Below are 40,725 nucleotides of genomic sequence, written 5' to 3' on the forward strand. Positions count from 1 at the left end.
TGGGTCGGCGTCTACGGCCCGGCGCGGATGGAGGCGGCGACGGTACGCCAGCTCTCGGACGCCGTCGTGGACACGGTCCGCACCGAGCCGGGCCGCACGCGGATCGCCAATCTCGGCGGCACCCCCTCCCCCGCAGGCCCAGCCGAGTTCGACGCCATGTGGCGCGCCGACATGCGCCGCTGGGCCGAGGTGGTCCGTGCTGCAGGGATCGAAGTGGACGACTGAGGGCCACGCCTCATCACTTGCCTGAAGGTCGGCCTCATGGCCAACCACGCCGGCGACTGGCGCCGCCTCGCCGATGCGATTTTCCCTTCGGTCGGGCTGCGGCGCCTGCATCGGGATCAGCAGGTACCGCAGCGGCTTGGATCGTGACGGAAGGCAATCGCCGCCAGAGCTCATAGCGGCTGCGGGCTTCGCATCACATCTCGCTGGCGCGCCGGTCCTGGAACATCTAAAGAACTAACCCAGCGCCGCCATGACCGACCAGATCGTCATCACCGAAAAGACCAGCCAGGCGAAGGACGTCCGCGCCGCGGTCGGCGGCCGCTATGGGGCCATCCTGCCGGCCGAGGGCCATCTGTTCGACCTGATCGAGCCCGAGGAGGTCTCACCGGACTGGAAGCGCTGGACGCCGGTCCTGCTCCGGCCGGAAGGGCTCTACGGCACCAAGCCGGCCAAAGGCGGCAACAAGGCGCCCAAGCTCAAGGCGATCCGCGACGCGCTGCGCCACGCGAAGCGCGTCTGGCTCGCCACCGATTGCGACCGCGAGGGCCAACTGATCGGCCAAGAGATCCTGGAACACTACGGCTTCCGCGGCGCGGTGATGCGGGTGATCTTCACCGCACAGGACCCGCAGACCATCCGCAACGCCTTCGCCCAAGCCAGGCCGAATGCGGAGTATGCCCGGCTCTATGCCGCAGCGGTGGCGCGACGGCAGGCCGACCAGATCTACAACCTCTCACTGACCCGCACGGCGACCGTGACCCTGGCCCGCGGCGGACGGGGCGTCATCGGCGTCGGCCGGGTAAAGACCCCGACCCTGGCCATCGTCTGCAAGCGTGAGCTCGAGATCCGGGACTTCGTCCCGCAGGCCTATTTCGAGGTCGTGGCCACCGCCGAGGCCGAGGCAGGCCAGTTGCGGATGCGGCATGCACCCAAGGAGCGGATCCTGAAGCGCGAGGACGCCGAGGCCATCGCTGCGGCCGCCGAAGGCTTCGCCGGGCCGCTCGCGGTCAAGGTCGAGGACAAGCGGCAGGGCCCGCCCCGGCTGCATGACCTGCCTGCGTTGCAGAAGCTTTGCGGCTCACGCTTCGGCTGGTCGGCGGCGCGCACCTTGGAGGTGGCGCAGGAGCTCTATGACGGCCAGGGCAAGAAGATCATCACCTACCCCCGCGCCGAAACTCGCTATCTGCCCGAGAGCCTGATCCCGGACGTTCCCCGGATCGTCGCCGGGCTGCGCGTGGGGCGGGCCTTCAGCGGAATCCCGGTGCCGGAGCCGCCGGTGGTCCGCCGAGGTGCAAGCGGCCATTTCCACGACAAGGGCCTGGCCGGGGCCAGCCACCATGCAATCATCCCCAACGTCAACACGGTCGACACGCTGCGCGAGGTGTGGCCGCGCCTGTCGGGCGACGAGCGCCGATTGTTCGACGTCATCGCCCGCGCCTACCTCGCCGCCGTCATGCCGGACTTCCGTTACCGGCAGACCACGGTCACGCTGGACGTCCGCGGCTACCTGTTCCGGGCCACAGGGCGGCAGCCGATCGAACTCGGCTGGCGGCAGGCCTTCCCCGATTGGCAGCCGGCCGAGGAGAAGGGCGAGGACGCGCAACTGCTGCCCGCCCTCCGGCACGGCGAGACGGCCCTGCTACGCGATGCCGCGGTCGAGGCAAAGGAGACCAGGCCGCCGCCGCGCTACAACGAGGGAACGCTGATCGAGGCAATGCAGAATGCCTGGCGCTTCGTTGAGAACGAGGCACTGCAGGAGCGTCTGAAGGAGGCCAAGGGAATCGGCACGCCGGCGACCCGGGCCGAGATCATTCGTGGCCTCAAGGCGCAGGAGTTCCTCGTCGCCAACGGCAAGCACATCCTGCCCACCGAGCGCGGGCTCGCGCTGTTCGCGGTGCTCGAGCGGGCCGACCCAGCCTTGGTCGATCCCGGCGTGACCGCGCAGATGGAACGCCTGCTGGATGATGTACTGGTCGGGCAGCAGGACATGGTCGGTGCCATCGATGCGGTCTGCGCGCAGGCCAGCCGCATCATCGGGCGGCTGCAGGAGGGGGCGCCGGTCGGCGATGCCGACCTGCTCGGCGTCGGGGCGAAGAAGCGCGGCGTGGACCGCCCGCCGACGCCGGCCATGAAGCAGTTCGTCGACGGCCTGGCCCGGCGGAAAGGGCTTCCGCCGCCGCCCGGATACACGACATCGAGCGCTGCGTGCCGCGCCTTCCTCGACCAGCATGCGCCGAGGAAGGAGGCTCCCCAGGCGCGGGCGAAGCCTGTCGCTGAACACCCTGCACCGCCGCGGCAGGCGATGGCGAAGCGGCCCAGGGCCAGGCAAGGCAAGGCGGCCGTGTCGTCTCCAGGACCCAAGGCGTCGCGTGGCGGCCAGTACGGTGTTCCAGGCCGGAAGAACAATAGTGGGACAGCGCGTGCGACGCGTGTCGTGAAGGCAGCCGGCGATGGTTCGGTATCGCCGGCAGCGGAGGGTGAGACACGGCTGCGCATTCCATTTGGGAATAAGGATGCCGCGCGGCAACTCGGTGCCCGCTATCGTGCCGGCAGCTGGTATGCGCCACCTGGCACCGACCTCGACGGCTTCCGCGAACGCGGATGGCTATGACGTCGGTGTTTGGTCTCGTGTCGTATGGTTGGGGTATGCAGGCCAGGGAAAGGCGAAGCAGCAGCCGATCCTGCGGTTGGACCGCAGGCTCCAGCCCGCTGAAAAGGGTGCATCTTGAGATCACTAGGAGAAGGGTACACTCGCCTTCGACCTGCTTGTGTTCCGGTCGATGGTCTGTGCCCTGCAGGCCGGTCCGCCCGTCGTTCGAAAGCGTCTTGCTTTGTTGCGAACCTATGTGGAGCAGGATGAGGTCTCAAGCCCCGCCTTGGGGCAATGATGGATCATGAGCTGCTTCGCTTTAGCCGGCTCGCAGAGGTAGTATCGCGTCACGTAGCCCCCGCCCCGAGCCGCTTCGCCACCCCGGCCTACGCGCCCGCCGCCTTGTTTGCCCTGCTCCTGCTGCGGGAGAGGCTGCGGCTGACCTACCATGGCTTAAAGGACCTTCTCCGCCTGCCTGGCCAACTCCGCCGCGTGTTCGGCCTCCGAGCCGTCCCCGACCGCGCGACGATGTGGCGGTTCGCCCGCCGTCACGTCGGCCCCACCTGCTGGACCCGGCCTTGAAAGAAACCGTTCGCCGCGCCCGCGGGGACGCCGAGCGCGCCTGCCAGATCGCGCTCGGCTCCACCGGTCTCTTCCTCGCACACATCCCGCTACTTCGAGTGGCGCGCGAAGCGGCACCGGGGCCAGCGCGGCTGGCTGGAATGGGCCTTCGCCATGTGGGTCGCGCCGCAGATCCGGCGACTTCACCGATCTGCCACCCCCGACGAGCGCAACCGACGCCCGCATGCCCTTCGAGCAACTCCTGGTGGAAGCAGGCTATGATACCGAAGCCAACCACCGCCACTGCCGCGAAGCCCCCGGCGTCGACAGCCTGATCCCGGCCAAGAAGGGGCGCTCGGCCCGCGTGGTCGCAGCCACGCCGCTGCGGCAGGAGATGGTCCGGCGGCTCGGCAAATTGAACCAGCAGACGACCGGTCAGGGTCGCCCGTCCTGCCTCCGCCTCTCCCTGGCCAGCCAGTCCAGTCCGTTCTCCACGATCCTGCCGATCGCTTGGAGGTCGATCGCGGCGGCCGCATTCGGGCCTGGCTGATACGCCGCGTGGCCCTGGCCCCTGACCGCAGATGCGAGCCGGACCAGGAGAGGAGAAAGGTTGGCCTTGGCGAAGGCGTCGAACCCCTCGGGCGAAGCATCGCCCTGCGCAGCATCCCGGGACAGCAGGGTAGCGGCGACCCGTTCCAGGGCCTGCGCCCGCTCGGTCTTTGCCCCGGCTTCCGCCTCAAGCCGCGCGATGGCCTGCTGCACCAGACCGGAGGGAGCCTGGATGGCGGAGCGGAGTGCCTCTGCCTCCCGGCGCATGGCCTCGGCGTCGCCGTGAAGCCGTTCGGCTTCCGCGCTCAGCGATTGAGTTGCGATGATGGCGTCGTTCTGGCTCATCCTGATCAGGTGAGAACGGGCGCCGGGGCAAGCAAGAGGAAACCCGCATGGACCGGGCATAATCGACGCGGCCGCCCGGCTCGGGGCGGCAAGACCGCCGGCGGTGAGCTCGACGGAGGTTACCTCCGGCCGGATGCCGTCAGCGGCCGCCGCCATCCCGGGCCAGCCATTCCGGCCGGTCTCCGCCGAGCTTCGGCGTCGGCAACGCCCAGCGGCATGGCGTCTCTGACAGGCGCAACACCGGGCCCAGTGTCAGCAGGTCGCCATAGGAGGAATCCTCACGCACATGCAGCGGCGCAAGCTCCGCTTCGGTCAGCTGCTCGGGGCCGTCATCGAAGCGGTCGAGCAGTCCCTGGCGCTGATAGAACATGGCGGATTGGCATAGCGAAGCTTGCACGTGATAGCTCCCGCCCTCCCGAGCCCGACGGTGCAGGGCCAGCATCGTGCCGAAGGCTGCGAGGTAACCCGTCAGGTAGTCGCAGATCGGGGCCGGGGCGAGCGTCGGCTGCCCGGCATTCGTCATTTGGCCATGAGTGTGGGCAATGCCCGAGACCGCCTGCGCGATCTGCTCCCACCCGGCCCGCCCCGCGAAGGGTCCGCCCGAGCCGAAGCAGCTGACCGAGACGGCGATCAGGCCCGGGCGAAGCCGGACCAGATCCTCCAGGCCGAAGCCATGTTCGCCGAGCTGTCCAGGGCGGTAACCGTTGACGAAGACATCGGCCTCCCGCGTCAGTGCGGCCAGACAGCTCGCTTGGTCGGCCTGCCGAAGGTCGAGGAAGCAGCTCCGCTTGCCGTGGCTCAGGTCGCGAACGTACTCGGGGACCTGCGGCAGGTGGGGCGCGGTGACCATCAACACGTCGGCGCCGTGCTCCGCCAGCGTCCGCCCGGCGGTCGGCCCCGCCAGGATGCGGGTCAGGTCGAGCACGCGCACGCCGGATAGCGGCCGGCCGCCGGGCGGCAGCGGCTCGGGCGGGCCATCGGCGATCCTGGTGACCTCCACGACGGGCCGGGCGGCGAGATAGGCGCCTTGCGGATGCGCCAGCCACTCCTCCCGCGTCCGGACCTTGCCGCCGCAGGCGCGTGCCCTGGCGATCGCGGCCTCCAGCGCATCGGCGGTCCAGCGGCCGACGGCGGCGCTGACGGAGGCTGGCGTGCTTTCGCACTCCAGAACATCCAGCACGCGGCGCTCCAGATGAGGCAGGTTGAAATGCGGCAGGAACCAGCACCCGTCCGCGGTCGGCCAGGGCTGGGTCACCGTCGCCATGTGCTTCATGCTGTCGGACACGGGCGGGCGCCGGTACTGCCCGTCCGAATCCCGCTTCCTCGTGTAGTCGACCACGCGCAGCGTCGCCGCCGCTTCGGGCACCGTGATGCCGATGGACTGGCGGCGGCCGGTGCGCAGCTCCCAAAGGTCGTTGGCGGCGACGCCGGTGGCGCCGAGGACGGCGGCCGCCGTCTCTCCGACGCGGAAGGGCGTCCGGTAGAATGGATCGGCCCCTGTGATCGTGACCTCGCCCACCTCCGGCGGCGGCAGGGCGCGGACGGCCATCAATTCGGAGAAGGCGTCAGACCGGGCTGCCTGTGTCATTCCGTGTCCCTTCTCGCAGGGGGAAGCGTGCCGGCCAGCATGGCATGGTTCCGATAAGCCGGGCAGCGACGGCGGGCCTGCGGACCGTGGTGGAAGGATGAGCCGGAACGCATCATGCAACTGCTGGCTACATCTTCTTGCCCGTCGTCCAGCCGCCATCCACGGTCAGGATGCTGCCCGTCATGAAGCCGTTTTCCTCCGCCGCCAGGAACAGGATGGCGAGGGCGATCTCATACGGTTCGCCCCAACGGCCCAGCGCGTGGATGTCGCGGATGGCCTGGGCGTAGCTCTCATCCTGAAAGTAGCGCTCGGTGAGGGGCGTGCGCACGACCCCCGGCGCCACCGCGTTGACGCGGATGTTGTTCTCGCCCAGCTCCAACGCCATCTGCTTGGTCAGACCGACGACGCCGTGCTTGGACGCCGTGTAGGCGGCCCGTTTGGGCGCCGCCATCAGGCCAAGGGTGGAGGCCAGGTTGACGATGCGCCCCGGTCGGCCCAGCGCGACCAGTCGCCGCGCGAAGGCCTGGCTCGGCAGGAAGGTGCCCGACAGGTTCACGCTGATCACCCGCTGCCATTCCTCGAAGGACAGGTCGAGCAGCGGGACGATCTCCCGCACTCCGGCGGAGTTGACGAGAACATCCAACCGGCCGAGAGTGGTTTCCGCCGCGGCGACAAAATCCGCCGCCGAGGCCGGGTCGGCCACGTCGATGCGGAAGGCTTGCGCCTCACCCTTGCGCCGGCGGATCTCGGAGGCGGTTGCCTCCGCGCGTTCGTGATCGAGGTCGCCGACCGCGACACGCGCGCCTTCCTGTGCTGCCGCGTAGCACACCTGCTGGCCGATCCCACTGCCGCCGCCGGTCACCAACACGGCCTGATCCTGAAAGCGCATGGCGTTCCTCCGTGTTTTTCGAAAGCCTACGAGCAGGTCCGGGATCGTGCAATCTCCGCCGCTCCCGCTCGATGGTCGGCAAGATGCCCCTTGGCCGGCCGGTACGGTGGGCGGAATCCCCGCCACTGGCCTGCGAAGCGGTTCCACGCTCTACTCGCCGCCTCCTACGCAGCAGGAAGCAAGCCGTTATGAAGGCAGCCGTTGTCACCGAACTCGGCGTTGAGGTCCGCGACGTGCCGGAGCCAAAGCCGAAGCCGAACGAGGTGCTGGTCCGCGTCCGCGCCGCCGGGCTGAACCGCGCCGATCTGGCCGTGGCCGCCGGGCAGGCACATGGCAGCATCGGCGGCGCCGGGACCATCGTCGGGATGGAGTTCGCCGGCGAGGTCGCCGAGGTCGGAGCCGAGGTGCCCGACAGCATCCGCCCCGGCATGCGCGTGATGGCCAGCGGTGCGGCAGGCTATGCCGAGTATGCGGTAGCGGATTGGGGGCGCGTCTCCCCTCTCCCCGATGCGAACATGGGTTGGGTGCAGGCCGCGACGCTGCCCATCGCGTTGCAAACCATGCATGACGCGGTGGTGACGAACGGCGCCCTGAAGCCTGGCCAGAGCATCCTGATCCAGGGCGCGAGCTCGGGCGTCGGGCTCATGGGGATGCAGGTGGCGAAGGCGATGGGAGCATCGCTGGTGCTCGGAAGTTCCTCCGATGCAGGCCGGCGGGCGCGGCTGGCGGAGTTCGGCTGCGACGTCGCGATGGACACGGGCGATGCCAACTGGCCCGACCGCGTGCTGGACGCGACGGGAGGCCGGGGCGTCGACATCATCGTCGACCAGGTCTCCGCGAGCGTCGCCAACGGCAACCTCCGCGCCTGCGCGATCCTGGGGCGGATCGTGAATGTCGGGCGCCTCGGCGGCGCCAGGGGCGATTTCGACTTCGACCTGCATGCGATGCGCCGCATCAGCTATATCGGCGTCACCTTCCGCACCCGCACCCTCGAGGAGGTGAGGGAAATCAACCGCCGCATGCGGGCCGACCTCTGGCCGGCGGTGGAGGCGGGCAAGCTCCGGCTGCCGCTGGATCGCACCTTCCCGCTGGCGGATGCAGCGGCGGCGCTGGCGCATATGAAGGCCAATGCCCATTTCGGAAAGATCGTGCTGGAGTGCTGAGATCCGGCGCTGCCACTCGACGCTGGCTCCCGCCTTTCGGCGCGTCCCCGGGCTTGCAGCCTCCCTCAAGGGCGCATAGCTGACCTGTCACCAGCGACGGGAGCGGTGCGATGCCGGAACCTGACACGACGACCATTCCGAGGGTGAAGCCCGAGCTGAAGGTCGAGCGGCCGAAGCTGCACAAGGTGCTGCTGGTGAACGACGACTTCACCCCGCGCGCCTTCGTGGTCCAGGTGCTGCGGGCGGAGTTCCGGATGGGCGACGGGCAGGCGCAACGAGTCATGATGACCGCGCATCAACGCGGCGTCTGCGTGGTTGCGGTCTTCACCCGCGACGTGGCGGAGGAGAAGGCAACGGCGGCGACGGAGATGGGCCGCAAGCAGGGTTATCCATTGCTGTTCACCACCGAGCCCGAGGAGTAGCGCGGCCCGGTTCCGCATTCCCCCTCGACGGCGGCCCGAACCTGCCGATACCCTGTCCGCAACGGGGGCAACACCCGTGGGCGGAGACGTGCATGCGACCGATCATCGGGCGTCGCCAGACCATGGGCCTGGCTGCTGGAATGCTGGCCGGGGCGGCGCTGCCGGCGCGCGCCATCCCCGTGGCGGATGTCCCGGCGCCACGCCTCGCGCCGGAACCAGGCGCCCGGCTGCGGGTGCTCCGGCCGGCGAAGTACATCGACCCTGACGAGGCGATCTTCAACCAGAACACCCGCCGCTTCACCGAGCAGACCGGCATCGAGGTGCGGATCGACTACGTGAACTGGCCGGACATGCCGGTGCAGGTGGCTGTCGCCTTCAACACCGGTAAGGGCGCCGACGTGCTGATCGGCTTCGGCGCCGACGCCCATATCTACGCCGACAAGCTGCTGGAGGTGACCGACCTGGCCGAGTATCTCGGCGCCCGGTACGGCGGCTGGTACGACCTGGCCAAGGTCTACGGCCAGCGCTGGCGCAGCACCACCTGGCTCGGCCTGCCCATGGGCGGCACCACCGGCCCCGCCGTCTACCGCCGCTCCTGGGTGAAGGCGGCCGGGTTCGACGGCATCCCGAACGACCTCGGCGAGTTCCTCCGCCTCTGCCGGGAGCTGAAGCGCATCGGCCATCCCTGCGGCTTCCCGCTGAGCCACGCCCCCGGCGATGCGCCGGGCTATGCCAATTGGCTGCTCTGGTCGCATGGCGGCCGGCTGGTGGACGAGGCCGGGAAGATCGCGCTCGAGGCGCCGGAGACGCTGCGTGCGCTCGACTATGCCCGCGCCATGCAGGAGACGATGATCCCGGGGACCATGGGCTGGAGCGGCGTCAGCAACAACCGCGCCTTCATCGGCGGAGAGATCGGCCTCACCCAGAACGGCGTCTCCGTCTACTACTCGCTGAAGACCTCGACGGACCCGGCGCAGAACGCCCTCGCGGCCGACACCGAGCATGCCGAGATGCCGCACGGCGCGGCTGGCAAGGCGCCGGAGACGGCCCTGACCCTGGTCGGCATGGTGCCGCGCCACACCCCGGCGCCGAATGCGGCCAAGGCCTATCTGCGCTTCATGATGGAGGCCGAGCAGTACGACCCTTGGCTGACCGGCGGCCTCGGCTACTGGTCGCAGCCGCTGAAGGCCTATGGCGAGAGCGCGGTCTGGTCGTCCGACCCGAAGCTCGCCGTCTACCGCGACGCCATGGATACGCCTTTCTACGAGGGCTACGCCGGCCCGATCACCCCGGCCGCCGGGGCCGTCGCCGAGAATTGGGTGCTGGTCGACATGTTCGCCCGCGTCGCCACCGGCGAGGCCCGCCCAGCCGACAGCCTGCGCGAAGCGGTGCGCGCTGCGCGCCGCTGGTATCGTTGAGGGAGGAACCGATGCTCACGGATGCCCAGAAGCGCGAGTACGACGAGGTCGGCGCCATCGTCGTCCCCGACATCCTGTCCCCGGAGGAGGTCGCCGAGCTGCGCCGCGTGACGGACGGCTTCGTCGACCGCGCCCGCGGCATCAGCGCGCATGACGCCATATTCGACCTGGAGGACAGCCACTCGCCGGCCATGCCGCGGGTGCGTCGGATCAAGTCGCCCCACTTGCATCATCCGGCCTATGCGGCGCTGGTGCGGCACCCGCACATCCTCGCCGTTCTGCAGTCGCTCTGGGGGCCGGACATCCGGTTCGACACGGCGAAGCTGAACATGAAGTCGGCCGGCTTCGGCGCCGCAGTGGAGTGGCACCAGGACTGGGCCTTCTACCCGCACACCAATGACGACCTCGCCGCTGTCGGCGTGATGATGGACGACATGGAGCCGGAGAACGGCCCCCTCCTCGTCATCCCCGGCAGCCATAAGGGCCCGGTCTTCGACCATCATGCGGAGGGGCGTTTCTGCGGAGCCATGGATCCGGCCAACCGGGACGTGGACTATGCGAAGGCCGTCGCGCTGACCGGCAAGGCCGGGTCGATCACCGTGCACCATGTGCGCGCGGTGCATGGTTCGGCGCCGAACACCTCGAACAAGGAGCGCCGGCTGCTGCTCTTCCAGTTCCGCGCCGCCGATGCCTGGCCGCTGCTCGGCTTCCCCGAGGGGATCGAGGCCTATGACGCGCTGATGGCTTCAGGCCAATCGAGCCTTGCGCCGCGCCTCGCCGATGTCCCGGTCCGCCTTCCCCTACCGCCGGCCGACAAGCAGGGCTCCATCTACGAAAACCAGAAGGGGCTGAAACGGAAGTTCTTCGAGGCGGCCGCGGCGCAGTAGATGCAAGCGGATTACGTCATCGTCGGCGCCGGCTCGGCGGGCTGCGTGCTGGCCAACCGGCTGACGGAGGACCCCGCGACACGCGTGATCCTGATCGAGGCAGGAGGACGCGACTGGCATCCGCTGATCCATATCCCCGCCGGCTACATGAAGCTGCTGCAGCATCCGACGCTGACCTGGGGCTTCAAGGCCGACAAGGAGGCGGGGCTGAACGGGCGGGAGATCCCCTATCCGCGGGGCAAGGTGCTCGGTGGCTCCAGCTCGATCAACGGCATGATCTACATCCGCTCGCAGCCGGAGGATTACGACCACTGGTCGCAGCTCGGCAACCGCGGTTGGTCCTCGGAGGACGTCATGCCGCTGTTCCGCAAGTCGGAGCGCTGGGAGGGCCCGGCCGATGCGGTCCACTCGCAGGACGGGCCGCTCTTCACCTCCCGCACCCGCGACCAGCCGGAACTGTGCCGGGCCGCGATCCAGGCAGGCACCGAGCTGGGCTGGGAGCACCGCGACGACCTGAACGACCTGCCGCATGGCCTCGGCGAGCATATCGGCTGGGTGCAGCAGACCCGCGGCGGACGGCGGCGAGCCTCGAGCGCCCGGAGCTACCTGCGGCCGGCGCTCCGGCGGCCCAACCTCCAGGTGGTCACCCATGCGCTGGTGCACCGGGTCATCCTCGACGGCACCCGGGCGGTGGGCGTCGAGTTCTCCCGCGGCGGCGTCGTCGAACGGGCCATGGCCGGGGCGGAGGTGATCCTCTCCGCCGGCGCCATCGGCTCGCCGCACATCCTGCAGCTGTCGGGCATCGGCGAAGCCGAGCATCTCGGTCGCATCGGCATCCCGGTCAGGCACGCCCTGCCCGGGGTCGGCCGGAACTTCCAGGACCATTTCCTCGTCCGTGTGCAGGCCGAGGTGAAGGACATCGCCACGCTCAACGAGCGCTCCCGTGGCCTGCGCTTCGCCGGCGAGGTTCTCAAATACGTCGCCGCCGGCCGGGGAATGCTGACCTATGCCGCCTCCCTCGTCGCCGCCTCGATGAAGGTCCTGCCGGAATCGGCGACGCCCGACCTGCAGGCGCTCTTCGCCTCGGCCAGCTACGCCCCCGGGGTGTCACGGCAGCTCGACAGCAAGCCGGGCATGACCTCGGGCCTCTGGCAGATGCGCCCTGAGAGCCGCGGCCATGTGCTGGCGCGCACCGCCGACCCACATGACCAGCCTTCGATCAACCCGAACTATCTGGCGGAGGACCGCGACCGGCGCACCATCATCGCCGGTATGCGGCGGGTGCGCGATTGGTTCAACGCCCCTGCCCTGCGGCGCTATCTCGTGGCGGAAACCTTGCCTGGGCAGGAAGTGCGGACGGATGACGAGCTTCTTGCCTATGCACGGCAGACCGGAACGACGGTGTTCCACGCTTCCTGCTCCTGCCGGATGGGGCCCGATGCCATGGCGGTCGTGGACGACCAGTTACGGGTCCACGGGCTCCAGGGGCTGCGGGTGATCGACGCCTCGGTGATGCCGGCCGTCACCTCGACCAACACCAACGCCCCGACGATCATGATCGCGGAGAAGGGGGCGATGCTGGTCAAGGCGGCGGCGCGCCGCCGCCACGCCGCGGCGGCCTGAGGCTTGCGTCGCGGCATGCCTTTGCTCAGCCACCGGAACTGAGGAACGATGCAAAGCTACGACTACATCGTGGTCGGCGCGGGCTCCGCCGGCGCGGTGGTGGCCAACCGGCTCTCGGCCAATCCGGCCAACCGGGTCCTGCTACTGGAGGCCGGCCCTTCGGGCAGTCCCTGGACGCATATCCCGGTCGGCTATGCCCGGATGATCGCCAACCCGGCGGTGAACTGGCTCTATGCCTCGGAGCCCGAGGCGGCCACCGGCGGCCGCCGCCTGCCTGTGCCACGCGGCCGCATGCTGGGCGGTTCGAGCGCGCTCAACGGCCTCGCCTTCGTGCGCGGCCAGGCGCAGGACTTCGACACCTGGGCGCAGATGGGCAATCCCGGCTGGAGCTATGCCGATGTGCTGCCCTTCTTCAAGCGCATGGAGTGCTACGAGGGCGGTGGGGACGACCGCTTCCGCGGCCGCGACGGCCCGCTGCGCGTCACCAACCCGCGGGTCTGCGAGCCGCTCCATGCCGCCGTGATCGCCGCCGCCGGGGAGGTCGGGATCCCGCACAACCCGGACTACAACGGCGCAGCTCAGGACGGCATCGCCATGAGCCAGGCGACCATCGCCTCCGGCCGCCGGATGAGCACCGCCGCCTGCTACCTGGCGCCGGCCCGGCGGCGGCCGAACCTCCACATAGAGACTGGCGCGCTGGCCGAGACGCTGCTGCTCGATGGCACGCGCTGCGTCGGGATCCGCTACTCGGTCGGCGGCGCCGTGCGGGAGGCGCGGGCCGGGCGCGAGGTCGTCATCAGCGCCGGCTCGATCAACGCCCCTCAGCTTCTCGAGCTATCCGGCATCGGCCAGCCCGACCGGCTGCGCGACCTCGGCATCGAGGTGCGCCATGCCCTGCCCGGCGTCGGCGAGAACCTGCGCGACCACTACGCGCCGCGCACCCGCTGGGCAGTCGGCGCGCCCGGCTACACCTACAACGACACCGGCCGCGGCATCGGCCTGGCCCGCCAAGCGCTGCGCTTCGCCCTGAGGCGGGAGGGGATGCTGGCCATGGTCGGCGCGCCGCTGCGCGCCTTCATGCGCTCACGCGAGGGGTTGGAGGCGCCGGATCTGTTGCTGGGCTGGGTGCCCATGCTGATGGAGCCCGGCCCCAAGGGGCCGCGGCTGTCGCGCCAGTCGGGCATGACCTGCTACGCCCATCCGATGCGGCCCGAGAGCCGGGGGCACATCCACATCACCGCGGCCGACCCACACCGGCCGCCGGCGATCCGGTTCAATTTCCTCTCCTCGCCCGTCGATGCCGAGCTGACGGTATGCGCGGTCCGCCTCGCTCGCCGGATCATGACCGCGCCCGCCATGGCCCGGCTGCAGGTGACGGAGGTCGCCCCGGATGCTGACTGCACGAGCGACGACGAGATTCTCGACTGGGTAAGGCGGACGGCTGAGACGACCTACCACCCGGTCGGCACCTGCAAGATGGGCGCCGACCCGATGGCCGTGGTCGATGCGCGGCTGCGAGTGCACGGCATCGCCGGGCTGCGGGTGGCCGATGCCTCGATCATGCCGACCCTCACCTCGGGCAATACCAACGCGCCCTCGATGATGATCGGCGAAAAGGCAGCCGACATGATCCTGGCCGACGCCATCTAGAACTCCCTGCAAGACCGCTGCGCGGCGACGGGCGCCGGGCGCGTTGTGGATGGCACTGGAGGTCGCCGCGAAAGACGGGAAGGTCGGAGCCCTCGCCTACGCCACGCACGCCCGGCGGGTTCTTGGGGTTGAGGGAGCCGGCGTCACCGCCCCGATCGGATCACAAGCGATTCAGTCAGGCGGGAAAACGCCCTAGGATGGTACCAGACGGCCCGCTGGATCCGGCAATAGACAGCATAGGCCTGAAGCTGTGCCGGTCGCATCCGAGTGGGCCCAGCGCCACCCCGATCCCGCCTTCCGCACCATGGCTCACCAGCGGACCGCGTTCGAGGCGCTGACCGCGACCGCAGCAACCATCGCTCCCGAAGACCGACCGACAGCGCCTTGACCTACCTGTTCGTTTTCCCGTCACCAGGCACCTTGAATCACGTCCGGCCTGCGTCGTGCACTCTCCTGAGTGCCCGCTCGGGCCGTTCGGCTTCATGCTGAGGGCTTTGCGGCTAGCCGTTGAAGCATGATGCGGATCATCGCCATGCAGAGCGCGTGACGGATGCGCTCGATGATGCCTGTCCATTCCCAGCACGAGAAGCATGCTCACACCATGCGCCTCGGCGGCAGGTCCTTCGCCAGCGCCTGTCACTGGCAGCCAGTCGAGAGCACATCTGTCCCGGGCCGCGAAGGTCTGCGCCACAGGATGTCCTGCCGCGCGCGGGAACCTACCGTCATGGCGGGACCACATGCTCAATCGACCTTGAAGCCGCTTCTCTCCACCACAGGGCGCCAGCGCTCGATGTCCTCCGCCAGCACCTTTCCCAATTCCTCGGGCTTGGATACTTCCGGCTCCAACCCGATCGCCAGCAATTGCGACCTCACCTCCGGCTCCATCGTCGCCGCCGCCAACTCGGCATTGAGCGCGGCGATGATGGGCGCCGGCGTACCGGCCGGCGCGTAGAAGGCGTAGAAGCCGAAACTCGCCTGGTTCGGATGGCCGAGATCTGCGATCGTCGGGACCTCCGGCGTGATGATGCCACGGCGGGAGCCCGAGGTGACGACGATCCGAAGCTTCCCGTCCTTGTGGTGCGTCAGGAAGTCGGACACGCCGCCGCACCCGGCCGCGATATGCCCGGCCGTGAGATCGGAGATCAGCGGCGCAGCGCCCCGGTATCCTACCGGCTCCAGCTCGACATCGAAGGCGCTGCCGAGCTGCAGGCCGAAGAAATGCGTGGAGGAACCAAGCGCGGTGCTGCCGAAGCTGCCGCGGCGCCGATCCGCCTTCAGCCAGGCGATGTAGTCGGGAAAGGTTTTTACCGGCAGTCCCGGCGACAGGACGAAGCAGGTCTGCACCGTGCCCGTCATGGTAACCGGCGCGAAATCGGTGCGCGGATCCCAGGGTAGCTTGCGGAAGGTCAGGACGGGCTGCACGGTAGAGGCGCTGGGTGCGAAGAGCAACGTCGTGCCGTCCGGCGTCGCGTGCTTCAGCGCCTCGCAGGCCAATGTGCCGCTGGCGCCCACCCGGTTCTCGATGACGACATTCTTCAGATTGCCGCGCTTGCGCAGCATCTCCGCGATGACGCGTCCCATCACATCGGTCCCACCGCCAGGCGGGAAGCCCACCAGGATGCGAACCAAGCCTGGCGGCAGGGCCGCCCGTGCCTCCGGCAAGGGGATGAGGGCTGCGGCGCCCGCGGCACGCAACAGGGCCCGGCGTGGCAGATGCATGAGATCCTCCCGGTCATTCTGTTGGCGGGCCTGTCCCGTACCGGACGGCTCGCTTCCTGGACAGGGAAAGGCTGCGGTGCCGTGGGCGGCGCTGTCAACGCGGATCGTCAGGCCGGCGCCGCATGGGAGGCTCGTCGGCGAGGCTGCGCAGTTGCTCGCACGGGTCCTGCGCGTTGCCGCTGCCAACGCAGACATTCCGGCTCGGCCCGTCCTGCACGGTCAGGCACGCCTGCCCCATGGTGCTGTCGAGGGAAACCCTTCTCGCCGGGATGGCGCAGCAGGGGGGCCGACGCGCTGCCTGGCTTGCGAGACGGAGCGGCCGGGCCGGATCAGCCGCGAGAACACCATCACCACGGACTGACGGCCCGCGCCGTTTATCTGCTCGCTGGTGGATCGAAGGCGCGGATCGGCGGCAGGTTGCCGTTGAACCGCTCCACCTCCACCACCGTGAGCTGCCCGGTGCAGCCCTGCGCCAGCGCCGATGTCCCGACGTCCCGCGTCAGTACGTTCGGGTTGCCATGCACGCAGAGCGGCCTGTCCTCCTCAGGGTTCTCCGGGTCGTACCAGGCGCCCGTCGCCAGCTGCACCACGCCGGGGCGGATATCCGCGGTCAGCCGAACCGCGGCCAGGCAGGCGCCACGGCCGTTGAACAGGCGGATGATGTCGCCATCCGCGATGCCGCGCGCCGCCGCATCCGCCGGATGCATGGAGGCGACCTCCCGCCCGCGGCGCTTCGCCGCCACGCTGTGCCCGCCGAAATCGAGCTGGCTGTGCAGCCGCGTCGCCGGCTGGTTGGCGACGAGGTGGAGCGGCGTACCACCGCCGGACGCCTCCTCGGGCGGCAACCAGGCGGGGTGGCCGGGGCAGCTCGCCTCGCCATAGGCGGCGATCGTCTCGGAAGCGATCTCGATCTTCCCGCTCGGCGTCGGCAGCGGGTTGGCCTCCGGGTCCTCGCGGAAGGCGCGCCAGGGCCCGCCATCGTCCGCGGCCTGAGGGAGGCGCAGGCTACCCTCCGCCCAGAAGGCATCGAAGTCCGGCGCCGGCAAGCCCGCCTCGGCGAGCCCCTGCTGCGTGCGGGCATAGAGGTGGCGCAGCCAGTCGCGGCTGCTGCGGCCCTCCGTGAAGGCCTCCTCCACCCCGAGGCGCCGGCTGAGCTCGGCGAAGATGTCGTAGTCGTCCCGGGCCTCGCCGAAGGGCTCGACGATGCGGTGCATCGCCACCATCAGCGGGTCATGCGAGCTGTAGCCGATATCCTCCCGCTCCAGCGTCATGGTCGCGGGCAGGACGATATCGGCATGGCGCGCGGTCGCGGTCCAGGCGAGCTCGTGCACCACGAGCGTGTCAAGGCGCGCGAAGGCCTCGCGCAGCCGGTTGAGGTCCTGGTGGTGGTGGAAGGGGTTGCCGCCGGCCCAATAGACCAGCCGGATCTCGGGATAGCACCGGGTCTCGCCCTTGTAGCGATAGGCCCCGCCGGGGTTCAGCAGCATGTCGGCGATGCGCGCCACCGGGATGAAGTCCCCATGCCGGTTGCGCCCCTGGGGCAGCGTCGGGCCAGGCACCGCATTGGCGCGCCGGCCGTAATAGCCGATCGCGCCGAGGGCATAGGCGTAGCCGCCGCCCGGCAGGCCGATCTGCCCCAGCGCAGCCGCCAGGACGGCGCCCATCCAGACGGGCTGCTCGCCATGCTCGGCCCGCTGCAGCGCATGCGCCACGGTGACCAGCACGCGCCGGCCACGCAGCCGGCGCGCCAGGCCGCGGATCGCCTCCGCCGGGATGCCGGTGATGGGCGCCGCCCAGTCGGCGTTCTTCGGCTGGCCATCCGCCTCGCCGAGAAGGTAGCGCTCGAAGACCGGCCAGCCGACGGTATAGCGGTCGATGAAGGTCCGGTCGTGCAACCCCTCGGCGACCAGTGTGTGCACGAGCGCCAGCATCAGGGCGGTGTCGGTGCCTGGGATGTTGGCCAGCCATTCGGCGCCGGCCTCCGCCGGCAGGTCGCTGCGCAGCGGGCCAATGAGGACGAATTCGCAGCCGCGCTCGCGCGCCGCCTGCATGGCTCCGCGCTCGACATGCTCGCTGATGCCGCCGCCGGCAACCATGGCGTTCTTCAGCGCCATGCCGCCGAAAGCCAGCACTACCTCGGTGTGCTGCGCCACCTGCTCCCAGGTCACGTTATGCTTGGTGAGCTGCTCGTAATTGCCGAGGATGTAGGGGGTGATCACCGACGCGGCGCCGGAGCTGTAGCTGTTGACCGAGGCGACGTATCCCCCGAAGGCGCTGTTCAGGAAGCGATGGATCTGGCTCTGCGCATGGTGGAACCGACCCGCGCTCGACCAGCCATAGGACCCGCCGAAGACTCCGCCCGGACCGTATCTGTCCCCGATGCGACGAAGCTCCCCGCCCAGCAAGTCCAGCACGGCGTCCCAGGCCATCGGGACGAACTCATCCCGGCCGCGCCGACGATCCGGGCCCGGGCCACCTTCGAGCCAGCCGCGGCGCACCATCGGCTGCGCGATGCGCGCCGGGTGCCGGAGCGCGGCGGGGAAGTTCTGGATGATGTCGTTCGGGTCCGGGTCGCCCGGATGCGCACGGACCAGAAGCTCCCCGTCGCGCATCGCCGCCGTGAAGAGGCCCCAATGCGAGCTATGGGGCCGGAACTCCGTCGTCGCTGCACCCTCGGCGGTCATGCTGGCCTCCCTGGACGTTTCGGCACGAGAGCGCCTGCCGGTCGCCGCGGTGCGCCTCCGGTCCGATTATACGTCTTCCACCGGGCAAGGACACCGCCTTCGGCACGTTACCCCAGCCCGAGCATCCCATGGATCCGGCGGACATACTGGCCGAAAGCCTCGCCCGTCTTGATGTCGAGGCCACGCTCGGCGGGCAGCTCGATCGGGAAGTAGTCCGACATCCGCGCGGGCCCCGCCGTCAGCACCGCACAGCGCTCGCCAAGAAACACCGCCTCCTGGATGGAGTGGGTGACGAAGAGGATCGTCTTGCCGCCATCGAGCCAAATGGCTTGAAGCAGCTTCTTCCCTCGCCCGAGGCTTCGCCCTATGCGCGTGGCATGGCTTGGTCGCTCGACACCCGGATACCGCTGACCTTCTGCACCGTCGCGCCCCTGGGCGACGGCGTGGCAACGGCGCTGCTCGTCGAAGCTCCGCCCGCGCCCTTGCCGGCCGGTGCCGTGGCGCAGGTAAGCTTCTTCCCGGGCCCGTCCCACTCCCCCGCCTGCGGCTGCTGTGGCGGCCGCAGCGGCGCCGAGGCGGCGCTGGACCGGTTGTTCGAGGCCAGGGTCCGGGCATTGTGCGGCTGGTTCGACCGGGTGCTCGTCATCGTCGAAACTCCCGAGGCGGCGGCCGAGGTCGCGGCGGCCCTGCGAGAGGATGCGGCCACTGCGGCCCGGTTCCGCCTGGTGCCCGAACCGGCCTCCGCCCATCCCGAAGTGCCAGCTCCGGATTGACGCCAGCGCGGCACCGAACCAAATCATCGCCAGAACCTGCCTTGCGATGGCCGGGCGAGCCCGTGGCCCCTGCCGCTTTCAGCCGGCACACGGTAAGCCATGGGTCAGCACCGAGCCGCATCGCGCAGCCCGGCAAGAACAGTTGCGGAGGATCCCGATGTCCCGCCCGACCCGTCGTGGCCTGCTCGCCGGCGGCACCGCCCTTCTCGCCGCCCCCGGCCTGGCCCGGGCCCAGGCGGAGCCGCTGAAAATCGGCCTGATCCTGCCGATGACCGGCCCCTTCGCCTCGACGGGGCGCCAGATCGACGCCGCCACCCGCGCCTGGTTGCGGACGAACGGGGAGGTGCAGGCTGGCCGCAGGCTGGAGATCCTGCTGCGCGACGACGGCGGAGTGCAGCCCGACACCACACGGCGCCTGGCGCAGGAGCTGGTCGTGCGGGACAAGGTGAAGGTGCTGGCCGGCTTCGGCCTGACCCCGCTGGCGCTCGCCACCGCGCCCATCGCCACCGAGGCGAAGCTGCCCATGGTGGTGATGGCCGCCGCCACCGCCATCATCCCCCAGCGCTCGCCCTACATCCTGCGCACCAGCTTCACCCTGCCGCAGGTCACGGCGCCGATCGCCGAATGGGCGGCGCGCAACGGCATCCGCAGCGCCGCCACGCTGGTGACCGACTTCGCGCCGGGCCACGATGCAGAGGGCGTCTTCAAGGCCCGCTTCGCCGCCGCCGGCGGCCGCATGGCGCTCGAGCTGCGCAGCCCGCTTCGCAACCCGGACTATGCCCCCTTCCTGCAACGGGTGAAGGATGCGAAGCCGGATGCGCTCTTCATCTTCTGCCCCTCGGGCGAGGGCGCGGCCATCATGAAGCAGTTCCAGGAGCGCGGCCTGAAGGAGGCGGGGATCAAGCTGATCGGCACCGGGGACGTGATGGATGACGACATCCTCAACAGCTTCGGCCCGGATGCGCTCGGCACCATCACCAGCCACCACTACTCGGCGGCGCATGACAGCCCGGAGAACGCCGCTTTCACCGCCGCCTTCCGCGCCGTGGCACCGAACATGCGGCCCAATTTCATGGCAGTGGGCGGCTGGGACGGCATGACGCTCATCGCCGAGTCGCTGAAGGCAGCCAATGACACGGATGGCGACAAGCTGCTGGCGGCGATGAAGGGCCGCAGCTGGTTGAGCCCGCGCGGCCCGGTGACGATCGCCGCCGAGACCCGCGACATCACCCAGGATGTCTATATCCGCCGCGTCGAGAGCCGGGAGGGCCAGTTGTGGAACCTGGAATTCGACCGCATCGCCCAGGTTGCCGCCTGAGGTGTTGACCATCCTGCTGGATGGCATCGCTTCCGGCATGCTGCTCTTCGTGCTGGCCTGCGGGCTTTCGGTCACCATGGGGTTGATGAACTTCGTCAACCTGGCGCATGGCGCCTTCGGCATGGCCGGCGGCTATGTGCTGGTGGTGCTGCTGCAGCGCTGGGGCTGGCCCTTCCTCGCCTGCCTGCCGGCCGCCTTCCTCGCCACGGCGCTGCTGGGGCTCCTGCTGGAGCGTACGCTCTACGCCCGGCTGTACCGGCGAGAGCATCTGGACCAGGTGCTGTTCTCGATCGGCCTCGTCTTCATGGCCGGGGCGACGGCGGACTGGTTGATGGGGGCGCAGCAGCAGATCATCCAGTTGCCGGCCTGGCTGAGCGGGCGGGTGGATCTCGGCATAGGGGAGCTGGGGCGCTACCGGATCTTCCTCATCCTGGTCTGCGCCGGCATCGTCGCGGGGCTGCAGCTCGGATTGCTGCGCACTCGCTTCGGCGCCCAACTGCGCGCAGCGGTGGACGACGCGACGGTCGCGCGCGGCCTCGGTATCCCGGTGCCGCGATTGTTCGCCATTACCTTCGCCCTCGGCAGCGGGCTCGCGGGACTGGGCGGCGCGCTCGGCGTGGAGGTGCTGGGGCTCGACCCGACCTTTCCGCTGAAATACCTGGTCTACATGCTGATCGTCGTCGCGGTGGGCGGGGCGAACACCATCCTCGGGCCGGCGCTCGCGGCGCTGCTGCTCGGCGTGGTGGATGTGGCAGGCAAGTACTGGCTGCCGCAGCTTGGCGCCTTCATCATCTATACCGCCATGGTGGCGCTGCTGCTGCTGCGCCCGCACGGGCTGCTGGCGAAACAGGCATGAGATACGCCGCCGAGGTCGCACTCTGGCTGTTGGCGCTGGGCAGCTACTGGCTGTTCCCGGACTATCTCGGCCTGCTGGCCCAGGTCTGGATCGCCGCACTCTTTGCCGTCTCGCTCGATCTGCTGGTTGGCTATGCGGGCGTCGTCACCCTCGGCCATGCGGCCTTCTTCGGCCTCGGCGCCTATGTCGCCGGCATCCTGGCCGTGCAGGGCTGGGGCGAACCCTTCTCGGGCCTGCTCCTCGCCGGGCTGGCTGCCGCGCTGCTTGGGCTTCTGACTGCGCCCCTGGTGCTGCGCGGCGGCGAGCTGGCGGGGCTGATGGTCACCCTCGGCCTGGCGCTGATGCTGTACGAGGCGGCCAACAAGGCGGCCTTCCTGACTGGCGGCGCCGATGGCCTGCAAGGGGTGGAGATCTGGCCGCTTTTCGGCCGCTTCCGCTTCGACCTCTATGGCCGCATCGCCTTCCTGTATGCGCTCGGGGTGCTCTTTCTCTGCTTCATGGCGCTGCGCTTCCTGGTGGCGACGCCCTTCGGCCTGGCGCTGCGCGGCATCCGCGGCAATGCGCTGCGCATGGCGGCGATAGGCACGCCGGTGCGGCGGCGGCTGATGGCCGCCTATGCCGTCTCGGCCGGGGTGGCGGGCCTGGCCGGCGCGCTGCTGGCGCAGACGGCGCAATTCGTCTCGCTCGACGTGCTGGCCTTCCATCGCAGCGCGGAGGGGCTGCTGATGCTGCTCATTGGCGGGCTTGGCGCGCTCTACGGTGCGGTACTGGGGGCGGCCGCCTTCACCGTGGCGCATCACCTGCTGGCGGAGATGACGCCGCAATTCTGGGAATTCTGGATCGGCGCAGCGCTGGTGATGCTGGTCATGCTCGGGCGCGGCGGGATGCTCGGCCTGCTGCGGCGCCTCGGCCGATGAACGCGGCGCTCGAAACCCGCGGGCTGACCCGCCACTTCGGCGGTTTCACCGCGGTGGACGACGTCTCCTTCAGCCTGCCGGCCGGTGCGCGCCAGGCGCTGATCGGCCCGAACGGCGCGGGCAAGACCACGCTGGTCAACCTGCTCTCCGGCGCGCTGCCGGCCAGCGCCGGGCAGGTGGTGCTGGGTGGCGAGGATGTCTCCGCCTTGCCGATGCATCTCCGGGTGCAACGCGGCTTGGTCCGCACCTTCCAGATCAGCCAGCTTTTCGCCGAGCTGTCGCCGCTGGAGAGCGTGACCCTGGCGGTGCTGCAGCGCGCCGGCCGCGGTGCGGTGTGGTGGCGCCCGCTGCGCCGGCATCGGGCGGAGCAAGATGAAGCCGCCGCCCTGCTGGCGCGGCTGCGCTTCAGCGATGCCGAGGCCACGGCGCGGACCGACCTGCTGCCCTATGGCAAGCGCCGGATGCTGGAGATCGCGCTGGCGCTCGCGCTGAAGCCCCGCGTGCTGCTGCTGGACGAGCCTGCCGCCGGCGTGCCTCCCGGCGAGAGCCGCGAGGTGCTGGACACCGTCGCCGCCCTGCCGCGCGACGTCGCTATATTGCTCATCGAGCATGACATGGACCTGGTCTTCCGCTTCGCCGAGCGCATCACCGTACTGGCGCTGGGTGCCGTCCTGGCGGAAGGTACCCCGGCCGGGATCCAGCGCCACCCGGCTGTGCGCGAGGCCTATCTGGGGGAGATGGCGCATGCTCCTGCGGCTTGAGGCTCTCGGCGCCGGCTGGGGCGAGGCGCGCATCCTGCACGACGTCACCTTCGACCTTGCGGAGGGCGAGGCGGTCGCGCTGCTCGGCCGCAACGGCGCCGGCAAGACGACGCTGATCAGCGCACTGATGGGCGTGGCGCGCCAGCAGGCGGGGCGCATCGCCTTCGCGGGCACCGCGCTGGACCGGCTGCCGCCCGAACGTCGCGCCGCGCTCGGCCTCGGCTGGGTACCGCAGGAGCGCAACATCTTCCGCAGCCTGACGGTGGAGGAGAACCTGACCGCCGTCGCCCGCCCCGGGCCCTGGACCCTCGCCCGCGCCTGGGAGTTCTTTCCCCGGCTGGAACAGCGCCGCGGCAATCTCGGCAGCGCGCTCTCGGGCGGCGAGCAGCAGATGCTGGCCATGGCCCGCGCGCTGATGCTGAACCCCCGCCTGCTGCTGCTGGACGAGCCGCTGGAGGGACTGGCGCCGGTGGTGGCGCAGCAGCTTCTGACCGCCATCCGCCGCATGACCGCCGAGGAGGGCCTCGCTGTCCTCATCGTCGAGCAGCACCCGCATCTGGTGCTGCCGATCACCCGCCGCGCCGTGGTGCTGGAACGCGGCCGCGTCGCGCTCATTGCCCCGAGCGCCGAAATCACCGCCAAGCCGGAGGTGGCGGAGCGCTACCTTGGCCTCACCACTTGAGAGAGGAACCGCCCATGCCTCAAGGCAAGCCCCCCTTCCGCGCCGACATGGTCGGCAGCCTGCTGCGCCCGGTGCCGCTGCGCGAGGCCCGGGCGGCGCGTGCCGCCGGCGCGCTGGATGCCGCCGGGCTACGCGCCACCGAGGACGCCGCCATCATCGAGGCCATCGCCGACCAGAAGGCCGCCGGGCTGAAGGCGGTGACCGATGGCGAGTACCGCCGTGCCTTCTGGCATTTCGACTTCCTCGCCAAGCTCGGTGGCGTCGAGATGTACGAGAGCGACCAGGGCATCCAGTTCCAGGGCGGCCAGACCAAGGCCTATGGGCTGAAGGTCACTGGTCCGATCCGCTACAGGCCGCATCCCTTCATCGAGGATTTCCGCTTCGTCGCGGCGCATGCCGGCGGCGCGGTGCCGAAGCAGACCATCCCCTCGCCCTCTGTTCTGCATTTCCGCGGCGGGCGGCGAGCAGTGGACAGCCACACCTATCCCGACATGGCCGACTTCTTCGCCGACCTCGGCGCCGCCTACAATGCGGCGGTGATGGACTTCGCCGCTGCCGGCTGCCGCTACCTGCAGTTGGACGAGACGAACATCGCCTATCTCTGCGACCCCGAGCAGCTGGCGCAGCTGAAGAATCGCGGCGAGCAGGTGGAAGGCCTGCTGGAGACCTATGCCAGGCTAATCAATGCCGCGATCGCCGGAAGGCCGGCGGACATGACCATCTCCATGCATCTCTGCCGCGGCAATTTCCGGTCCATGCACATCGCCTCCGGCGGCTACGACCCGGTGGCGGAGGTGCTGTTCAACGGCATCGATGCCGATGCCTATTTCATGGAGTACGATACCGAGCGCGCCGGCAGCTTCGCCCCGCTGCGCTTCCTACCCAAGGGCAAGACGGTGGTGCTCGGCCTCGTCACCAGCAAGACCGGCGAGCTGGAGAGCAAGGACATGCTCATGGGCCGCATCGAGGAGGCGGCGAAATTCGCCCCGCTCGAGCAGCTGGCAATCAGCCCGCAATGCGGCTTCGCCAGCACGGAGGAGGGCAACCTGCTGACCGTCGAGCAGCAATGGGCCAAGCTGCGGCTCTGCGTCGAGGTGGCGAGGGAGGTTTGGGGCGAGGGCTGAACCAGGCTCCTATCCGGTGGGATCATCCGATCGGACGTATCGGCCCGGTCGAGTGAGTGAGTAAGGCGGTATCCGTGCGCCCACGCGGACGGATACCGCTCCAGGACGGACCATGACGGGCGCAGGCCCGTTGGCCTCTTTGATGGGACCGCAAGCTATTGGAGCGGCCAAAGCGGCGCGGCCCGTCTACCGTGTCCGCTTCCCGTTGCCGTCCGCCCTTCGCGTCTCCTGGCCGGCCGCTTTCATGGCCCTTTTCCTGGTACCTATCCCACGGCGGCCGGCGCGGTGACGGCCTCGACCCTACCGAAGCCGATGCGGCCGAGCCCGGGCAGCTTGATCGCGGGCCGGCGCAGATCGAGCCCGGCAACGCCACCGAGTATGTTCACCTCCAGTCCCTCCATCCAGCCAAGGGTGATGCCGGCATAACCCCCGAGGCTCAGCCGGACTCCGGTGGCGGTTCGCCGCAGCCAGCGCCCGTCATAGGGATAGTCCTTGCCGATGGCGGTGGGCGGCAGCACCGCCCCGATCTCGGGCACCGCATCCATCACGGCGGCGACGAAGGTGTTGGAGTTCGGCCCCGGCCAGGGCCGGTAGTCGCCCCGGTTGCGCCAGGCATAGCCGGCGATCGCTGCCTGCATGCGAGGGATGAGCACCGAGGCCGCCGGGCCGTCGGCGGCGAAGACCAGTTCCGGCGAGCGGCCGAACCAGCGGCCATCCGGCTCGAAGCCGTTCATGCGGATCGGTTCGCCCCAGGCGGTGTAATCATAGCGGGTATAGGAGGCGGCACCCTCGGGCTTGAAGACGATCCAGCAATGGACAGCGAAGATGCCGCGCCAGCGAACGGTCTGCGCAGCCAGGATGCGGACCACGGCAGGCGGATGCTGCGCCGGCGGCGGCAGCAGGCCGATGCTCGAACGATCGGCGGTCTGCCAGCCGGCACCGCCACCTTCGAGGCGGTACAGGATCGCCGAGATAGCCAGGGGAAGGAGGAAGAACAGGACGAAGAGCAGGAGCGCGGGCTTCAGGATCGACATTGCTCTTGAGAGATTGGCCGCCGACGCCGAAACGCCAACCCCATGGCGGGTCTTGCTGTCCTGCGCCGGAGGAGGGTCGTCAGCCCTGCCCGGCCCCACCGGTCCGGAAAAGAATCCCCGCCCCCCAATGCGTCACCCCTGCCCGAGCCCTGCCACGGCGGTGCCGAGTTCCGCCGCCGCCTCCTGCAGTACTGGCAGAAGCCGTTCCACAACCGTGCCGCGCTCGATCGCGTCGCGCAGGTACATCAGGTTCAACGAGGCCGCCGCGACGCCACCGATCAGGACGGGCACCGCCACTGCGCTGGCGAGGCCGCCGTATTCGCGGGCAGCGTAGGCGTCGTCCATGGCGGCATAGCCCGCGGCGCGGATGGCCGTGAAGGCGGCGTCCGCCGCGGTCGGATCACGCGCCAGGGCGTTCCAGGGCTCGGGCGAGCGCGCGGCGAGCAGCAAGGCACGCTCGCGCTCGGGCCGGGCGCAGAATGCGAGAAAGGCGCGGCCAAGGGAGGTGGCGAGGACCGGGGCGCGGAAGCCGGTACGTCGCTCGAACATGAAACGCCCTTCGCCGCGGCTTGTGTGCGCCACCACCATCGCATCGCCGTCGAACACGGCGACGTCGGAGGGCCAACCGACTTTGGCGCGCAGGCGAGTCATCACCGGCGTCGCGGCAATACCGACCTCCCGGTGCAGCATGTAGCCGGCGCTGAGTTCCAGGGTCCGCCCGGTCGGGAGGTAGACCGGCATCCGTGGGTCGCGCATCACGTAGCCGGCGTGAATCAGCGTCTCGAGCATGCGCACAATTGTCGGCTGGTTCAGCCCCGTCAGCCGGTGGATGTCGGAGACGCTGGCCTGCGAAAGGCGATTTACCGTCCGCAGCACCTCCATCCCGCGCAGCAGGGCGACCACCGGCTCATAAGAAGGCATCGTCGGGCCCCGCTGCCGGCAGCAGCGCTTTCCGGGTTTGCATCGCCTCACCCTCATGTCATAGTTTCTGAAATTAGATTTCATTTACTGAAACCAAGTCCAAGAAATACGGTCCGAACAGGTCGACGTCTAGTCCGGTCCGCCCGCAGCGAGCCAGCGGGCCCGGTCCGAACAGTGCGGGAGGTAAAGCCGAATGGCTGCAGCTGAATGGCGCCCGCCGACAGGCGACGCCGCGTGAACCGGATGACGGAGATGGCCGGCGGCTCGCTCGCCCGCCCTGTGCTGGCGAAGGCGTTGCTTGCCACCGAAGTGCCGGCCCGGCCCACCTGCCGACAGGGCGGGCCGCAGCTCCAGCGTTGCAGCATTGAAGCGCATCGCCCGCATACCATGCCAGGCATCGCCAACGACGAAGCGCGCGGCGCGCGAAGGGCGGCGCATATGCCCCTCATCCTCATTCAGGCCTTCCGCCGCCGACTTGGCATGGCCGCAGAGTACACACGGCCACGAGCAAGCGTCGGATGGTTGATCCGACAGGCGCCATCTGAATGTCGAGGTCCGCTGCGATGACGGACGCTGCCGGAATTCTGCCGCGACGGGTGCAACTCCAGGGCTGCACCAATATGCGCGACATTGGCGGCTACACTGCGCATGACGGGCGGCGCGTCCGCTTCGGTCAGGTATTCCGCGCGCCCTCGCTCGGCGGGCTGACGGACGAGGACATGCCCTGCATCATGGCGCTCGGGCTCCGCACCGTGGTCGACCTGCGTGGCGTGAACGAGAGCGCGAAGGCGCCTTCCCGACTTCCCTCCCCCGGGCCGGACGTCGTGGCGTTGCCGATCGAGCCTACAGTCGGTGCGTCCCTGCGCGACATCCTGGCCACCGGTCGCGCCACCGGCGAGGATGTGCTGACGCTGCTCGGTCGCGCCTACACGGCTTATGCATCGGAGAAGCTGCCGGTCTATCGCCGGTTGCTGGCGCTCGTCGCCGATCCGGCGCGGCGGCCTCTCGCCTTCCATTGCTCGGCGGGCAAGGACCGCACCGGCTTCGGCACGGCGCTGTTGCTGATGGCGCTCGGCGTCGACCGCGCCGACATCATCGAGGACTATCTCGCAACCAATCGCTTCTGGCGCCGCGAGCACGCGCTGCCCGAGGGCACGCCGCCGGAAGTCGCCGAGGCGCTGACCCGCGCGCACCGGCCGCTGCTGGAACGCGCGATCGAGATCGCCCTCACCGGACACGACAGCGAGGAGGCGTTCTTCGCCTCGCTCGGCCTGGACGCGGCGCGGCTCGCCGCGCTCCGGGACCAGATGCTGGAATAGAGCGACACGGACGGCGCCGCGCGGCCCGCAACGAAAGGATGAGGGATGGAGAGAAGGAATTTCCTGCGCAGGACGACCGGGCTGGCGATCGCCGGATCCCTCGCCATGCCCGCGATTGCGGCGACCGGAAGCTTCCCGTCCCGGCCGGTGACGATGATCGTCCCCTTCCCGCCGGGCGGCGCGACGGATGTCGCCGCCCGCACCATGGCGGAGAAGATGGCGCCCTTGCTCGGCCAGCCGGTGGTCGTCGACAACAAGCCCGGTGCCCAGACCGCCATCGGCGCCGACGCCGCGGCGCGCGCCGAGCCGGACGGGCACACAATGCTGATGGCCTCCGGCACGACCATGACGCTGAATCCGCTGCTGCCGGACAAGCTCCCCTACAAGGCGGAGGATTTCGCCCCGGTGGCGCTCGTCTCGACGCTGCCCTTCGGCATCGTGGTGCGGAAGGGGCTGGCCCACGACATCGAGAGCTTCGTCGCCCTGGCGAAGGCGCGCGGCGGCCAGCTGAACTACGGCTCCAACGGCCCGACCAGCTTCAACAACCTCGCCGCCGTCGTCGTGATGGAGGGCCTCGGCATCAAGATGCAGGAGATCACCTATCGCGGCGACGCCCAGCAGCTCACCGACCTGATGAGCGGGACGCTGGACGTGATCTCGGTGGGCGGCTCCTCCTCGCTCGCCGCGCTCCGCGCCGGGCGCGGCACCATCATCGGCTGGACCGGCGAGAAGGGCGAGCGGCTGGCGGTGACGCCCGACATCCCGAACTTCGCGGAAGTAGGCCCGAACATGGTCTGCCAGACGCATTTCGGCCTGCTTGTCCCGGCCCGTACGCCGCCCGCCGCCATCGCACGGCTGAATGCCGCCGCGCAGCAGGCGATGCAGGTGCCGGACCTCCGCAAACGCCTGCTGGATGAGGGGCAATACGTGATGAGCGGCACGGCGGAGGACTATGCCACCTACCTGCAACGCGACCGCGACCGCTGGCGCGACCTCGTGACGCGGCTGGCGAAGAGCAACCCTGCCTGACATGCGCAACACGGTCGTCATCGCCGGCGCGCTGGGGTTGGTCGGGCGTGCGGCGCTCGACCGCTACGTGGCCGATGGCTGGGACGTCATCGGCCTCTCCCGCCGCGCTCCGCCGGAGGGCACCGGCGCGCGCTTCCTCTCCGTCGACCTGACCGATGCCGCCGCCTGCCGACAGGCCCTGTCCGGCCTGGGCGCGACACATTTGGTCTACGGCGCGCTCTACGAGAAGCCCGAACTCCGTGCCGGCTGGCTCGACACTGAGCAGATGGAGACCAACCGCCGCATGCTCGCCAATTGCGTCGAGGCGCTGGAGGGCGGTGACGAGAGCGGCCTGCGGCACATCGCGGTGCTGCAAGGCACCAAGGCCTATGGCGTGCATCTCGGGCAGATGCCCATCCCCGGCAAGGAGGATGCGCCACGCCATATCCACCCCAATTTCTACTGGCTGCAGGAGGATTACCTCCGCGAGCGCCAGCGCGGGCGCGGCTGGCACTGGACGGTGTTCCGCCCGCAGGCGGTGATCGGCTTCGCCCTCGGCAGCGCCATGAACATGCTGGCGGCGACGGGCGTCTATGCCGCGATCAGCCGCACCGTGGGCCTGCCGCTGATCTTTCCCGGAAAGGGCGACCGCGTCACCGAGATCACCGACGCCCGCCTCCTCGCCTCGGCCATCGCCTGGGCCGGCCGCACCGAGGCGGCGCGGGACCAGATCTTCAACGTGACCAACGGCGACACGCTGACTTGGCGTGGGCTGTTCCCGGTTGTCGCCCGCGTCTTCGGCATGGAGCAGGGCGCGCCGCACCCGATGTCGCTCCCGGTCATCATGTCCGACAAGGAAGCCGTCTGGCAGCGGATCGTCCGCGACCACCAGCTGCAGCCCCATACGCTCCGCGAGCTGGTCGGCGATTCCTGGCAATTCGCCGACTTCGCCTGGAGCCGCGACGACCAGGCCGCCTCGCTGGTGAGCACCATCAAGATCCGCCAGGCCGGCTTCCACGACTGCATCGACAGCGCGGCCATGCTGGAATGGTGGCTGCGCGACCTGCAACGCCAGCGGATTCTGCCGCCGTGATCTGAAGCGCCTTCCCGCGCGCCCGGGGCGGCTTCTCCCGGGCAAGGACCCCGACCATGGAAAACCATGGCGGCCATGGAGGACGTTCCGATGTCGATATCCCGCAAGGGTTTCCTGCACCTGGGCGCCATCGGCGCCGCATCCCTCGCCGCGCCGCGCCTCGCCCGCGCCGCCGACCCCATCAAGGTCGGTGCGCTGTTTCCCCTGAGCGGCGGCGCCGCGGTGCAGGGCCAGCATGTGTGCGAGGCGATCGGCATCGCCGCCGGCATGGTGAACGACGCCGGCGGTGTCATGGGCCGCAAGGTCGAGGTCATCCGGCGCGACGACGAATCGACGCCGGCAGTCGGCGTCAGCCGCGCCAACGAGCTGATCGGCGAGGGCGTCGCGGTGATCATCGAGGGCTGGAACAGCCCCGTCACCCTGGCGATACAGACCGTCATCGCCCGTGCCGGCGTGCTCGACATCACCGCCATCTCCAAGGCGGACCAGATCCTCACCGGCGGCGGCAACCCGCTGGCGATCCGGCTCAACTCCTCCAACGCCCAAGACGGGCAGGTGATCGCCGACCATCTGAAAGCGAATGGCGCCAAGCGCATCGCCTTCCTCACGCAGAACGACGCCTATGGCAACGGCGCCCAGGCCTCGATCGAGAACATGCTGAAGGCCATCGGCCATGCTTACGAGAAGGTCGGTGAGGAACGCTTCCCCTTCACCCAGGTCGACTTCCGGGTCGCGCTCACCAGCATTCGCGGAAGCAATGCCGATGCGGTTGTCGCCATCAACGCCAATGAAGGCTCCGGCCTCCCCGCCCTGATCCGCCAGGCGCGCCAGATGCGCCTCAGGGGCGAACTGGTGACCGCTGTCGGCACGGTCGCCCCGAGCGTCATCTCGGTCGCGGGCGAGGCCGCCAACGGCATCGTCGGCGCCGACATCTACTTCCCGAAGGTCGAGCCCTTCGCCTCCAACCCGGTGAACCAGGATTTCGTCCGCCGCGGCGAGGAGAAGATCAACTACACGCCCGACAAGTTCATGGCGCTCGGTGCCGCCTCGCTGCAAGTCTGGGCCATGGCGGCGAACGAACTGAAGACACTGGACCGCGAGAAGCTCGGCACGCATATCCGCAACGGGTCGTTCAAGGGCACGGTCTTCGGAGACGTGTCCTTCAAGGACGGCCAGCTCGGCTCCTCCCACCACCTCTTCACGGTGAAGGACGGCAGGATCGAGGTCCGGGCGTGAGCGCGCCCGCGCCGGCGCTCCGCGTCGAGGGGCTTGGCGTGCGCTACGGTGCCCTGGTGGCGCTTGAGGGCGTCTCCTGGGAGGTCGCACATGGCGAGATCCTCGGCATCATCGGGCCGAACGGCGCGGGCAAGAGCTCCTGCTACGACGCGACGACCAACATGGCGCCGCGATCCGGACGCGTATGGATCGGCGGCGACGAGGTGACGGCGGTGCCGCCGCACGGCCTCGCTGCGCGCGGCCTCAAGCGCGCCTTCCAGCAGAACGCCTTCTTCGCCGCCCTCACCGTGCGAGACAACATGGTCGCCGTGCTGGCGCGGGAGGCCGGCACCGGCCTCCTCGAGAGCCTGCTCCTCCCGTGGCGCGAGGCATCCAGCCGCCACGCGCTGGAGGCGGAGGCGGCGGCGATCCTTGAGCGATTCGCCGTGCCACGCGAGATGCACGGGTTGCGCCCGGGCAACATCCCCTATGGCAGCCAGCGCATGCTCTCCATCGCGCTCGCCTTCGGCCGCGGCGCCCGCGTGCTGATGCTCGACGAGCCGGCGGCTGGCCTCGGCGGGGCCGACATGGCGCGGCTCATCGCGCTGCTGCGCTCCCTTCGTGGCGAGGGTATCGCCCTGGTGGTGATCGAGCATCACATGGACCTCATCATGTCGGTCGCGGACCGCATCGTCGTGCTGGATCAAGGACGGTGCATCGCCACCGGCACGCCACAGGAGATCCAGGCCGACCGGCGCGTGCTGGAAGCCTATCTGGGGCAGGCGGCATGAGCCCGGTCCTCGAGGCGCGCGATCTCCGCGTCGCCTATGGCGGCAACCTGGCTCTCGATATCCCGCACCTCGCGCTCGAGCCCGGCGAGCTGGTAGGCGTGGTCGGCGCCAATGGCGCGGGCAAGTCTACCCTGGTGAATGCGTTGCTCGGCTGGTCGCGCGGCACGCCGAGCGTCAGCGGCAGCATCCGCCTCGACGGCGAGGAGATTGGCCAGCTGCCGCCCCATGCCCGGGTCGCCCGCGGCCTGACCCTGGTGCCCGAGGGCGGCGCCGTCTTCATGCGCCTCACCGTCGAGGACAACCTCGCTGCCGCCCAGGCGCCACGCGGCAGCAACCGCCGTGCCCATGACGAGGCGGAAATCTACGCGCTCTTCCCTCGCTTGAAGGAGCGGCTGCGCCACCACGCCTCCATGCTCTCGGGCGGCGAGCGGCAGATGCTGGCGATCGCCCGCGCGCTGCGCCTCGGCCCGCGTGCTCTGCTTCTGGACGAACCCTCGATCGGCCTCGCCCCGCGGCTTGTGGCCGATGTGCTGCGTACGGTGCGCGGCCTCGTGGACGAGAAGCTGTCCGTGCTCCTGGTGGAGCAGAACGTACGCGCCGCGATCGAGGTCGTGGACCGCCTCGTGCTGCTGGAGCGCGGACGCATCCTGGCGTCCGGCCCAGCCGCCGCCATGCGCGACGACCCGCGCATCCTCGCGGCCTATCTCGGGGAAGCCGCCGCATGAATCTGGTGCAGCAGCTCATCAACGGCATCGTTCTCGGCCACGCCTACGCATTGATCGCCATCGGCTGGACCGTGCTGCTGGGCGTCGCCCGGCTGGTGAATTTTGGCCATGGCCAGATCTACATGCTGGCCGCCTTCGTGACCTGGTGGTCCGTCGCGGCGCTCGGCCTGCCCTATCCGGTGGCGATCGGGGTTGCGGTCGTCGCCGGCATCGTCATCGGCCTGATCATGCAAGCCGCGATGCTGCGCCTCACCTTCGCGCAGGATCTCGTCTCCATCATGATCGTGACGCTCGGCTTCGGGCACATGATGCGTGGCATCGCCGGCCTCGTCTTCGGCGGCAACCCGCAGGTGCTCGAGACGCCGCTGAGCTGGGTGGAGTTCGAGATCGCAGGGTCCTGGGTCACGGCGCAGGACGTGGCGATCGTGGTCGTGGCCATCCTGTTCTTCCTGCTGCTCCACCTGGTGCTGGAGCGCGGTTCGCTCGGCCGCACGGCGCGCATGGTGGCCGAGGACCCGAAGCTCGCGCAGCTCGCCGGCATCGATGTCCGCCGCGTCTACTTCGCCGTCTTCGCTTTCGAGGGGGCGGCGGTTGCGCTCGCCGCCGCGCTGGTCGCGCCGCGCACGCCCATCCTCACCAATATCGGCTTCGAGGAGGTGATCATCACCTTTGTCGTGGTGGTGCTGGGCGGCATCGGCTCGGTGGCCGGCAGCTACCTCGCCGGCCTCGGCCTCGGCATCTTCACCGCCTTGTTCGGCGGCTTCGTCTCGCCCGCCTATGCCACCACGGCAGCCTTCCTCGTCCTGATCGTGGTGCTGGTGTTGCGCCCGAGCGGCCTTGCGATGGGGAGGGCCAGCCGATGAGCACCCCGCTTCGCACCCTCGCCTTCGCCGTCGCGGCTGTCCTGGTTTTCCTCCTGCCGGGCTGGATCGGCGGCGTGCATGGCGCCTTTGCGGTCATCGCCATCATGGCGGTCGCGGCCTACGGTCTCGACATCGTGGTCTCGGATCTCGGCGAGGTCAGCCTCGCCCATACCGTGTTCTTCGCGGCCGGTGCCTATGCCACGGGCCTGCTGTCGACCCGGCTCGGCGCCGGGTCCTGGGTGACGTTCGCGGCGGCGCTGGCAAGCGGCGCGCTGATCGCGCTGGTGCTCGGCCTGGTCACGCTGAAGCTGCGGGAGTTCGTCTTCTCGCTCGTCACCTATGCTGCGACGGTCGTCGCCGCCTCGATCGCCCACAACTGGAGCCTGCTCGGCGGCTCGGACGGCGTGTCCGGCATCCCGACGCTGGATCTGTCGGTCGGCCCGCTCCACCTCACCGCAAGAAACGATGTGGAGCTCTGGCCCGTCGCCTTCGCGTTGCTGCTCGTTACGCTCTACGCCATCCGGCAGTTCCGCCTCTCGCGCCTCGGCGCCATGGCGATGATGGTACATCTGAACCCGCGCCTCGCCACCATGTCCGGCATCGAGCCCCGGCGCGTGCGGCTTGCCGTCTTCGTGCTCTCGGCGCCGTTCAGCGCAGCGGCCGGGTGGCTCTATGCCTACCAGCGCGCCTATATCGGGCCGGACCTCTTCGAAACCTATTTCCTCGTGCTGATGCTGACCGCCGTGGTGCTGGTCGGCCGCCGACGCCTTCTCGCGCCGCTGATCGGCACGGCGCTGATCGTGGGGCAGGAGCGCTTCCTGTCCTTCGGCGGCGACGTGAACGCCATCATCCTCGGCGGCGCGCTGGTGACCGCGCTGGCGATCCTGCCAGGCGGGCTCGATGCCCTGCTGCACCGCCTCGTCGAACCCCGCCGCGCCTCGCAGACGGGCGCTTCCAACAGCGAGGCGTCCGTTGGCACGCCGAACACAAAGCCGATGGTGCAGCCATGACCCCTGACGCCCCCTCTCCGCCGGATGGCCGCGCCCTCGCCCGCCGCCCGGTTTATCGCCGCACCGAACTTCTCAAGCTGCTTGAGCCGCAGAGCATTGCCGTCGTCGGTGCCTCCGCCCGGGCCGGCTCCTTCGGCGAGCGCACGGCGCGCAACCTCTCCGGCTTCGCCGGCCGGCTGCATCTGATCAACCCGCGCTACGAAACCTTGGCCGGCAAACCCTGCTTCCCCTCCATTGCCGCCCTGCCGGAAGTGCCCGACATGGTGGTCGCGGCGACACCCATGGAAGCCTGCGAGGGGGTGGTGAAGGACTGCGTCGCCGCCGGCGTCGGCGCCCTCGTCATGTATGCTGCAGGCTTCGCCGAGACCGGCAAGCCCGAGCGCATCGCGCTGCAGCATCGCCTCGTCGCCATGGCGCGTGAGGGCGGCGTGCGGCTCGTGGGGCCGAACTGCCTCGGCCTCACCGACTATGTTCGCGGCGCCGAGATTTCCTTCACCGCCGTCCCTCGCCCCGCCGCGCCGCCGACGCGCCCCGCCATCGGCATCGTCAGCCAGTCCGGCAATCTCGGCTTCGCCCTCGCCCAGTCGGTCGAGGCAGGCGCCCAGGTGGCCCGCGTGCTCACCTGCGGCAATTCAGGCGATGTCGATGTGGCCGACCTCGTTGCGGCGCTGGCGGAGGATCCGGGCTGCTCGGCCATCGCGCTGCTGTTCGAGGGCATGGCCGAGCCTGGGCGGTTGATGGAGGCCGCCGAGATCGCCTGGCGGGAGAACAAGCCGATCGTGGTGCACAAGCTCGGCACCGGCGAACAGGGCGCGCAGGCGGCGATGTCGCATACCGGCTCCCTCGCCGGAACCGACGCCGTCTACCGCGCCGCCTTCGAACAGGCCGGCATGGTGCATTCGGAAACCTTCGAGGGCCTACTGGAGCTCACAAGCTTCCTCAGCAAGGCGGGCACGCCGCGTGCGCCTGGCGTCGCCGTCGTCTCCACTTCGGGTGGCGCCGCCATCATGGCGGCGGACCGCGCAGAGGCGCGCGAGGTGGCTCTGCCGCAGCCCGGCCCCGAGGCCCGCGCCGTGCTGGAGGCACGCATCCCCGAATTCGGCTCGGCCCGCAATCCCTGCGACGTCACGGCACAGGTGCTGAACGACCCTAACTCGCTCCGCGATTGCATGGAGGCACTCTTCGCCGACCCGGCCTATGGCGTCGTGCTGGTTCCGAACGGCTATGCCTATGACGTGGCGACGCCGCGCTTCCGTGTGATGGGCGAGCTCGCCGCCAAATACGACAAGGCCGCCTGCGTGGTCTGGACCGCGCAATGGCTGGAGGGCCCCGGCGCGCGGGAAGCGGAAGGCGAGGAACGCGTCGCGCTGTTCCGCTCCATGGACCGCTGCATGGCGGCCATCGCCGCCTGGCACGCGCGCAATGCGAAGCGCGGGGCCGGCGCCGCCATCGCCACCCGTGCAGCGCCGCCGGAGGCGCGCGCCGAGGCCGCAGCATTGCTCGATGCCGCGCGGAGCGCTGTGCTGGGCGAGCGCGAGGCGAAGTCCGTGCTCGCCGCCTACGGCGTCCCGGTAGTGAGGGAGACGCTGTCGACCGATGCCGAGGCGGCCGTCACCGCTGCCGAAGCGGCGGGCTACCCCGTGGTGTTGAAGGTCGAGAGCCCGGCCCTTCCGCACAAGACCGAGGCCGGCGTGATCCGCCTCAACCTCGGCAGCGCCGATGCCGTGCGCGATGCCTTCGCTGCCGTGATGGCGAACGCCCGTCGCCACGCACCGGCTGCGCCGATCAATGGCGTGCTGGTGCAACCTATGGTGCCGCAGGGGATCGAGATCGTGATAGGTGCCCGGCGCGATCCGCTCTTCGGCCCGACCGTGCTGGTCGGCATGGGTGGCGTTCTGGTGGAGTTGCTGCGCGACAGCGTGGTCGCCCTCGCCCCGGTGAGCCAGGCGGAAGGGCGCGACATGCTTGGGCGGCTCAAGGGCGCGAGGCTGCTTTCCGGTTTCCGCAACATGCCGGCCGTCGATCTGGGCGCGCTAGCCGGCATCGTCCAACGTGTCTCGGAACTCGCCGCCGACCACGGCGACCGGATCGCCGAGATCGATGTGAACCCGGTGATCTGCACCGGCCCGCGTCTCGTCGCGGTCGATGCGCTGATCGGCCTCAGCCCGAGGGGCGTTGCCCAGCATGGGTAACCAGCAACAGCTTGCCCAGTGCACGCCGCCCGGAAAGCAGGCCGAGAGCTTTGCCTGCCCCTTCCAGGGGAAAGCGGTGCGACACGGCCGGCACGAGTTGGCCGTCCGCCACCCAGCGGAACAGCCGGGCCAGCATGGCACGGTTGTTGGCCGGTTCGCGTCGCACGAACTCGCCGTAGAACACCCCGGTGATGGCGCAATTCTTCAGCAGCGCGAGGTTGAGCGCGATGCGCGGGATCTCACCCGCTGCGAAGCCCACCACCAGGTAGCGCCCACGCCAGCCGATGGAGCGCAGCGCCGGTTCGGTATAAGGGCCGCCCACGGGGTCGAACACGACGTCCGGGCCGCGGTCTTCGGTCAGCGCGCGCAGCTCGTCACGCCAATGCTCTTCGGTGTAGTTGACCAACCCATCCGCCCCGGCTGCGCGGCACGCTTCGAGCTTATCCATCGAGGAGGCGGCCGCGATCACCCGCGCGCCGAGCAACTTGCCGATCTGGATCGCCGCCATGCCGACACCCCCCGCAGCGCCGAGTACCAGCAGCGTCTCCCCGAGCATCAGCGCGCCCCGATCCTCGAGTGCGTGCAACACCGTGCCATAGGCGGTGCAGATCGCGGCCGCCGCATCCGGCGCGACGCCTTCCGGCACCGGCACGAGTCGCCCTGCCTCGATCGCCACGGCCTCGGCGAAGCCACCATAGGGGATCAGCGCCGCCACGCGCGTACCGACCGCCGGCCCCGAAACCCCCTCGCCCAGCACCGCCACCGTACCGCACACCTCGCCGCCGGGCGTGAAGGGCATGGCAGGCTTCTGCTGGTACTTGCCCTGGATGATCAGCGTGTCAGGGAAATTCACGCCGCAGGCTTCGACGCGCACCAGCACCTCGCCTGGTCCCGGGACGGGCTCATCCACCTCACTCACCACCAGGCTCGAGGGCGGCCCGAATTCGCGGCACAGCACGGCCTTCATCTCTGCGTCCCTCCGGTCATTCTGCTTCGTCACAAGGCTGGACACGCCAACCCGGCCACACAAGCCTGCACATCAAGCGACTAAAGGAAACCTCCCATGGATTTCAGCTTCTCGCCAAAGGTCCAGGAACTGCGCATGAAGCTGCAAGGCTTCATGGATGAGCACATCATCCCGAACGACCATCTGCACCACGAACAGCATGCCGCCATGCCGGATCGCTGGCAGCCCGTGCCCATCACGGAGGAATTGAAGAAGCGGGCGAAGGAAGCCGGGCTGTGGAACCTGTTCCTGCCGCAATCGACGCACGGCGCCGGGCTCACCAACCTCGAATACGCGCCGCTTGCGGAGATCATGGGCCGCATTCCCTGGTCGAGCGAAGTGTTCAATTGCTCCGCACCCGATACGGGCAACATGGAGACGATCGAGCGCTACGGCACGGAGGAACATAAGGAGCGGTGGCTGAAGCCGCTGCTCGCCGGCGAGATCCGCTCCTGCTTCGCCATGACCGAACCCGACGTCGCCTCCTCCGATGCCACCAATATCCAGACGCGGATCGAGCGGCAGGGCGACCACTACGTCATCAACGGCCGGAAGTGGTGGTCCTCCGGGGCCGGGGACCCACGATGCGCCGTGTTCATCGTCATGGGCAAGACCGCGCCCGACAGCCCTGACAAGTACCGCCAGCAATCGATGATCCTGGTGTCGCGCGACACGCCAGGGCTCACCATCAAGCGCATGCTGCCGGTCTTCGGCTTCGACGACGCGCCCCATGGCCATGCCGAGCTCCTGTTCGAGAATGTCCGGGTGCCGGCCTCGAACATCCTGCTCGGGGAAGGACGCGGCTTCGAGATTGCACAGGGGCGGCTTGGCCCGGGACGCATCCATCACTGCATGCGCGCCATCGGTCTTGCCGAGCGTGCGCTCGAGCTGATGTGCCGCCGCTCGCTCCAGCGCCGGCCCTTCGGCAAGCCGCTGGCCGACCAGGGCGTCATCATCGATCGGATCGCCCGTGCGCGCATCATGATCGACCAATGCCGGCTCCTGACCCTCCACGCCGCCTGGCGCATGGACACGGTCGGCAACAAGGAGGCGCGCGCCGACATCGCCGAGATCAAGGTCGCTGCCGGCGAGATGGCCTGTCAGGTGATCGACTGGTCGATACAGGCGCATGGCGGCGGCGGCGTTACGGAAGATTTCCCGCTCGCCTATATGTTCAAGATTGCCCGTACCTTGCGCATCGTCGACGGGCCGGACGAGGTGCACCGCTTCCAGCTCGGCCGCATGGAGCTGAACAAGTACAAGCCACCTCGCAACTCCCAGGCAGGCGCCGCGGCATGATCCCGCTGCTCCTTGGCCTTCCGGGCCGCTTCGCAGTCGTCACCGGCGCCCCGGGCGCCGACGGAGATTGAGCCTATGTCCACGACTGCCACGGCGCCGCAGCCCGGTGTCCCGGTGCTGGTGCCGGTGCTCGGGAACCACCGCTTCGACGAGGCCGCGCTCGCGCGCTTCTTAGCCGGGAAACTGCCGGGCTTCGACGGCACCGGCCTCGTCGTCCGGCAGTTCCAGGGTGGGCAATCCAACCCGACCTTCCACCTGACGACGCCGTCCGGCGCCTACGTGCTTCGCAAGAAGCCACCCGGCAAGCTGCTGCCGTCAGCCCATGCGGTGGAGCGCGAGTTCCGCGTCATGCAGGCGTTGGACGGCAGCGCCGTGCCGGTGCCGCGGATGCGGCTGCTGTGCGAGGATGCGTCGATTATCGGCACGCCCTTCTTCGTGATGGACCATGTCGCGGGCCGCATCTTCGCCGACCGCGTCATGACGACCGGCACGCCATCCGAGCGCCGCGCCGTCTACGACGACCTGGCCCGCGTGCTGGCGGCCCTCCACGGCGTCGAATGGCGCGCGGCCGGCCTCACCGGTTTCGGCAAGACGGAGCGCTACATGGAGCGCCAGGTCGAGCGGGGAATCAGGCAATGGCAGCAGGTCAAGGTGGAGGAGATGCCGGCCATGGACCGGGTCGGCGCCTGGCTCGCCGCCAACCTCCCCGCCGATGACGAGACCGCCATCGCCCATGGCGATTACCGCCTCGGCAACGTCATCATCCATCCGACCGAGCCGCGCGTCGTCGCCGTGCTGGACTGGGAACTCGCAACGCTCGGTCATCCGCTGGCCGACCTCGCCTATGCCTGCCTGACCTACCACATGCCGCCCGGCCCGTCCGGCCTCACCGGCGTACAGGACATCGACTATCAGGCGATGGGCATTCCGACACAGGGCGAGTTCGTCGCCACCTACTGCGCTGCCGCCAACCGCCCAATTCCCGGGAATCTCGACGTCTTCATCGCCTTCTCGATGTTTCGCCTCGCTTCCATCGTGGCCGGCGTATGGCGGCGCAAGCTGGATGGCAACGCATCCGATCCACATGCCGTTGGCTACCGCGAGCGCTACCGCGGCATGGCGGAAAGCGCCTGGGCCATCGCTCGGCGCCTCGGCGCCTGATACCAAATCCCACTGATCAGAACCGATGCGCCCAATCGCGCAGTCCGATGGACATGATAGTCCAGGGCTGCTCGACGAGGCGGTTCCAGGCGCGACAGCAATGGTCGACGATGTCGTCGTAGCAGCGGAAGATGCGGTTGGAGAGCCAGTTGTCCCGCAGGAACTGCCAGGTGTTCTCGACCGGGTTCAATTCTGGACACTTGGGCGGCAGCGGGATGAGGGTGATGTTCGGCGGTACCTCGAGCCTGTCCGATAGGTGCCATCCGGCTTGGTCGAGCAGCAGCACGGCATGCGCGTTCGGCGCCACAGCGGCAGCGATCTCGGCGAGATGCAGGCTCATGGCT

The 40,725-nt window shown here is 69.5% G+C and carries 37 protein-coding genes (1 of these 37 cut by a window edge); 27 read left to right on the forward strand and 10 right to left on the reverse strand.

Annotated elements, in window-relative coordinates; genetic code table 11:
• From EP26_RS13755 to EP26_RS38600, 3 genes are all read left to right on the forward strand, one after another.
• Positions 1 to 225 carry the 3' end of a Bug family tripartite tricarboxylate transporter substrate binding protein gene (locus tag EP26_RS13755; RefSeq protein WP_043339224.1) on the forward strand. It extends 738 nt beyond the left edge of the window, so 225 of the gene's 963 nt are visible here — the last part of the coding sequence; its start codon lies beyond the left edge, outside the window; it ends in the stop codon at positions 223 to 225.
• A 250-nt stretch (positions 226 to 475) separates the two neighbouring features.
• Positions 476 to 2,836 (forward strand): type IA DNA topoisomerase, encoded by a 2,361-nt coding sequence (locus EP26_RS13760; RefSeq protein WP_043339226.1) that lies wholly within the window; start codon positions 476 to 478, stop codon positions 2,834 to 2,836.
• 276 nt (positions 2,837 to 3,112) lie between these two features.
• On the forward strand, positions 3,113 to 3,397 hold the full coding sequence (locus EP26_RS38600; protein WP_169747396.1) for a transposase: 285 nt from the start codon (positions 3,113 to 3,115) through the stop codon (positions 3,395 to 3,397).
• Between the two features lie 414 nt (positions 3,398 to 3,811).
• On the opposite strand, the gene EP26_RS13770 is transcribed toward EP26_RS38600, so the two are convergent.
• The 3 genes from EP26_RS13770 to EP26_RS13780 all read right to left on the reverse strand — a co-directional run bounded on the left by EP26_RS13770 (position 3,812) and on the right by EP26_RS13780 (position 6,747).
• Positions 3,812 to 4,270 (reverse strand): hypothetical protein, encoded by a 459-nt coding sequence (locus tag EP26_RS13770; protein ID WP_157033531.1) that lies wholly within the window; start codon positions 4,268 to 4,270, stop codon positions 3,812 to 3,814.
• A 139-nt stretch (positions 4,271 to 4,409) separates the two neighbouring features.
• A complete protein-coding gene (locus EP26_RS13775; RefSeq protein WP_043339230.1) occupies positions 4,410 to 5,858 on the reverse strand; it encodes a CoA transferase in 1,449 nt (482 codons plus the stop codon).
• Between the two features lie 127 nt (positions 5,859 to 5,985).
• A complete protein-coding gene (locus tag EP26_RS13780) occupies positions 5,986 to 6,747 on the reverse strand; it encodes an SDR family NAD(P)-dependent oxidoreductase (RefSeq protein ID WP_043339231.1) in 762 nt (253 codons plus the stop codon).
• Positions 6,748 to 6,935: 188 nt separating this feature from the next.
• Here EP26_RS13780 and EP26_RS13785 point away from each other — a divergent pair, with 188 nt between their 5' ends.
• The 6 genes from EP26_RS13785 (at position 6,936) to EP26_RS13810 (ending at position 13,910) form a co-directional block, all read left to right on the forward strand.
• The gene (locus EP26_RS13785; RefSeq protein ID WP_043339232.1) at positions 6,936 to 7,910 is read left to right on the forward strand and encodes a zinc-binding dehydrogenase; all 975 of its coding nucleotides are present in this window, start codon (positions 6,936 to 6,938) and stop codon (positions 7,908 to 7,910) included.
• Positions 7,911 to 8,020: 110 nt separating this feature from the next.
• Entirely contained in the window at positions 8,021 to 8,332 is a 312-nt protein-coding gene (gene clpS, locus EP26_RS13790; protein WP_043339233.1) for an ATP-dependent Clp protease adapter ClpS, read from the forward strand.
• Positions 8,333 to 8,424: 92 nt separating this feature from the next.
• A complete protein-coding gene (locus EP26_RS13795; RefSeq protein ID WP_043339234.1) occupies positions 8,425 to 9,750 on the forward strand; it encodes an ABC transporter substrate-binding protein in 1,326 nt (441 codons plus the stop codon).
• Positions 9,751 to 9,761: 11 nt separating this feature from the next.
• Entirely contained in the window at positions 9,762 to 10,637 is an 876-nt protein-coding gene (locus tag EP26_RS13800; protein ID WP_043339236.1) for a phytanoyl-CoA dioxygenase family protein, read from the forward strand.
• Positions 10,638 to 12,260, forward strand: coding sequence for a GMC family oxidoreductase (locus EP26_RS13805; RefSeq protein WP_043339237.1), 1,623 nt, complete (start codon positions 10,638 to 10,640; stop codon positions 12,258 to 12,260).
• 48 nt (positions 12,261 to 12,308) lie between these two features.
• A complete protein-coding gene (locus tag EP26_RS13810; protein ID WP_043339238.1) occupies positions 12,309 to 13,910 on the forward strand; it encodes a GMC family oxidoreductase in 1,602 nt (533 codons plus the stop codon).
• A 741-nt stretch (positions 13,911 to 14,651) separates the two neighbouring features.
• Here EP26_RS13810 and EP26_RS13815 read toward each other — a convergent pair.
• From EP26_RS13815 to EP26_RS33155, 3 genes are all read right to left on the reverse strand, one after another.
• The gene (locus tag EP26_RS13815) at positions 14,652 to 15,629 is read right to left on the reverse strand and encodes a tripartite tricarboxylate transporter substrate-binding protein (RefSeq protein WP_043339239.1); all 978 of its coding nucleotides are present in this window, start codon (positions 15,627 to 15,629) and stop codon (positions 14,652 to 14,654) included.
• A gap of 374 nt (positions 15,630 to 16,003) precedes the next feature.
• On the reverse strand, positions 16,004 to 18,313 hold the full coding sequence (locus tag EP26_RS13820) for a molybdopterin guanine dinucleotide-containing S/N-oxide reductase (protein WP_043339240.1): 2,310 nt from the start codon (positions 18,311 to 18,313) through the stop codon (positions 16,004 to 16,006).
• 107 nt (positions 18,314 to 18,420) lie between these two features.
• Positions 18,421 to 18,582 (reverse strand): hypothetical protein, encoded by a 162-nt coding sequence (locus EP26_RS33155; RefSeq protein ID WP_211259442.1) that lies wholly within the window; start codon positions 18,580 to 18,582, stop codon positions 18,421 to 18,423.
• Between the two features lie 60 nt (positions 18,583 to 18,642).
• Between EP26_RS33155 and EP26_RS36225 the strand changes: the two genes are divergently transcribed.
• The 7 genes from EP26_RS36225 to EP26_RS13855 all read left to right on the forward strand — a co-directional run bounded on the left by EP26_RS36225 (position 18,643) and on the right by EP26_RS13855 (position 24,744).
• Positions 18,643 to 19,086, forward strand: a complete 444-nt coding sequence (locus EP26_RS36225; protein ID WP_169747393.1) for a hypothetical protein — start codon at positions 18,643 to 18,645, stop codon at positions 19,084 to 19,086.
• 157 nt (positions 19,087 to 19,243) lie between these two features.
• The gene (locus EP26_RS13830) at positions 19,244 to 20,404 is read left to right on the forward strand and encodes an ABC transporter substrate-binding protein (protein WP_043339242.1); all 1,161 of its coding nucleotides are present in this window, start codon (positions 19,244 to 19,246) and stop codon (positions 20,402 to 20,404) included.
• 1 nt (position 20,405) lies between these two features.
• Positions 20,406 to 21,260, forward strand: a complete 855-nt coding sequence (locus EP26_RS13835) for a branched-chain amino acid ABC transporter permease (RefSeq protein WP_043339243.1) — start codon at positions 20,406 to 20,408, stop codon at positions 21,258 to 21,260.
• Complete coding sequence (locus EP26_RS13840) at positions 21,257 to 22,177, forward strand: branched-chain amino acid ABC transporter permease (protein WP_052389156.1); 921 nt, start codon at positions 21,257 to 21,259, stop codon at positions 22,175 to 22,177. Before EP26_RS13835 ends, EP26_RS13840 begins: the two co-directional genes overlap by 4 nt.
• A complete protein-coding gene (locus EP26_RS13845) occupies positions 22,174 to 22,938 on the forward strand; it encodes an ABC transporter ATP-binding protein (RefSeq protein WP_043339245.1) in 765 nt (254 codons plus the stop codon). Before EP26_RS13840 ends, EP26_RS13845 begins: the two co-directional genes overlap by 4 nt.
• On the forward strand, positions 22,922 to 23,620 hold the full coding sequence (locus tag EP26_RS13850; RefSeq protein ID WP_043339247.1) for an ABC transporter ATP-binding protein: 699 nt from the start codon (positions 22,922 to 22,924) through the stop codon (positions 23,618 to 23,620). The genes EP26_RS13845 and EP26_RS13850 overlap by 17 nt, the downstream gene beginning before the upstream one ends.
• Positions 23,621 to 23,634: 14 nt before the next feature.
• The gene (locus EP26_RS13855) at positions 23,635 to 24,744 is read left to right on the forward strand and encodes a 5-methyltetrahydropteroyltriglutamate--homocysteine S-methyltransferase (RefSeq protein ID WP_043339248.1); all 1,110 of its coding nucleotides are present in this window, start codon (positions 23,635 to 23,637) and stop codon (positions 24,742 to 24,744) included.
• 263 nt (positions 24,745 to 25,007) lie between these two features.
• Here EP26_RS13855 and EP26_RS13860 read toward each other — a convergent pair whose 3' ends face one another.
• Positions 25,008 to 25,778: a DUF3750 domain-containing protein gene (locus tag EP26_RS13860; protein WP_052389157.1), complete on the reverse strand. Its 771-nt coding sequence runs from the start codon at positions 25,776 to 25,778 to the stop codon at positions 25,008 to 25,010.
• Between the two features lie 132 nt (positions 25,779 to 25,910).
• Positions 25,911 to 26,699: a helix-turn-helix domain-containing protein gene (locus tag EP26_RS13865; RefSeq protein WP_043339251.1), complete on the reverse strand. Its 789-nt coding sequence runs from the start codon at positions 26,697 to 26,699 to the stop codon at positions 25,911 to 25,913.
• A 563-nt stretch (positions 26,700 to 27,262) separates the two neighbouring features.
• Here EP26_RS13865 and EP26_RS13870 point away from each other — a divergent pair.
• The 9 genes from EP26_RS13870 (at position 27,263) to EP26_RS13910 (ending at position 36,915) form a co-directional block, all read left to right on the forward strand.
• On the forward strand, positions 27,263 to 28,018 hold the full coding sequence (locus EP26_RS13870; RefSeq protein WP_052389158.1) for a tyrosine-protein phosphatase: 756 nt from the start codon (positions 27,263 to 27,265) through the stop codon (positions 28,016 to 28,018).
• 45 nt (positions 28,019 to 28,063) lie between these two features.
• Positions 28,064 to 29,047: a Bug family tripartite tricarboxylate transporter substrate binding protein gene (locus EP26_RS13875; protein ID WP_052389159.1), complete on the forward strand. Its 984-nt coding sequence runs from the start codon at positions 28,064 to 28,066 to the stop codon at positions 29,045 to 29,047.
• A gap of 1 nt (position 29,048) precedes the next feature.
• Positions 29,049 to 30,119 carry an SDR family oxidoreductase gene (locus EP26_RS13880; RefSeq protein WP_043339253.1) on the forward strand — a complete coding sequence of 357 codons (1,071 nt, stop codon included), beginning with the start codon at positions 29,049 to 29,051 and terminating at the stop codon, positions 30,117 to 30,119.
• Positions 30,120 to 30,209: 90 nt separating this feature from the next.
• Positions 30,210 to 31,355, forward strand: a complete 1,146-nt coding sequence (locus EP26_RS13885) for an ABC transporter substrate-binding protein (RefSeq protein WP_052389164.1) — start codon at positions 30,210 to 30,212, stop codon at positions 31,353 to 31,355.
• Positions 31,352 to 32,125 (forward strand): ABC transporter ATP-binding protein, encoded by a 774-nt coding sequence (locus tag EP26_RS13890; RefSeq protein ID WP_043339256.1) that lies wholly within the window; start codon positions 31,352 to 31,354, stop codon positions 32,123 to 32,125. The genes EP26_RS13885 and EP26_RS13890 overlap by 4 nt, the downstream gene beginning before the upstream one ends.
• Positions 32,122 to 32,850: an ABC transporter ATP-binding protein gene (locus EP26_RS13895; protein ID WP_043339257.1), complete on the forward strand. Its 729-nt coding sequence runs from the start codon at positions 32,122 to 32,124 to the stop codon at positions 32,848 to 32,850. The genes EP26_RS13890 and EP26_RS13895 overlap by 4 nt, the downstream gene beginning before the upstream one ends.
• Positions 32,847 to 33,713: a branched-chain amino acid ABC transporter permease gene (locus tag EP26_RS13900; RefSeq protein WP_043339258.1), complete on the forward strand. Its 867-nt coding sequence runs from the start codon at positions 32,847 to 32,849 to the stop codon at positions 33,711 to 33,713. Before EP26_RS13895 ends, EP26_RS13900 begins: the two co-directional genes overlap by 4 nt.
• Positions 33,710 to 34,723: a branched-chain amino acid ABC transporter permease gene (locus tag EP26_RS13905; RefSeq protein WP_052389160.1), complete on the forward strand. Its 1,014-nt coding sequence runs from the start codon at positions 33,710 to 33,712 to the stop codon at positions 34,721 to 34,723. The genes EP26_RS13900 and EP26_RS13905 overlap by 4 nt, the downstream gene beginning before the upstream one ends.
• The gene (locus tag EP26_RS13910; protein WP_052389161.1) at positions 34,720 to 36,915 is read left to right on the forward strand and encodes an acetate--CoA ligase family protein; all 2,196 of its coding nucleotides are present in this window, start codon (positions 34,720 to 34,722) and stop codon (positions 36,913 to 36,915) included. The genes EP26_RS13905 and EP26_RS13910 overlap by 4 nt, the downstream gene beginning before the upstream one ends.
• Here EP26_RS13910 and EP26_RS13915 read toward each other — a convergent pair.
• Positions 36,884 to 37,882 (reverse strand): NADPH:quinone oxidoreductase family protein, encoded by a 999-nt coding sequence (locus tag EP26_RS13915; RefSeq protein WP_043339259.1) that lies wholly within the window; start codon positions 37,880 to 37,882, stop codon positions 36,884 to 36,886. The two genes, EP26_RS13910 and EP26_RS13915, sit on opposite strands and share 32 nt — an antisense overlap.
• A gap of 96 nt (positions 37,883 to 37,978) precedes the next feature.
• Between EP26_RS13915 and EP26_RS13920 the strand changes: the two genes are divergently transcribed.
• Positions 37,979 to 39,220 (forward strand): acyl-CoA dehydrogenase family protein, encoded by a 1,242-nt coding sequence (locus tag EP26_RS13920; protein ID WP_043339262.1) that lies wholly within the window; start codon positions 37,979 to 37,981, stop codon positions 39,218 to 39,220.
• A gap of 75 nt (positions 39,221 to 39,295) precedes the next feature.
• Entirely contained in the window at positions 39,296 to 40,381 is a 1,086-nt protein-coding gene (locus EP26_RS13925) for a phosphotransferase (protein WP_052389162.1), read from the forward strand.
• Between the two features lie 16 nt (positions 40,382 to 40,397).
• Here EP26_RS13925 and EP26_RS13930 read toward each other — a convergent pair.
• Positions 40,398 to 40,725, reverse strand: a 328-nt coding sequence (locus tag EP26_RS13930; protein WP_043339299.1) for a transposase, incomplete at its 5' end; no start/stop codon positions are given.

This window comes from Belnapia moabensis DSM 16746, assembly GCF_000745835.1.
GTDB classification, from domain to species: domain Bacteria; phylum Pseudomonadota; class Alphaproteobacteria; order Acetobacterales; family Acetobacteraceae; genus Belnapia; species Belnapia moabensis.

Bases quoted from the DNA above. Each gene is read 5' to 3' on its own strand.
- EP26_RS13780 (WP_043339231.1), bottom strand. From the start codon at position 6,747: ATGCGCTTTCAGGATCAGGCCGTGTTGGTGACCGGCGGCGGCAGTGGG.
- EP26_RS13850 (WP_043339247.1), top strand. From the start codon at position 22,922: ATGCTCCTGCGGCTTGAGGCTCTCGGCGCCGGCTGGGGCGAGGCGCGC.
- EP26_RS13810 (WP_043339238.1), top strand. From the start codon at position 12,309: ATGCAAAGCTACGACTACATCGTGGTCGGCGCGGGCTCCGCCGGCGCG.
- EP26_RS13895 (WP_043339257.1), top strand. From the start codon at position 32,122: ATGAGCCCGGTCCTCGAGGCGCGCGATCTCCGCGTCGCCTATGGCGGC.
- EP26_RS13795 (WP_043339234.1), top strand. From the start codon at position 8,425: ATGCGACCGATCATCGGGCGTCGCCAGACCATGGGCCTGGCTGCTGGA.
- EP26_RS13855 (WP_043339248.1), top strand. From the start codon at position 23,635: ATGCCTCAAGGCAAGCCCCCCTTCCGCGCCGACATGGTCGGCAGCCTG.
- EP26_RS13805 (WP_043339237.1), top strand. From the start codon at position 10,638: ATGCAAGCGGATTACGTCATCGTCGGCGCCGGCTCGGCGGGCTGCGTG.
- EP26_RS13920 (WP_043339262.1), top strand. From the start codon at position 37,979: ATGGATTTCAGCTTCTCGCCAAAGGTCCAGGAACTGCGCATGAAGCTG.
- EP26_RS13900 (WP_043339258.1), top strand. From the start codon at position 32,847: ATGAATCTGGTGCAGCAGCTCATCAACGGCATCGTTCTCGGCCACGCC.
- EP26_RS13815 (WP_043339239.1), bottom strand. From the start codon at position 15,629: ATGCATCTGCCACGCCGGGCCCTGTTGCGTGCCGCGGGCGCCGCAGCC.
- EP26_RS13915 (WP_043339259.1), bottom strand. From the start codon at position 37,882: ATGAAGGCCGTGCTGTGCCGCGAATTCGGGCCGCCCTCGAGCCTGGTG.
- EP26_RS13800 (WP_043339236.1), top strand. From the start codon at position 9,762: ATGCTCACGGATGCCCAGAAGCGCGAGTACGACGAGGTCGGCGCCATC.
- EP26_RS13875 (WP_052389159.1), top strand. From the start codon at position 28,064: ATGGAGAGAAGGAATTTCCTGCGCAGGACGACCGGGCTGGCGATCGCC.
- EP26_RS13775 (WP_043339230.1), bottom strand. From the start codon at position 5,858: ATGACACAGGCAGCCCGGTCTGACGCCTTCTCCGAATTGATGGCCGTC.
- EP26_RS13865 (WP_043339251.1), bottom strand. From the start codon at position 26,699: ATGCCTTCTTATGAGCCGGTGGTCGCCCTGCTGCGCGGGATGGAGGTG.
- clpS (WP_043339233.1), top strand. From the start codon at position 8,021: ATGCCGGAACCTGACACGACGACCATTCCGAGGGTGAAGCCCGAGCTG.
- EP26_RS13770 (WP_157033531.1), bottom strand. From the start codon at position 4,270: ATGAGCCAGAACGACGCCATCATCGCAACTCAATCGCTGAGCGCGGAA.
- EP26_RS13870 (WP_052389158.1), top strand. From the start codon at position 27,263: ATGACGGACGCTGCCGGAATTCTGCCGCGACGGGTGCAACTCCAGGGC.
- EP26_RS13885 (WP_052389164.1), top strand. From the start codon at position 30,210: ATGTCGATATCCCGCAAGGGTTTCCTGCACCTGGGCGCCATCGGCGCC.
- EP26_RS13910 (WP_052389161.1), top strand. From the start codon at position 34,720: ATGACCCCTGACGCCCCCTCTCCGCCGGATGGCCGCGCCCTCGCCCGC.
- EP26_RS13880 (WP_043339253.1), top strand. From the start codon at position 29,049: ATGCGCAACACGGTCGTCATCGCCGGCGCGCTGGGGTTGGTCGGGCGT.
- EP26_RS13820 (WP_043339240.1), bottom strand. From the start codon at position 18,313: ATGACCGCCGAGGGTGCAGCGACGACGGAGTTCCGGCCCCATAGCTCG.
- EP26_RS13925 (WP_052389162.1), top strand. From the start codon at position 39,296: ATGTCCACGACTGCCACGGCGCCGCAGCCCGGTGTCCCGGTGCTGGTG.
- EP26_RS13760 (WP_043339226.1), top strand. From the start codon at position 476: ATGACCGACCAGATCGTCATCACCGAAAAGACCAGCCAGGCGAAGGAC.
- EP26_RS13830 (WP_043339242.1), top strand. From the start codon at position 19,244: ATGTCCCGCCCGACCCGTCGTGGCCTGCTCGCCGGCGGCACCGCCCTT.
- EP26_RS13845 (WP_043339245.1), top strand. From the start codon at position 22,174: ATGAACGCGGCGCTCGAAACCCGCGGGCTGACCCGCCACTTCGGCGGT.
- EP26_RS13860 (WP_052389157.1), bottom strand. From the start codon at position 25,778: ATGTCGATCCTGAAGCCCGCGCTCCTGCTCTTCGTCCTGTTCTTCCTC.
- EP26_RS38600 (WP_169747396.1), top strand. From the start codon at position 3,113: ATGGATCATGAGCTGCTTCGCTTTAGCCGGCTCGCAGAGGTAGTATCG.
- EP26_RS13840 (WP_052389156.1), top strand. From the start codon at position 21,257: ATGAGATACGCCGCCGAGGTCGCACTCTGGCTGTTGGCGCTGGGCAGC.
- EP26_RS13905 (WP_052389160.1), top strand. From the start codon at position 33,710: ATGAGCACCCCGCTTCGCACCCTCGCCTTCGCCGTCGCGGCTGTCCTG.
- EP26_RS13785 (WP_043339232.1), top strand. From the start codon at position 6,936: ATGAAGGCAGCCGTTGTCACCGAACTCGGCGTTGAGGTCCGCGACGTG.